Annotated in this window: 41 protein-coding genes, 1 tRNA gene and 1 other RNA gene (2 of these 43 only partly in view); 34 read left to right on the forward strand and 9 right to left on the reverse strand. The window is 46.4% G+C overall.

Going from position 1 to position 57,671, the window contains the following annotated elements; translation table 11 throughout:
• The 13 genes from ACDE64_RS00770 to ACDE64_RS00830 all read left to right on the forward strand — a co-directional run.
• On the forward strand, nucleotides 1-846 hold the 3' portion of the coding sequence (locus ACDE64_RS00770) for a sugar-binding transcriptional regulator (protein WP_411344663.1). 183 nt of this gene lie to the left of the window's left edge; only the last 846 of its 1,029 coding nucleotides appear in the window; the start codon falls outside the window, past its left edge; the stop codon is at nucleotides 844-846.
• A gap of 207 nt (nucleotides 847-1,053) precedes the next feature.
• Nucleotides 1,054-2,058, forward strand: coding sequence for a type I glyceraldehyde-3-phosphate dehydrogenase (gap, locus tag ACDE64_RS00775; RefSeq protein ID WP_411344664.1), 1,005 nt, complete (start codon nucleotides 1,054-1,056; stop codon nucleotides 2,056-2,058).
• 147 nt (nucleotides 2,059-2,205) lie between these two features.
• The gene (locus ACDE64_RS00780) at nucleotides 2,206-3,387 is read left to right on the forward strand and encodes a phosphoglycerate kinase (RefSeq protein ID WP_411348661.1); all 1,182 of its coding nucleotides are present in this window, start codon (nucleotides 2,206-2,208) and stop codon (nucleotides 3,385-3,387) included.
• A gap of 43 nt (nucleotides 3,388-3,430) precedes the next feature.
• The gene (gene tpiA, locus ACDE64_RS00785) at nucleotides 3,431-4,183 is read left to right on the forward strand and encodes a triose-phosphate isomerase (RefSeq protein ID WP_411348662.1); all 753 of its coding nucleotides are present in this window, start codon (nucleotides 3,431-3,433) and stop codon (nucleotides 4,181-4,183) included.
• Nucleotides 4,184-5,725: a 2,3-bisphosphoglycerate-independent phosphoglycerate mutase gene (gpmI, locus tag ACDE64_RS00790; RefSeq protein WP_411348663.1), complete on the forward strand. Its 1,542-nt coding sequence runs from the start codon at nucleotides 4,184-4,186 to the stop codon at nucleotides 5,723-5,725.
• A 173-nt stretch (nucleotides 5,726-5,898) separates the two neighbouring features.
• A complete protein-coding gene (gene eno / locus ACDE64_RS00795; RefSeq protein WP_411348664.1) occupies nucleotides 5,899-7,203 on the forward strand; it encodes a phosphopyruvate hydratase in 1,305 nt (434 codons plus the stop codon).
• 510 nt (nucleotides 7,204-7,713) lie between these two features.
• On the forward strand, nucleotides 7,714-7,944 hold the full coding sequence (gene secG / locus ACDE64_RS00800) for a preprotein translocase subunit SecG (protein ID WP_367061615.1): 231 nt from the start codon (nucleotides 7,714-7,716) through the stop codon (nucleotides 7,942-7,944).
• A gap of 899 nt (nucleotides 7,945-8,843) precedes the next feature.
• Nucleotides 8,844-11,594 carry a ribonuclease R gene (gene rnr, locus ACDE64_RS00805; RefSeq protein WP_411350198.1) on the forward strand — a complete coding sequence of 917 codons (2,751 nt, stop codon included), beginning with the start codon at nucleotides 8,844-8,846 and terminating at the stop codon, nucleotides 11,592-11,594.
• A gap of 132 nt (nucleotides 11,595-11,726) precedes the next feature.
• On the forward strand, nucleotides 11,727-12,203 hold the full coding sequence (gene smpB / locus ACDE64_RS00810) for an SsrA-binding protein SmpB (RefSeq protein ID WP_411348665.1): 477 nt from the start codon (nucleotides 11,727-11,729) through the stop codon (nucleotides 12,201-12,203).
• 413 nt (nucleotides 12,204-12,616) lie between these two features.
• Nucleotides 12,617-12,982: a transfer-messenger RNA gene (gene ssrA, locus ACDE64_RS00815) on the forward strand.
• Between the two features lie 1,175 nt (nucleotides 12,983-14,157).
• Complete coding sequence (locus ACDE64_RS00820) at nucleotides 14,158-15,309, forward strand: DUF262 domain-containing protein (protein ID WP_411348666.1); 1,152 nt, start codon at nucleotides 14,158-14,160, stop codon at nucleotides 15,307-15,309.
• Entirely contained in the window at nucleotides 15,299-16,375 is a 1,077-nt protein-coding gene (locus ACDE64_RS00825; RefSeq protein WP_411348667.1) for a DUF3696 domain-containing protein, read from the forward strand. The genes ACDE64_RS00820 and ACDE64_RS00825 overlap by 11 nt, the downstream gene beginning before the upstream one ends.
• Nucleotides 16,366-17,226, forward strand: a complete 861-nt coding sequence (locus tag ACDE64_RS00830) for a hypothetical protein (RefSeq protein WP_411348668.1) — start codon at nucleotides 16,366-16,368, stop codon at nucleotides 17,224-17,226. The genes ACDE64_RS00825 and ACDE64_RS00830 overlap by 10 nt, the downstream gene beginning before the upstream one ends.
• A gap of 592 nt (nucleotides 17,227-17,818) precedes the next feature.
• Here ACDE64_RS00830 and ACDE64_RS00835 read toward each other — a convergent pair.
• Nucleotides 17,819-18,106 carry a transposase gene (locus ACDE64_RS00835; RefSeq protein WP_411348669.1) on the reverse strand — a complete coding sequence of 96 codons (288 nt, stop codon included), beginning with the start codon at nucleotides 18,104-18,106 and terminating at the stop codon, nucleotides 17,819-17,821.
• Between the two features lie 612 nt (nucleotides 18,107-18,718).
• Here ACDE64_RS00835 and ACDE64_RS00840 point away from each other — a divergent pair.
• The gene (locus tag ACDE64_RS00840) at nucleotides 18,719-19,450 is read left to right on the forward strand and encodes a DUF429 domain-containing protein (RefSeq protein ID WP_411348670.1); all 732 of its coding nucleotides are present in this window, start codon (nucleotides 18,719-18,721) and stop codon (nucleotides 19,448-19,450) included.
• A 220-nt stretch (nucleotides 19,451-19,670) separates the two neighbouring features.
• Here ACDE64_RS00840 and ACDE64_RS00845 read toward each other — a convergent pair whose 3' ends face one another.
• Together ACDE64_RS00845 and ACDE64_RS00850 are read right to left on the reverse strand one after the other, a co-directional pair.
• Entirely contained in the window at nucleotides 19,671-20,072 is a 402-nt protein-coding gene (locus ACDE64_RS00845; RefSeq protein WP_411348671.1) for a type II toxin-antitoxin system death-on-curing family toxin, read from the reverse strand.
• Nucleotides 20,069-20,332: an AbrB family transcriptional regulator gene (locus ACDE64_RS00850; protein ID WP_411348672.1), complete on the reverse strand. Its 264-nt coding sequence runs from the start codon at nucleotides 20,330-20,332 to the stop codon at nucleotides 20,069-20,071. The genes ACDE64_RS00845 and ACDE64_RS00850 overlap by 4 nt, the downstream gene beginning before the upstream one ends.
• 235 nt (nucleotides 20,333-20,567) lie before the next feature.
• On the opposite strand from ACDE64_RS00850, the gene ACDE64_RS00855 reads away from it, so the two are divergent.
• Nucleotides 20,568-21,728, forward strand: a complete 1,161-nt coding sequence (locus ACDE64_RS00855; RefSeq protein ID WP_411348673.1) for a cobalamin-independent methionine synthase II family protein — start codon at nucleotides 20,568-20,570, stop codon at nucleotides 21,726-21,728.
• Nucleotides 21,729-22,164: 436 nt separating this feature from the next.
• Here the strand turns inward: ACDE64_RS00855 and ACDE64_RS00860 are convergent, their stop codons facing one another.
• A complete protein-coding gene (locus ACDE64_RS00860; protein ID WP_411348674.1) occupies nucleotides 22,165-23,004 on the reverse strand; it encodes a helix-turn-helix transcriptional regulator in 840 nt (279 codons plus the stop codon).
• 112 nt (nucleotides 23,005-23,116) lie between these two features.
• Here ACDE64_RS00860 and ACDE64_RS00865 point away from each other — a divergent pair, with 112 nt between their 5' ends.
• The 3 genes from ACDE64_RS00865 (at nucleotide 23,117) to ACDE64_RS00875 (ending at nucleotide 25,856) form a co-directional block, all read left to right on the forward strand.
• The gene (locus ACDE64_RS00865; protein ID WP_411348675.1) at nucleotides 23,117-23,962 is read left to right on the forward strand and encodes an NAD-dependent epimerase/dehydratase family protein; all 846 of its coding nucleotides are present in this window, start codon (nucleotides 23,117-23,119) and stop codon (nucleotides 23,960-23,962) included.
• A 265-nt stretch (nucleotides 23,963-24,227) separates the two neighbouring features.
• Entirely contained in the window at nucleotides 24,228-25,481 is a 1,254-nt protein-coding gene (locus tag ACDE64_RS00870) for a mechanosensitive ion channel family protein (RefSeq protein WP_411348676.1), read from the forward strand.
• A gap of 177 nt (nucleotides 25,482-25,658) precedes the next feature.
• Complete coding sequence (locus tag ACDE64_RS00875; RefSeq protein ID WP_411344678.1) at nucleotides 25,659-25,856, forward strand: hypothetical protein; 198 nt, start codon at nucleotides 25,659-25,661, stop codon at nucleotides 25,854-25,856.
• Nucleotides 25,857-25,933: 77 nt separating this feature from the next.
• Here the strand turns inward: ACDE64_RS00875 and ACDE64_RS00880 are convergent, their stop codons facing one another.
• Nucleotides 25,934-26,782 (reverse strand): copper amine oxidase N-terminal domain-containing protein, encoded by an 849-nt coding sequence (locus ACDE64_RS00880; RefSeq protein ID WP_411348677.1) that lies wholly within the window; start codon nucleotides 26,780-26,782, stop codon nucleotides 25,934-25,936.
• 350 nt (nucleotides 26,783-27,132) lie between these two features.
• Here ACDE64_RS00880 and ACDE64_RS00885 point away from each other — a divergent pair, with 350 nt between their 5' ends.
• From ACDE64_RS00885 to ACDE64_RS00900, 4 genes are all read left to right on the forward strand, one after another.
• Nucleotides 27,133-27,834 carry a PspA/IM30 family protein gene (locus ACDE64_RS00885; protein ID WP_411348678.1) on the forward strand — a complete coding sequence of 234 codons (702 nt, stop codon included), beginning with the start codon at nucleotides 27,133-27,135 and terminating at the stop codon, nucleotides 27,832-27,834.
• A gap of 122 nt (nucleotides 27,835-27,956) precedes the next feature.
• Nucleotides 27,957-28,988 carry a TFIIB-type zinc ribbon-containing protein gene (locus ACDE64_RS00890; RefSeq protein ID WP_411344681.1) on the forward strand — a complete coding sequence of 344 codons (1,032 nt, stop codon included), beginning with the start codon at nucleotides 27,957-27,959 and terminating at the stop codon, nucleotides 28,986-28,988.
• A complete protein-coding gene (locus ACDE64_RS00895) occupies nucleotides 28,985-29,986 on the forward strand; it encodes a TPM domain-containing protein (RefSeq protein ID WP_411348679.1) in 1,002 nt (333 codons plus the stop codon). The genes ACDE64_RS00890 and ACDE64_RS00895 overlap by 4 nt, the downstream gene beginning before the upstream one ends.
• Before the next feature lie 63 nt (nucleotides 29,987-30,049).
• Nucleotides 30,050-31,165 carry an SPFH domain-containing protein gene (locus ACDE64_RS00900; RefSeq protein WP_411348680.1) on the forward strand — a complete coding sequence of 372 codons (1,116 nt, stop codon included), beginning with the start codon at nucleotides 30,050-30,052 and terminating at the stop codon, nucleotides 31,163-31,165.
• Nucleotides 31,166-31,439: 274 nt separating this feature from the next.
• On the opposite strand, the gene ACDE64_RS00905 is transcribed toward ACDE64_RS00900, so the two are convergent.
• Nucleotides 31,440-32,942 (reverse strand): PucR family transcriptional regulator, encoded by a 1,503-nt coding sequence (locus ACDE64_RS00905; protein ID WP_411348681.1) that lies wholly within the window; start codon nucleotides 32,940-32,942, stop codon nucleotides 31,440-31,442.
• 278 nt (nucleotides 32,943-33,220) lie between these two features.
• Between ACDE64_RS00905 and ACDE64_RS00910 the strand changes: the two genes are divergently transcribed.
• The 3 genes from ACDE64_RS00910 to ACDE64_RS00920 all read left to right on the forward strand — a co-directional run bounded on the left by ACDE64_RS00910 (nucleotide 33,221) and on the right by ACDE64_RS00920 (nucleotide 37,651).
• Complete coding sequence (locus tag ACDE64_RS00910; protein ID WP_411348682.1) at nucleotides 33,221-34,237, forward strand: zinc-dependent alcohol dehydrogenase; 1,017 nt, start codon at nucleotides 33,221-33,223, stop codon at nucleotides 34,235-34,237.
• Nucleotides 34,238-34,590: 353 nt separating this feature from the next.
• Nucleotides 34,591-35,124, forward strand: a complete 534-nt coding sequence (locus tag ACDE64_RS00915; RefSeq protein ID WP_411348683.1) for a YheC/YheD family protein — start codon at nucleotides 34,591-34,593, stop codon at nucleotides 35,122-35,124.
• A 142-nt stretch (nucleotides 35,125-35,266) separates the two neighbouring features.
• Nucleotides 35,267-37,651: a polyprenyl synthetase family protein gene (locus ACDE64_RS00920; protein ID WP_411348684.1), complete on the forward strand. Its 2,385-nt coding sequence runs from the start codon at nucleotides 35,267-35,269 to the stop codon at nucleotides 37,649-37,651.
• 118 nt (nucleotides 37,652-37,769) lie between these two features.
• Here ACDE64_RS00920 and ACDE64_RS00925 read toward each other — a convergent pair whose 3' ends face one another.
• On the reverse strand, nucleotides 37,770-40,211 hold the full coding sequence (locus ACDE64_RS00925) for a BsuBI/PstI family type II restriction endonuclease (protein ID WP_411348685.1): 2,442 nt from the start codon (nucleotides 40,209-40,211) through the stop codon (nucleotides 37,770-37,772).
• Between the two features lie 327 nt (nucleotides 40,212-40,538).
• Here ACDE64_RS00925 and ACDE64_RS00930 point away from each other — a divergent pair, with 327 nt between their 5' ends.
• From ACDE64_RS00930 to ACDE64_RS00970, 9 genes are all read left to right on the forward strand, one after another.
• Nucleotides 40,539-43,433 carry a glycoside hydrolase family 3 C-terminal domain-containing protein gene (locus ACDE64_RS00930; RefSeq protein ID WP_411348686.1) on the forward strand — a complete coding sequence of 965 codons (2,895 nt, stop codon included), beginning with the start codon at nucleotides 40,539-40,541 and terminating at the stop codon, nucleotides 43,431-43,433.
• Between the two features lie 136 nt (nucleotides 43,434-43,569).
• Complete coding sequence (locus ACDE64_RS00935; RefSeq protein WP_411348687.1) at nucleotides 43,570-44,286, forward strand: hypothetical protein; 717 nt, start codon at nucleotides 43,570-43,572, stop codon at nucleotides 44,284-44,286.
• Between the two features lie 282 nt (nucleotides 44,287-44,568).
• On the forward strand, nucleotides 44,569-48,315 hold the full coding sequence (locus tag ACDE64_RS00940) for an alpha-L-arabinofuranosidase C-terminal domain-containing protein (RefSeq protein WP_411350199.1): 3,747 nt from the start codon (nucleotides 44,569-44,571) through the stop codon (nucleotides 48,313-48,315).
• A 625-nt stretch (nucleotides 48,316-48,940) separates the two neighbouring features.
• Nucleotides 48,941-51,502 carry a LamG-like jellyroll fold domain-containing protein gene (locus ACDE64_RS00945; RefSeq protein ID WP_411348688.1) on the forward strand — a complete coding sequence of 854 codons (2,562 nt, stop codon included), beginning with the start codon at nucleotides 48,941-48,943 and terminating at the stop codon, nucleotides 51,500-51,502.
• 252 nt (nucleotides 51,503-51,754) lie between these two features.
• Nucleotides 51,755-53,851, forward strand: a complete 2,097-nt coding sequence (locus ACDE64_RS00950) for a DUF2961 domain-containing protein (RefSeq protein WP_411348689.1) — start codon at nucleotides 51,755-51,757, stop codon at nucleotides 53,849-53,851.
• Between the two features lie 137 nt (nucleotides 53,852-53,988).
• A tRNA-Leu gene (locus ACDE64_RS00955) sits at nucleotides 53,989-54,072 on the forward strand.
• 140 nt (nucleotides 54,073-54,212) lie between these two features.
• On the forward strand, nucleotides 54,213-54,833 hold the full coding sequence (locus tag ACDE64_RS00960) for an HD domain-containing protein (protein WP_411344691.1): 621 nt from the start codon (nucleotides 54,213-54,215) through the stop codon (nucleotides 54,831-54,833).
• A 213-nt stretch (nucleotides 54,834-55,046) separates the two neighbouring features.
• Nucleotides 55,047-56,438: an MATE family efflux transporter gene (locus ACDE64_RS00965; protein WP_411348690.1), complete on the forward strand. Its 1,392-nt coding sequence runs from the start codon at nucleotides 55,047-55,049 to the stop codon at nucleotides 56,436-56,438.
• An 82-nt stretch (nucleotides 56,439-56,520) separates the two neighbouring features.
• On the forward strand, nucleotides 56,521-56,844 hold the full coding sequence (locus ACDE64_RS00970; RefSeq protein ID WP_411348691.1) for a GRAM domain-containing protein: 324 nt from the start codon (nucleotides 56,521-56,523) through the stop codon (nucleotides 56,842-56,844).
• A gap of 6 nt (nucleotides 56,845-56,850) precedes the next feature.
• On the opposite strand, the gene ACDE64_RS00975 is transcribed toward ACDE64_RS00970, so the two are convergent.
• Nucleotides 56,851-57,066, reverse strand: a complete 216-nt coding sequence (locus ACDE64_RS00975) for a hypothetical protein (protein WP_411348692.1) — start codon at nucleotides 57,064-57,066, stop codon at nucleotides 56,851-56,853.
• Between the two features lie 259 nt (nucleotides 57,067-57,325).
• On the reverse strand, nucleotides 57,326-57,671 hold the 3' portion of the coding sequence (locus ACDE64_RS00980; protein ID WP_411350200.1) for a DUF1304 domain-containing protein. The gene runs 20 nt beyond the window's last position; the window shows 346 of its 366 coding nt (coding positions 21-366); its start codon lies off the right edge, out of view — the gene reads right to left on this strand; it ends in the stop codon at nucleotides 57,326-57,328.

Here is a 57,671-nt window from a genome sequence, read left to right on the forward strand (position 1 = left end):
GGATTACTGGATATTGAGAGTACCGGAATGAAAGTCAGTGAAGCAGGCAGACAACTGCTTGACGAACTGGAACCGATTATGGAAGAATTGCTTGGACTGTCTGCACTGGAGGAACGCATTCGCGATGCCTACGGTTTGCAGCAGGTTGTCATTGTGCCCGGAGATTGCGATGCATCTGCAAGTACGAAGCAGCATCTCGGGCGTGCAGGCGCAAAAGCACTGCTCAGTGTGATGCGAGAAGACGATATTGTAGCAGTTACCGGCGGTTTTACACTGGCTGAAGTTGCTGAGCAACTCAGTCCAACCTTGCCAGCACCGCTCAAACAAGCTTGGTTCGTTCCGGCAAGAGGCGGACTTGGCGAAAATATGGAATACCAGGCGAACTCCATCGTATCGACGATGGCGAAGCGGGTTGGCGCGCAGTACCGGCTACTGCATGTGCCCGATCTGCTACGCAGGGACGCCTATGAATTACTGTACGAGGATGAGAATGTACGTGAGATCGTCGAGTTTATCCGGCGCGCACGCATTATTATTCACGGTATCGGTGATGCTATGGAAATGGTACGCCGCCGCCGACTGGATCCGCAGCTTGTACAGGAAATTCGCAAAGCAGGCGCTGTCGCCGAATCGTTCGGTCACTATTTTAATGAGCAAGGCGAAACGGTCCACCATATGCTGACCCTTGGGTTGCAGCTGGAGGATATCGCCAATGCCGAAGTGGTGATCGGCATCGCTGGCGGCAAGAGCAAGGCACAGTCTATCCATTCTGTACTGAAATTTGGGCAGGAAGATATTCTGGTCATCGACGAAGCTGCTGCTAGGGAGATCGTTAAGGAACTGTAGTTTTTTCTATCTATTGTAGTAAACGAAGTCAGCACCTTTATCCGGCAGCAGCAGGGAACTATTTCCCAACTTCACTTCTAACGTACTAGGCGTTTGCAGTGTCAAACGTAATCACATTTCATGATCATCACTGTCTCGACAGATTCATGCGAATCTTGTCTTGATTGCATAAATTTCATTAAACTTATTTCTGGGAGGAATTCACTCATGGTTAAAGTTGGTATTAACGGTTTTGGACGTATCGGACGTCTGGCATTCCGTCGTATTCAAGACGTAGCAGGTATCGAAGTTGTAGCAATCAACGATCTGACAGACGCAAAAATGCTGGCACATCTTTTGAAATATGATACTACTCAAGGTAAATTCAACGGCGAAGTTGAAGTACATGATGGTTTCTTCAAAGTAAACGGTAAAGAAGTGAAAGTTCTGGCTAACCGTAACCCTGAAGAACTGCCATGGGGCGACTTGGGCGTAGATATCGTTCTGGAATGTACTGGTTTCTTCACAACCAAAGAAAGTGCTGAGCTTCACCTGAAAGCTGGCGCAAAACGTGTTGTTATCTCCGCTCCAGCAACTGGCGACATGAAAACAATCGTTTACAACGTAAACCACGAAATTCTGGATGGTACAGAAACAGTTATCTCCGGCGCATCTTGCACAACAAACTGCCTGGCACCTATGGCAAAAACGCTGCAAGACAAATTCGGCGTTGTTGAAGGTCTGATGACTACAATCCACGCTTACACTGGCGACCAAAACACACTGGATGCTCCACATGCAAAAGGTGACTTCCGTCGTGCTCGTGCAGCGGCTGAGAACATCATCCCTAACACAACTGGTGCTGCAAAAGCAATCGGTCTGGTTATCCCTGAACTGAAAGGTAAACTGGATGGCGGTGCACAACGTGTTCCTGTAGCAACTGGTTCCCTGACTGAGCTGGTAACAGTTCTGGAGAAAAACGTAACTGTTGAAGAAATCAACGCAGCAATGAAAGAAGCTTCCGATCCAGAAACTTACGGTTACACTGAAGACGAAATCGTATCTTCTGACATTAAAGGTATGACTTTCGGTTCCCTGTTCGATGCGACGCAAACTCGCGTTCTGACAGTTGGCGACAAACAGCTGGTTAAAACGGTAGCTTGGTACGACAACGAAATGTCCTACACAGCTCAATTGGTTCGTACGCTTGAGTTCTTCGCGAACAAAGGCTAATACTGGCCATACGCTGAAATAAATATTAATTCCATAAAGCGGAAACAGATCCTATTTGTTTCCGCTTTTTCTAAGTTACGTGCTGTACATACGTGCAGCCGGTTCCGATTTGGTAAAGCTTAAAATTACGGGCATGGAGGTAAGACAATGAACAAAAAAAGTGTGCGTGATGTAGAAGTAGCTGGCAAAGTGGTATTCGTACGTGTGGATTTCAACGTACCGATGGAAGATGGCAAAATCACGGATGACAAACGTATCCGCGAAACGCTGCCGACCATTAACTACCTGATCGAAAAAGGCGCAAAAGTTCTGCTTGCAAGCCATCTGGGTCGTCCAAAAGGTGAAGTAGTAGAGTCCATGAGACTGACTGCACCAGCGGAACGTCTGTCCCAACTGCTGGGCAAACCGGTAGCCAAAGCAGACGAATCGATTGGCGATGCAGTAAAAGCTCAAATCGCTGAACTGAAAGACGGCGATGTACTTGTATTGGAAAACGTTCGTTTCCATGCAGGCGAAGAGAAAAATGATCCAGAACTGGCAAAAGCATTTGCTGAGCTGGCTGATCTGTTCGTGAACGACGCATTTGGCGCGGCTCACCGTGCACATGCTTCGACAGAAGGTATCGCTCATCACCTGCCAGCAGTAGCTGGTCTGCTGATGGAGAAAGAATTGGATGTACTGGGTAAAGCCCTGAACAATCCAGAGCGTCCTTTCACGGCAATCGTTGGTGGTTCCAAAGTAAAAGACAAAATCGATGTAATCGACAACCTGCTGAACCTGGCAGACAACGTAATCATCGGTGGCGGTCTGTCCTACACATTCATGAAAGCGCAAGGTCATGAAGTAGGTCAATCCCTGCTGGACGAGAGCAAACTGGATGTAGCATTGGGCTTTATTGAAAAGGCAAAACAACTGGGCAAAAACTTCTACCTGCCAGTAGATATCGTAATCTCTGACGATTTCAGCGCGGATGCAAACACGCAAATCGTTGAAGTTGGCGACATCCCGGCAGACTGGGAAGGTATCGATATCGGTCCAAAAACACGTGAGATCTACGCTGACGTGATCAAAAACTCCAAACTGGTTGTTTGGAACGGACCAATGGGCGTATTCGAAATCGAACCGTTCTCCCACGGTACTCGTGCAGTAGCAGAAGCTTGCGCAACAACTGACGCTTACACCGTAATCGGTGGCGGTGACTCCGCAGCAGCAGCTGAGAAGTTCCACCTGGCTGACAAAATGGATCACATCTCTACAGGCGGCGGCGCTTCCCTGGAGTTCATGGAAGGTAAAGCACTTCCTGGCGTTGTGGCACTTAACGATAAATAAGTTTACAATATAGGCAGTATGGAATAGAAGGAGTGATACAGCAGTGAGAACACCAATCATTGCCGGCAACTGGAAAATGTTCAAAACCGTTCCGGAAGCTAAAGCATTCATCGAAGATATCAAAGGCAAAGCAGAAGTGGAAGGCGTAGAGAGCGTAATCTGTGCACCATTCACCAACCTGCCAGCTCTGGTAGAAGCGGTAAAAGGAACTTCTATCAAAATCGGCGCGCAAAACCTTCATTTTGAAGACAATGGCGCATTCACTGGCGAGATCAGTGGCGTTATGCTGAAAGACCTCGGCGTGGATTATGTAATCATCGGTCACTCCGAGCGTCGTCAATATTTTGGCGAAACCGACGAGATCGTAAACAAAAAAGTACTTGCTGCATTCCGTCATGACCTGACGCCAATCGTCTGCGTAGGCGAGAAGCTGGAAGAGCGCGAAAGCGATCAAACCAAGGATGTATGTAAAGTACAAACCGAAGGCGCATTTGCTGGTCTGAGCGAAGAGCAAGCGAAAGCAACTGTTATCGCTTATGAGCCAATCTGGGCAATCGGAACAGGCAAATCTTCCACTTCTGCTGATGCGAATGAAGTGATTTCCTACATTCGTAACGTTGTGAAAGACCTGTACAACGAAGAAGTGGCAAACGCAGTTCGTATTCAATACGGCGGTAGCGTGAAGCCTGAGAACGTGAAGGAGTACATGGGACAAAGCGACATCGACGGAGCACTCGTCGGCGGCGCAAGTCTTCAGTCTGAGTCTTACATTCAGCTGGTTGAGGGGGCGAAGTAAATGTCAGTTCCAAAACCGGTAGCATTAATCATCATGGACGGTTTCGGTCTGCGTCCGGAAGTCGAAGGCAACGGTGTTGCTCAAGCGAAAAAGCCGAACTATGACCGTTACCTGCAACAATATCCTCATACGACTCTGACTGCTTGCGGCGAAGCTGTAGGTTTGCCAGAAGGTCAAATGGGGAACTCGGAAGTCGGTCACCTGAACATCGGCGCAGGTCGCGTCGTATATCAGGATTTGACCCGCATTTCCAAATCGATTCGTGACGGCGAATACTTCCACAACGAAGCACTCGTCGGCGCAGTCGAAAATGCCAAAACAAATGGCAAAAAGCTGCACCTGTTCACGCTGCTGTCTGACGGCGGTGTACACAGTCATATCGACCACCTGTTTGCAACGCTGGAACTGGCGAAAAAACATGACTTTCATGATGTGCTGATCCACGTATTCCTGGACGGTCGCGACGTAGCACCGGACAGTGGTAAAGGCTTCATGGAGCAATTGGTTGAGAAAATCAGCAGTATCGGTATCGGCAAAATCGCTACCGTACAAGGACGCTACTACGCCATGGACCGCGACAAACGCTGGGATCGTGTCGAAAAAGCATTCCGTGCTATCGCTTACGGCGAAGGTCCTCAATTCAAGGACCCGCTGAGCGTGGTAACTTCTTCCTACAAAGAAGAAGTGTACGATGAGTTTGTCATTCCGGCTGTGATTGTGGATGCTGACGGTCAACCGACCGGTACGGTAAGCAGTGGAGATTCCGTAATCTTCCTGAACTTCCGTCCTGACCGTGCGATTCAGCTGTCCCAAGCATTTACACAGCATGACTTTAACGGTTTCGAGCGCGGTGATTATCCGCAGGCGCTGTACTACGTATGTCTTACCACATACAGTGCAACGGTTGTCGGTCATATTGCTTTCGGACCGAAAAGTCTGGACAATACGCTGGGCGAAGTACTCGTTCAAAACGGCAAAAAGCAACTGCGTATTGCTGAAACTGAGAAATATCCGCACGTTACCTTCTTCTTCAGTGGCGGTCGTGATGTAGAACTGGAAGGCGAGACTCGTATTCTGATCAATTCGCCAAAAGTCGCTACCTACGATCTGCAACCAGAGATGAGCGCGCGTGAGGTGGCAGATGCATGCATCGCCGAGATCGAAGCGGAGCGTCAGGATGCGATCATCCTGAACTTTGCGAACCCGGATATGGTTGGTCACTCTGGTAAACTGGAGCCGACGATCAAAGCCGTGGAAACGACGGACGAGTGTGTTGGTCGTGTTGTGGAAGCGATCCTTGCCAAAGGCGGCGTAGCGCTGATTACTGCTGACCATGGTAACGCTGAAACAGAGATCGACGAAGAGGGACGTCCGCAAACGTCGCATACGACGAACCCGGTTCCGTTTATTGTAACCGACGAGAACGTTGTGCTGCGCGAAGGCGGCATTCTGGGTGATATTGCACCAACGATCCTCGATCTGCTGCAAATTGCTAAACCGGACGAAATGACAGGTACATCCATCATTTCCAGCCGTAAGTAAGTTCTTAATTTATTGTGATGAACGGAGGCTGCGACCGGCAGACGCATTAACATGCTCGTCATGTTCCGCTGAAATCGCCTGTTCTGTTGCAGTCATGCGTTCCTATATACAAGGTGCGCAGGTATACCTGATGTCACCCTGATCAAACTTATCTCAAAGGAGACTTTTAAATCATGACGATTATTACTAACGTGTATGCCCGTGAAGTCCTCGACTCCCGTGGTAACCCGACTGTTGAAGTAGAAGTATATCTGGAATCCGGCGTTGTAGCTAGCGCGATCGTACCTTCCGGTGCATCCACTGGTGCTCACGAAGCTGTTGAGCTGCGTGACGGCGACAAATCCCGTTACCTGGGTAAAGGCGTTCTGAAAGCTGTAGCGAACGTAAACGAAATCATCGCTCCAGAAGTAATCGGTATGGACGCTGTTGACCAACTGAGCATCGACCGCAAAATGATCGAGCTGGACGGTACACCAAACAAAGGGAAACTGGGCGCTAACGCAATTCTGGCTGTTTCCATGGCTGTAGCTCGCGCTGCTGCTGAAGCTCTGGATCTGCCACTGTACGCTTACCTGGGCGGATTCAACGCAAAACAACTGCCAGTACCAATGATGAACATCATCAATGGTGGTGAGCACGCTGATAACAACGTGGACGTTCAAGAGTTCATGGTTATCCCTGCTGGCGCTCCATCGTTCAAAGAAGCTCTGCGTACAGGTGCGGAAATCTTCCACAACCTGAAATCCGTATTGAGCAGCAAAGGTCTGAACACAGCTGTAGGTGACGAGGGTGGTTTCGCTCCTAACTTCACTTCTAACGAAGAAGCACTGAGCACAATTATCGAAGCGATCGAAAAAGCTGGTTACAAACCAGGTGTTGACGTATTCCTCGGTATGGACGTTGCTTCCACTGAGTTCTACAAAGATGGTAAATACGTATTGGAAGGCGAAGGCAAATCCTTCACTTCTGCTGAGTTCGTAGACCTGCTGTCTTCTTGGGTAGATAAATACCCAATCATCAGCATCGAAGATGGTTGCTCCGAAGATGACTGGGAAGGTTGGAAACTGCTGACCGACAAACTGGGCAGCAAAGTACAACTGGTTGGTGACGATCTGTTCGTAACGAACACTGAGCGTCTGGGTCGCGGTATCGAAGAAGGTATCGGTAACTCCATCCTGATCAAAGTAAACCAAATCGGTACGCTGACTGAAACATTTGATGCGATCGAAATGGCGAAACGCGCTGGTTACACAGCTGTAATCTCCCACCGTTCCGGTGAGTCCGAAGACAGCACAATCGCTGACATCGCGGTTGCTACCAACGCTGGTCAAATCAAAACAGGTGCACCTTCCCGTACCGACCGTATTGCAAAATACAACCAACTGCTTCGCATCGAAGACCGTCTGGGCGAACTGGCTCAATACCACGGCCTGAAATCCTTCTACAACCTGACTGAGCACCGTGGTCTGACGAAGTAAGTTCGAATTCTTCGAAAGCATGATCAGATGTACAATCGCATGAAGACATGAATCGCAGGTAAGACGAACGATAACCTAGCATCGGTTATCGACCAAATGTCATATCGCGATTCCGTCAGATTGCTGTTGTCATCCAACTATAGATATCATCTGACCTTCGCCCGGAGCGCTGAATCCGGTCGCGAAGATCAGATACAGCTGCACAGCATATTTTTATGCTGCTAGCCATCCGTTTGGGGAATGGGCGTCGCGGCTGACCGTGAACACATCGACAACAACGGCCTGAGCCGCTACTTAGCCGTTACAGCCACCATGTTCACTGGACAGCAGCCATCCGTTTCGACGGATGGCTGTTTTTTTATTTTCCTATCGGCGCAGTCAGGAAATCGTTGCTATCTACTTGCCGAATATGATAAACTATAAATGCTGTTTCTATAGAGTGATATGGTTAGATAACCTGTACATATACATTTATAGAGGCTCGGCGAATCCTTCAAGGAGGTGGAAATTATGCAATTGACTTTGCAGATCCTGCTTACTATTATCTCGGTTGCTCTGATTATCGTGGTACTGCTGCAAAAAGGTAAAAGTGCTGGTCTTTCCGGTGCCATCTCCGGCGGCGCCGAGCATCTTTTCGGTAAAACCAAAGCACGCGGCATGGACCTCGTCCTGCAACGCACCACAGCCGGCCTAGGAGCCGCATTCTTCATCCTCGCCATCCTAGTAGCTGTATTCAGATAATAAGCACCAAAAACAAAAACAGCCCTTCCCCCGCTACCCATAGCGCCGAAGGGCTGTTTTTTCTTTCCCATACAATGACTTCCCATTCTTTCCTATTCCAAATATCTACTTACACATCCTACACCCCTTCTTAATGAACAATAAGGTCTTTCACAGTCTCTCAAGGTCTCTCAGATTCCCTTATCTTGAAGCATCTCAAAACCTATCAAATCTCTCAACATCTCTTAATATCATTTCTTGCTACAGACAAAAGCGCGTAGCGCAAGAAAATAGTTTTTACTCCCACTTCGCACCGTCTTTACGCAGGATGCAATCCGCACGTAACGCAGGGAAGGGAATAAGGAAAAAGGGACGACTTTGGAGGGGCGGGAATCTTCATGTACTTCCCATTCCAAAAGATTCCCGCGGCTCCACCGGAGTCCCGTTTCCTTATCCCTTCCCGGAGTGCATGCTGCATCCAAATAAAACCTCGAAAAAAAACTATTCCCCCCCAGTCTGTTCATATAGAATTCACATAACCCCCGTATAATCAGAACTGTTCCCGAGCTTGTCCATTATTCCCATGTAAGTTGAAGCAAGACCGAAGTCCATGATGTGCAAGACCATTTAGCGGCATATTCGTTCCCCTTAACCAAGGAGAGGGTAACGAGCATGCCGCCCTTTTTTTTGCCGGAATACAGGCTGGGGATTAATTTAGTGTATACTAGGGTATGTGTATACTAAATGAAACATGATCGAAGTGGCTTTCTGAAAACGCAGATGTCCGTGCAGATCATGGACCGGTCTGCGTTTTACTCATCCATCACCGACACAGACCAGCGTATAGAGCACATAAAACCCGCAATACATATGAGCCGGATGGGCGTGATCGCTGCTGAAGGTGGGCCGAGGTGAATTCAATGATTACAGAAGAACAACTATTAAACTTTATGCGGGACACCGCTTATAATCCAATGACGTATCAGGAGTTGGAAGAACATTTTCAGATTGAAGATGCTTCGGATTTCAAAGAACTCGTCAAGCTATTGAACCGGTTGGAAGAAGTCGGCGATGTAGTTGTGAATAGCGCCAATCGATATGGCGTGCCAGAACGTATGGATCTGGTCAAAGGACGCGTGCAAGCACATGCCAAAGGCTTTGCTTTTCTGATCCCGGAAGATCGCGAGCATGGCGATGTGTACATTCATGCCAATGACCTGAACACGGCGATGAACGGCGATACCGTACTTGTCAAAGTCACTTCCCGTAACGCGTCCGGTGGACGCATGGAAGGCGTAATTGTACGTGTACTGGTTCGGAAAAATACCCGCATCGTCGGTGTATTCCAAGGACAGGATACGTATGGTTTTGTGCTGCCGGATGATAAGCGTATCAACCGCGATATTTTCATCCCGAAAGAGCATTTTGGCGGTGCTGTCGACGGCGAGAAAGTCGTTGCTGAGATCGTTAACTATCCAGAAGGACGGGCGGCGGCTGAAGGTCGTGTGATCGAGGTGCTTGGACATAAGGATGATCCCGGCGTGGACATCATCTCCATTATCCGCAAGCATCAACTGCCAGAGAGCTTCCCGGACGAAGTGATGGACGAGGCGCAGGGTGCACCGGACGAGATTACTGAAGAAGAGATCGTTCAGCAAGGACGCCGCGATCTGCGTGGTAAGAACATCGTTACCATCGATGGCGAAGATGCGAAGGACTTGGATGACGCCGTAAACGTCGAGCGTCTGGAGAACGGCAATTACCGTCTGGGCGTGCATATCGCCGATGTCGGTTATTATGTGCGTGAAGGCTCCCAGCTGGATAACGAAGCGTACAACCGCGGTTGTAGCGTGTATTTGGTTGACCGCGTGATCCCGATGCTGCCACACCGTTTGTCGAACGGAATCTGTAGCTTGAATCCGCAGGTAGATCGTCTGACATTGAGCTGCGAAATGGAGTTCGACGCCAATATGAAGGTCGTTAAGCATGACGTCTTCACTAGTGTCATCAAAACGAAAGAACGCATGACGTACAAAAACGTACGCCGCATTCTGGAAGACGAAGAACCAGAACTGCTGGAGCGTTATGCACCACTCATCGACGACTTCAAGCTGATGCGCGAGCTGGCCATGAAGCTACGCGACAACCGGATCCGTCGTGGCGCGGTCGATTTTGACTTTGAAGAATCCAAAATCCTGCTGGACGAAAAAGGAAAACCGGTCGATATCGTCAAACGTGAGCGTTCCATCGCTGAGCAGATTATTGAAGAATTCATGCTGGCGGCAAACGAAACGGTCGCTGAGCATTTCCATTGGCTGAAAGTACCGTTCCTGTACCGGATTCACGAAAACCCGGATCAGGAAAAGCTGCAAAACTTCCTCGGCTTCGTACAGAACTTTGGCTATGCTGTCAAAGGGACAGGCAATCTGATCCACCCACGCGCACTTCAGCAGCTGCTGGACGAAGTGAAGGGTGAAAAGGAAGAGACCGTCATCAGCACCATGATGCTGCGGTCGATGAAACAGGCAAAATACTCTGCCGACAGCTCCGGTCACTTCGGGCTGGCTGCGGAATACTACAGCCATTTCACTTCGCCAATTCGCCGGTATCCCGATCTGGTGATCCACCGCGTCATTCGCGAAGTGATTGAGAACGGTGGCAATGGGCTGACGCCAGATCGCCAGACGTATCTGGAAACCCGTATGCCGGACATTGCCCAGCAATCGTCCGAGCGTGAGCGCGTTGCTGTAGATGCTGAACGCGACACCGACCAGCTGAAAAAAGCCGAGTATATGCTCGACAAAGTCGGCGAAGAATTCGAAGGACTAATCAGCAGCGTAACTGGCTTCGGTATGTTTATCGAGCTGGACAACACCGTTGAGGGCTTGATCCGTCTTGGGATGTTGACCGATGACTATTACCATTTTGACGACAAGCAGATGATTCTGCTCGGCGAGCGCACGTCTCGCGTGTTCCGTATCGGTGACACCGTGACGATTCGCGTTGCTAACGTTAATATGGACGATCATACGATTGATTTTGAACTGACCGACATGCCGAAAAGCGGTCGTCGCTTCGACCGTGGAGGACGCGGTGAAAGTGAGCGTCGCGGTGGACGTGGTAACCGAGCTGGTGGCAATGGCGGCGGCAACGGCACAGCTGGCGGTGAACGCAAAGGACGCGGTGGCAGAGGCAAGAACAAAAACGCCAAAAAAGCCGAAGTATTCGGCAAAGCTGCGAAAAAAGCCAAGTCCAAAGCAGGTGGTAATGGCAATACCAATAGCCCAGCAGCAGGTGGTAGCAATACCAACCCGGTAAAAGGCAATAATAATACTGCCAACCCATCCACCGCTGCAAACGGCGACAATACTGGCTCCGGTAAGAATAAGCGGAAAAAGGACAAAGGTGTCACTCTTTCCACTCCGGCAAGAAGCGAATCTGGCTCCCGTTCCTCTGGATCAGGACGCAGCTTCGCATTCGGTTCTGGCAAAGGCGGCTACAACAGCCCTGAACCGGAGAAGAAGAACAGAGGCAAACGCCGTAAGAAATCCGGCGAAGGCTCCGTGGCACCGGCAGTCACCAATGATGCACTTGCATCTGTAAATGCATCCGGCGATGCCAAGCCGAAACGTAGACGCAAGCCAAAGAAAAAGAATACAGAGAACGAATAATATAAAGCATATGGGCTGCGGGTTGAGATCGGTTGGAATCCAGTAGCAGAGATGCAACAGTTTCCGACTGATTCCTCATCCTCGCAGCCACCCCTATGATATGGGGTAGCAATAACGGAAGGAGCAATCCACATGGCGACCAAAAAGAGTGAAAACAAAGTACTCGCCCAGAACAAAAAAGCATCCCACGATTATTTCATCGAGGAAACCTATGAAGCAGGTATGGTACTGACCGGAACCGAGATCAAATCGTTGCGGCGTGCCCGCGCGAACATCAACGACGCCTTTTCCACGATCCGTAACGGCGAAGTATTCCTGCACAATATGCACATCAGCCCATTTGAGGAAGGCAACCGCAGCAATCCGGCAGACCCGACTCGTACACGTAAGCTGTTGCTACACAAGCTGCAGATTAGCAAGCTGATCGGCGCATCCAAGCGCGACGGCTACACGATTGTTCCGCTGAAAATCTACATCCGTAACGGTTATGCCAAGCTGCTGATCGGTCTCGGTAAAGGTAAGAAGCAGCATGACAAACGCGCGACCGCGGCAAAACGGGATGCGCAGCGTGATATTCAACGTGCATTGCGGGATAATCAGAAGCATTGATTGCTAGGTATGACGATTGAAGCTCATACCTGAGGTTTACAACAAAAGCAGATGATATGGTGAGTGTTGTTAAAGTGATGATGTTTTGGGGTAATGGAACATATCGGTGTCTGGTAGCTGTCTCTCTTACGTAGTCTGCTGTCTCAATTGGCAGAGCGATAGGAGTTACAACGCCGGCTTATCCATCGTGCATTAGCTGGTATCTACCGGCATCTGCACAGCTATCCATTTGCATCAAAACATGGTATAATCAATGTCTGTGAGGAAATGAAATAACGGTCGGCGTTTGTCGATAGGGTTAGGACATTTCCCGATGTAGCCCTTTCTATGGAGGGAAAGGTTGCATAGGCAGAACACTTCGGAAGACGAGACTCATGCGCTCGTCCCGTATTGATCCAGACCCTTTTTAGTAAGGGGGCGTTCTTGGATTCGACGGGGGTAGGTCGGGCATGAGTAGCGGGTAGTGGGGACGCGTCCGCTTTATCAACGCTAAAGCCTATTAAACGGCAAACAACAAACTAACTACGCTTTCGCAGCCTAAGAAACTGTGAAACGTGCTCTCGCCTCGCATCGCCCATGTGCCAGGATGAGGGCCCAACTCTTAGTGGGCTACGCTGTCACATCTCCGCCTGAGGTGTGCTGAATAAGATAATCAGGCTGACCCGAAGGGAATCCGGTTACAGGGAGTCTCTAGGGTGACATCAAATCTGTAACTACACCCGTAGAAGCTTATGTTGCGTTATCTTCGGACAGGGGTTCGACTCCCCTCGCCTCCATTTTTGTTTCAGCAGAAAAGATCGCCTAAGAAGGCGGTCTTTTCTGCTATTTAGAACTCATTATAATTGTTGCTTCAGTGTAAGATAGTATCCGTATTTGGGAAAATAACGAAGTTAATGAAGCTTAAATTGGCACTATTAAGATCATATGAAGCTACACTAATATTTCTAGTTGTTACTAACTGCATTATAACCAATCTTATGCGAAGTAAGGCTTGAGTAATCATAGTCTTTAGCATTGCCATTCGCATTTTTGTAATTCCAGTTGAAGTTTTAATCAATAGTTTTAAAAGATTGGATAGTACTATGAGTGCTATTGAATTTGTGGATTTTTTGTTTCTGGCATCGCGAAAATAAATATTGTTATCATTATTTACAATAATACTATCAATTTTATCAATCTTCGCTATCTTCACAATATTGTCCATATTTCCTGCTGGTGATCCAATAATAAGTTTTTTCAAAGTGAACTTTATGAATGATATAGTTGCAGATGAAGCAGTGGATGTAGCCGTTAGTGTTATTATTTTGGAATAATATACCCTTTGAGCTCAATTTGTGCAATCAAAGGAAACGTCACCAACAAACTGTATGCAACACCATTATTGAAGCTGTTGATGGAAAATTATTTTAAGAAAGAGGTTCAGTTGTATTATATTGATCAGCGGCATTCGATTTAGCAAGCCGCAAGCTTGGAAACTTATATTATATTTTTTTGGAGTGAAAATACAGGTTGTTGAAGAAGGTTCGTGGAGCGAAAAAGCTAGGCTTTATCATCAATAAATGCTGGATGATATCCGAGCAGAGTGTAAAAAAAGACACCAGAGTATGATACGATTAAATAGGAAACTAACGACATTATTATTCCTGAAAAATATATTGCGTCGGTGAAGTATGATATGTAACTCTTGTTGGCTCATTAGATGCAAAGGTGCCAAATCCGCAAATGATGATTGGATGGTTTATGTCAAAGGTGCAGTACAAAGCAAGTTATAAGGCGTATCAGGCTGTATGAAGAAAAAATATTTTTAAAAAACTTTAGTATCAAATTTTTAATAGATAATATTTGGTGCAGTAAAGGATATTTCAAAAAACTGTAGAATAGATATTTAAAGTAATAAAAGGGAAACTAAAATATAAATTGAAAATAATGAACTTTATTGAAAAGGGGAACTAAAATGGATATAAATAACAATAAAGAGCAATTGGATTTTGATGAAACAAATGAGGAAGAAAATAGTTTTATTGATTATGAAGACTATGGTATCAAAGAAGTTTATCCAGACATAACAATAAAAGTAGATAGAGATCAATACTCTGTTTTTGAGTTGAAGCGTAAACATGGGAGAAATTTGGTAGTGTTAGATCCTGATTTTCAAAGATCGGATGTGTGGGAGGTGATACAACGCTCAGAACTTATAGAGTCAGTTTTGATGGGTATACCTTTACCTATCTTTTATTTAAGTGAGAATAAGAGTGGGCAACTAGTAGTTGTAGATGGAAAGCAAAGGTTGACGACTTTTTTTAAGTTTTTTGATAATGATTTTGCATTAAAGGGTCTAAAAATTCTAAAAGTAGTAGAAGGCAAAAGGTTTAAAGAACTGGATCAAAATCTGCAATCTAAATTGGAGGACTATCAGATAATCGCACAAGTAATAAAACCGCCTACACCTGATAGAGTGATGTTTGATATTTTTGATAGGGTCAATAGGGGAGGTACAAGACTAAATCAGCAAGAAATGAGAAATGCTTTATACCAAGGTAAAGCTACTAAATTGCTAAAAGAACTATCTAAAAGCGAAGAATTTATCAAAGCAACCGATAGCTCTATTAATGATAGCAGAATGAAAGATCATTATATGATTTTGAGGCTTATATCATTTTATCTTTGGAAAACTGGAAATCTAACGAATTTGAAAGGTGAAATGTTGCAATACGATAGTGGAGAATTAGACTCATTTTTAGGTAAGGCTATGGAATCACTTAATGCAATGGATGATCAGAAAATTCAAAATATAAAAAGAGTATTTTTTAAAACTATGAAAAATAATATAACAGTCTTCGGTAATCAAGCATTCAGAAGAACTTACGGTGAACGTAGATATCCTGTGAATTTAATCTTATTTGATTCTTTTGGATACTTATTTGCTAATTTTGATGAAGAAATTTGTAATAAAAATAAAAGTTTTTTCAAGCAAAAATCAAAGCTACTTATGAACAATGCTCAATTTTCAGATTTGTTATCTAGTGATCGAGGTAGAGGAACATCAATAAAGTCTATATTCTTAAAAATGGATGAACTAAAAAAGGAGCTAGAAAATGATATCTAATATAAAAATAAATGGACTCAAAAGTATTGATGCTCTTGAAATTAAATTAAATCCTTTCACTATGCTCACCGGTATGAATTCTTCTGGAAAATCTACAGTAATACAGGCTTTATTATTGGCAATTCAAAATATTAATGAGACACATCAATCTCCTTTAAATGGAGAACTTACTGCTTTAGGTTCTTTTACAGATGCGGCTAATTTTAGGGTGAATTCAAAAGTTATTGAGCTTGAATTTGAAGGTAATTATAAAGGAAAGAACGGTTGCTTAAACATCAAAATAAAAGAAGACGAAGAAAAAGTAGTGTGCTTGTTTGAATGCGATAACGATGAATTTAAAAGTTACTTTTTTAGAGACGGACATATTCGATATATATCAGCACATAGGCTAGGTGCACAAGACACCTACTTTAAAAATTATAGCTATCAAAATGAAATGGGTTCATTAAGTGAATTTGTAATGGATTTTTACGAGCATAATAAAAATAATGTAATTGAAAAAAGTTTAATGAAAGATCCTGATATTGGCGAAACGCTGGAATTGCATACTAATTACTGGATGGAATATATTGTGAATGCTAATATATCGACTGAAGATATTGAAGGAACGGATATTGTAAAGGCAAGGTTCAATTATACTGGCAATAGAAGTGTCAGACCTAAAAACATAGGGTCTGGTCTAAGTTATATTGTTTCTATTATTATTTCTGTTTTATCATCAAAGTCAGGGGATCTACTGATTATTGAGAATCCAGAAATACATTTACATCCTAGAGCACAATCAAAGCTTACAGAACTCTTTGCTTTTGCTGCTTCTAAAAACATACGTTTCATAATAGAAACGCATAGTGATCACATATTCAATGGAATACGAAAATCAATTTTTAAAGATATTATAAAAGTATCGGAGGTTGCAGTTTATTTCTTCGAATTAGATAGTTATCAGAGTGTCTCAACGCTAGTAGAATTTTATGAGAACGGGAATGTTGTCAATCATCAGAATGGATTATTTGACCAATTTGATGATGACTTAGATGAACTGTTGGAGTTGAAATCATGGAGTTAGTAATGAATGAGCTTTCTTTAGCAGGTCAGTTTAACACAATTGCTTCTTTCTATGACTCGTTAGATAGTATGCTGAAAATCCAAAAAACTTTAGACAAACTTGGAGTAACTGTTTTGAGTCATAGTGAACTCTACAATAGAATGGTTACGCACGAGCATACATTATATGATGCATTATCGAATAAAAGCTCAAGAGGGAATGATAAGGCGCGGTTCTTTAAAGTAATGCTTAGAGAGCTTATGCAACATAAAATGTTCTGGACAGACTCACCAAAGCATAATGAACAAAGTATTTATAAATGTATTTTTACCAGTGATGTTAGTGGATATGGATTAGCGGAGGCTTGCGAACGTGATAAAATAGTGATTTCTTTTCAAAATGAACCATTTCGTCAAAACTGTTTAGAACTAAATAAGGACAATGTTATAATTAAGATAAATAATATATACGATCAAAAAAATATGGCTGAATTGCTTTATGATAGTTGTATGAAAGATGCTTACACTTACTGCCTAAATAGATTTGATGGTTCGAATATATCTTTTGATAACATTGAAGAAAAATATGGGTTCTCGTCAATAAGCTCAGTAGAAACAAATTCTTTCATTTCTTCTTTTAAATCTTTTTCGGATTTGTCATGGGATGAGATAGTAAAAAGTAAAGGACTTCAATATAAACCCTATTCACCATCATCAAAAGATGACGATTGGTTTGCGAGATCAATTTATAAAGATAAAAATATTTATAAGTTTAGAGTGAGTGAGAAATATAGATGTTTTGGGTATCGACAAGATGATGTATTTTTTGTATTAAGATTTGAAGTGAGTCATTCAGTTAGCAATAAAGGATAGATCTAATGTATGACTTCAAATTCAAGAAATTGTGATTTGTGCTCTCATTCAGCATTGTCCGTGTATGGCGATGAGAGCTGAACTTATAGTGGTATATGCTGCTTGAGGGTAAACGGAAGAGGACAATTTGGCGAGCCCGAAGGGAATCTGGTCATTTGGGGTTACTACGGTGATATCAAAAAAAGTGACTACATCTGTAGAAGCCTATGCGAGATTATCTTCCGACAGAGGTTCGATTCTCTTTGACTTCATATGTAGTAAAAACCTGTAGTGCTAGTTAAAATTAATCTTGAATGACTCCTATTTTCCAAAGCGTATAGGGTAATAAAAGTCTATCTAAATTCGTTTCGAATCCTTATGAACTCTTCGAACGGGTCGAAGAAAGAGCAAAACGAGTCGCTAAGATGGAAAATACTGTTTCAATTTGTTTGCGTTTGTGTCGCATCCAGCGTGTAAAGGCTGGTGTCCACCGTTCTTTTTTGCTGTTTGAAAGAGTGGGCACTCAAAGGAGGGCATTATAGTTTTGTTGCAAACGAACATGTAAAGAGTGACTGAGGTACCCTTTGTCTCCAAGAACGAGGGCAGAAGGCGCCTAGCGAAGCAAATCTTCTACCATCTGTACATCGTAAACCGAAGCGGACGACAAGACGTAATTTTGAACGACACCGAATGAATTGATTTGCACGTGTAGCTTGAATCCATAGTAATGACTCTGTTTTGAAGCGCAATAGCCCACGTTAGCTAGAGCTCGAAAACATCGCGCCCTTGTTAAACGAACCGGGTGGCATAAGGAAAGAGGAAGGCTGTCGATGATCGAGTAGGGGCTGCCGAACTCCGGCGAAGAAAGTCGCTTGCGAGTGCGAAGCGAAGATCTCGGCATCGCCGATTGTACCGAGAACGTTCGACTACAGAATCTACATTCCCTTGGATAAAGCAATGCCAGGCACGTTCGGAGGTGAAACCTAGGCCTTTTCTCAGCAGATGAAGCGTCAGGATATGGGCATCGCTTTGCTGAAGCAGATGATGGTTTTTTTCGTTTCAGAAAACTAGCAAAAGCTTGAAATTCCTGCTAAACTTTTTTTGGAATAGCGACAAATTGGCTTTGTACCGAGTGTTGTTTTTGTGTACAATAAAGATGTCTTTGCACAGGAATCTACTTTCCAAAAGGGGATTTAGTCACTTTCATTTTGGATGTTTTTCTGTACAAAGGTTATTTTTCAACTAGCACCACGGGTTAAATACAATTATAAAATAGATAATTAAGAAGAGTCTCACTACTAACCCTCTTGATGAACCTATATTAATGATTGAGCACAGCTTCAATAAAGCAAAAAGTAGAGAGCTATTTTTTTATTAAACTAGTAAGTAATTATCGATCTATATTATCTAATAACTTAATAATATTCATGTGACTGTTTAATAAAGGTTTTTTCGAGATTAAATTAGAGTAGGACCTTTCATTAATTTAAAAGTTTGAGGTGAGATAATGCTAGTGGCTGGAGTAGACACATCTGGTGCATCCGGAATTAAGAATTATAGCGTTATTGCTTGGTTAGATAGCGATAAACAAACATTTTTACTTGATGCTTATAGTCCAACTCCAACGACTCCTTTACCTAGTTCGCCCAATAATTCTGCAATCGGTTTTATTGGATTTGATTCTCCCCAAGGGCTATCAAGTCAAGGGAAAATCATACGCGATTGTGATAAGAATGCTAAGACTTCGACTTCAAAAATTCCATCATCACGTGGACTCTTATCTAAAACAACTTTGTATAAAGGATTGATTGAAGTTGGTATAGATATCTTTTGGAATTGTCACTCGAACCAAATAGCAAATATATATGGGTTGAATCAATCAAAATTTGATCAAGAAAAGCCAACAATTTTTGAAACATATCCGAGATATGTAATTCGTAAATGGCTAAGTAACCGATTGAATAACATGAAATTTTATATTCTATTTAAAGATCATATTACTCACAAAAGGGCTTATCCATCAAGATACGTAGACTATGTTTGGGAAGGATTGAAATTCTTAGGTTATACTTGTCCTGGTGTACACAGACCAAGTATTGATCAACTGGATGCAATGCTGTGTGCTGTTGTTGCTCAGCATCTTTCTACAGCATCAAACTTTCAATTAACAAATAGTGTCGGTTTAAAACCTATTATAAATAATAAAGATAAAGTTTTTCATGAAGGATTTATTGTATGTCCATAACTAGAGTGAAAAATTTTTAATTTTGGTGAGCTACAGTTCTAAATAAATTGCGCATCACACTTCGTCGAATTGTGGATTTGAATAGCCACGGTTCGCCTTCATTCTTGTACACACTTTATGTATAGAATAAAGTAGTATACAGCAAAAGACACTGCCCAATGTGGACAGTGTCTTTTTTGTTGAAATGAAAGTCTTTATAATAGAATCTCATGCATTGCAATCAAATCATCGAAATACAATTCCTCTCAATAATTTCAGCTGACTGCTGAAAATCAAAATGATGATTCACCATATCCACAGTAAAATCCTCTGCTTCTTTTGCGTTCATTTTAAAACTCAAACCATTATAACGAAGGAATATAACCATCGCTGTAAATGCTGTCCGTTTGTTAGCATTATGAAATAGATGATTTTGTCCAAGCGATTCAAACAACGCGGCTGCCTTCTCAAAAATACTAGGATACGCATCTTCGCCAAATACGGAAGATTGAGGTCGATGAACGGCGGAGTGTAGCAATCCGGGTTCTTTTACTCCTACTTGTTCTCCCGGGCTGTATCGTTGAATCATAGCTACATTGATTGCGATGACTTCTTGAACAGACAGATAGCGAATGGGTGTCATCGATCTTTTAGTCCACGCAAGGTTTGATCATATTCTGTCATAACATCTGCTAACGTATCCATGAAGTCTGGGCTAATGCCTTCTGGTAGTGAGATCTTTTTGGCTTTTTTGATCAGGATCTCTCCTGTCAACGGATTAGCATCAATCGTTACTGCATCGCCTTGTCCTAAACCGACTTTTTTCAAAGCGTCAGTCATGCTAATGCCGAGACTATTGCCAAATTTGGTTACTTTTCGCTCGATTTCATTTGTTTTACCCATTATGTTACCTCCTCATCGAAGTTTGACTGTTATAACAATTATACGTAACGAGAAGATGAATTTAAACAAGTATACCTTTTATTAGAAAAATAAATCATACGTATATTCTATTCACTCCCGCCATAGCCGCTGCCTATAACCAGCCATGCCTTTTACGCTTATATAAACGACTCTACCCCATGATAAAATGGAACCATTACATCCAAGTCCGAGTCCAATCAAGGGGGATTACTATATGAGTGATAAATTTCAAATCGTAGGCAGCTTGCTTCGTCCAAAGGAGCTACTGGAATATAAGACGCAAATTGAGCATCGGGATGATATTAGCTATCCGTTTTATCAAGAATTCGACGGGTATCAGCAATGTGAAGCGAAGGCGATCCAGTCTGTCGTGGAGAAGGAAATTGAGAACGATCTGTCGATCATCACGGATGGCGAATATTCCAAATCGATGTGGCATTTGGATTTTGTCTGGGGGTTTGACGGTGTGGAGCGGTATATTGCGGATCATGGATACTTTTTCCGCGATACGGATGGTACGTCCAAATACGAAACACGCAAAGACATCGGGCTGCGTATTACAGGCAAGTTAAGCGGTAAACATCATCATTTTATCGAGTCCTTCAAACAGCTCAAGTCCCATGCGGGTGAACGTGAAACGAAGCTGTGCGTGCCTTCGCCGTCGCATATTTTTGGCGAATTGTCTTGGTCGGACAATATCGGTGGCGCGGATGCGGTGTACCAGAATCCACAGGAGTTGAAAGCAGGCTTGATTCAGGCGTATAAAGAGTTTGTTGCGGATTTTGCGGCTGCGGGCGGTGAGATTCTGCAATTCGACGATTGTCTGTGGGAACTGTTTGCAGATGACAATCCGAACTCTCCGTATACAGGCGAGAACATCAATCAGGAAGAAGTGCAGGCGCTGGCGACTGAGTTTATCGATATTAACAACACGGTCATCGATTACGGGCACAGTCTCGGTCTGAAAATGTGGACGCATAACTGCCGTGGGAACTATGATTCTCGCAATATGGGTGGCGGTTCGTATGTGAAGATCGCTAACCTGTTCCTGAAGCAGCTGAAGTATGATCGTTTCTTCCTTGAATGGGATGACGAACGCGCGGGTTCGCTGAAAGCGCTGGCTGTGTTCAAAGACAAGCCGGATACGGAGATTGTGCTTGGTCTGCTTTCGTCCAAAACGAATACGTTGGATGATGAAGCGCGTGTACTGCGACTGTTGGATGAGGCGTCCAATATTATCGATAAGGATCGTTTGCTGCTATCTCACCAATGTGGCTTTGCTTCCTGTGATGGCGGGAATGAACTGAGTGAAGATGAGCAGTGGGCGAAGATTAATCAAGGGCAGCGGATTGCGAAGCAGTATTGGAGTAAGTGATTGAGGTTATTAGCTTACGATTTCATATTAATTCCATACTAGTTTAAAGCGATTTTCTATGAAAGAAACGTTTGCAATATAGTCTTTTTGGAATGATTTTGAATTGCTATTCTTCTTTTGTTTCAAAGGTAACACATTAAACGGATACTAGATGGTATCCGTTTTAGCTTTTTTATCAACTATTGGTTTTAGCTTATAGTGTTTAGCATTTCGGGCAGGGGGACGACTAACTTCGGATCCATGTCCATCTGGAAAAATCATATATAGCATTAGCATAAGAAGAGACCGCCTAATCAGCGGTCTTTTTCATTTCTTATCAATCATCATAGTCATAAAGCAGTAGACCCTAAGTCAGGTGAATCTCGATTCTTAAATTGTACAAATCACCATATTTTCATCAGTAAACGGACATACCTAATTCCTCTTTAGGTCTAGCCTACACTTCAGCCTTGAGCATAGCTTGTAAGCGAGTAGCAGTATCCAGCGATGCGGTGTAGATCATCATTTTCATCATCGGATTGCCGGATGGATGCAACACGATATGTTCAAACTCCATCACACCTATACGCGGGTCGTCAAAATGTTTGAAGCGGTCTTTGACGGCTTGCACGTCGTGCATGGGCCAGCGTTCGCGGAAGATGGGGATGGTTTGTTGAAATTCGTCTACTAGCTTTTGGAATATGACATCGTTGGGAGACTGGGCGTAATCTGCACGGAATTGGGCAATGATTGCCTGCGCTTTTTCATTTCGCTCCTGCGTGTCGGTTCCAAGTCTGTCTCCGCTGAGTAGATGCTTGATCCAATTGATCTTGTAATCATTGGCAGCGGAAAACGCAGGTAAATGGAAAACAAATGCAGCTGCCCGGTTCCAAGCGGTCAGATTCCAATACGGATCAAGTACAAATGCGGGATTCGGTTCCAGTGCCATAACGGTGCGCTGCATACCTGTCTGCAATTGTTGTTGTTCGTCTTCCGTTTTCTCCTCACGCTGCGCGGGTCTGGCAAGCACATGCAAATACTGCCTCTCATCCTCGGTCAATTGCAGCGCCCGCGCAATATGATCCAGCACGTCCTGTGACGCATTCACCTCGCGTCCTTGTTCCAGCGATGTATACCATGACGTTCCAATATGGGCAAGCTGCGCGACTTCTTCACGACGAAGCCCGGATGTACGGCGTCTTCCATAATTGACTAGCCCTACTTCTTCTGGCGACAGGCGTTGCCGCCGGGAACGTAGAAATTCGCCCAATAGCTTTTTGGGGGAACGTTCTTCCATCTGCATATCCCTCCTTATCCTGACACTGCCAGTCCTACGATAATCGTGGGCAGGCTACCTGTTGTTCTTTTCATTATACTAAACCTATTCAGTCGATACACAGGAGGGCTATATGATGAAACTATTTATTACCGGAGCTACAGGCAAAGTAGGCAGTCGTTTTGCACCACGGATGATCCAACATGGACATGATGTAAAGGTGCTGGTGCGGGATGTGACACAAGCGCAAGCATTGGAGCAGCAAGGCGCGCAGGTGATCCATGGCGATCTAGTACAGCCGGACAGTTATCTCACTGCATTACAGGACGTGGATGTGATCGTGCATTTGGCAGCCAAGTTTCGCGGTGTGGATGAGGAAACGACGCGTACTGCCAATACCGACGGCAGTCTGGCGCTGGCACATGCCGCATTGCAGGCGGGGGTATCGCGATTTGTATTTGCCAGTACGAACAATGTGTACGGCACGGGCGGTGCGGATCGTCCGAAGCATGAAGATGATGAGTTGAATCCGTTGTTTGCCTATCCGCAGAGCAAGGTTGCAGCGGAAACGGCACTACTGAAGCTTCATCGTGAGCAAGGGTTGGGGTTACGCATCGTACGATTACCGTTTGTTTATGGTGATCGTGATCCACATATTGCTGATTTTTTACCGTATGTGAAGCAGTGGAATCCGGCGAAGCGTATTCATATGGGGCATCATGCGGACATTAGTCAGGCGTTGCTGCTGGCGGCTTCGGTACCCGGGATTGACGGTAGAATCTACAATGTGGCTGACGATGCGCCAATCTCGGCTGCGGAATTGCTTCGTTTTCATGGTGAGGAGAGTCTGCCGGAAGCGGCGCAGCAGGAGTACGATGCATGGGATATGGTCGTAGACACGATGCGTATTCGCAATGAGCTGCATTACCGGCCGGTGTATCCATCCTTCTACTCGGCATGGGCAGCCGGTGCACTGTAAGGAGTATAAATGACGGTATAAAATGATATAACCCCTTTTGGCGGATGAGCTGCAAAGCATCGGTTGACGATGATGGTTGCGCCTCTGCTGAGAAGGGGTTTTTTATTGGTTTGGATGATGAAGTTACAGTTGGATGAATGTTTGTAAGACAAAGAAGCGATATGCCTACATATGCCTATGTCTCCGGCAAACTTTCTTTCGTACTGGGCAGTCATTTATAATAGGACAACAGTATACATGCAGTCAGGAGGAGACTATTTACATCATGGATTGGATCAGACAACAACTTCAGAATGTAGGCATGAATGAGATGATGATCGGCTATGCTGCTACGATCATCATGATCCTGTTTATCGCGGTCGTCTGTGTTCTGGCGAACTGGATTACACAGAAGATCGTACTCAAAACGATTATACACATCGCCAACAACAATCGATATACATGGGACGACATCATTGTAGAGAAAAAGGTCTTTCACAAGCTATCCCATCTCGTACCAGCAATTATTATTTATTATTCTGCATCCGTCTTTCCAGCGTATCAAGGATTGATCGAGAAGGCGGCAATGACGTATATGATCGTAGTCGGTATCACGGTATTTGATGCGCTGCTCAATGCGTTTGATGCGATTTATCGCTCGTTTGAAGTATCCAAAATCCGTCCGATTCGCGGATACATTCAGGTGGCGAAGATCATTATGTTTATCGTCGGCGGGATTGTTGTCATTTCGAATCTGATTGGGCAAAATCCGCTCATCATTCTCAGCGGACTTGGTGCACTGTCAGCGGTATTGATGCTGATTTTCAAAGATTCGATTCTCGGTCTCGTTGCTGGTATCCAGCTATCGTCCAACGATATGGTGCGTGTGGGCGACTGGATTGAGATGCCCAAGTACAATGCCGACGGTGACGTGATCGACATTACACTGAATACGGTAAAAGTAATGAATTTTGACAAGACGATTACGATGATTCCCAGCTATGCGCTGATCTCGGATTCGTTTCGTAATTGGCGCGGGATGCAGGTGTCGGGCGGACGGCGGATCAAGCGCAGTGTGCAGATCGATACGAGCAGCATTGCCTTTTGCACGCCGGACATGATCGAGGAATTTCGCAAAATTCACTATCTTGCTGATTATCTCGATGACAAAGTGGCGGAGATTGAGGCTTACAATGTGGAGCGTCAGATCAACCGCGAGAGCAATGTGAATGGCAGACAGCTGACGAATATCGGGGTGTTCCGCGAGTATGTGTATCGATATCTCAAGCATCATCCGGGCATTCATAGCAATATGACGCTGATCGTGCGCCAGCTCGCACCTGCGGATAACGGGTTGCCGCTGGAGATTTATGCGTTTAGTAGCGATACGACGTGGGCGGTGTATGAAGGGGTGCAAGCAGATATTTTTGACCATATCTTTGCGGTCGCTCCGACATTTGGACTGCGCACGTTCCAGAATCCAACCGGGCATGATATTGGGCAGCTGAAAGATCATCCGGTGTTGGTGCAGGGCGATTGAGTGGCATGAAAGTGGAATAGGTGCGTGCGGCATGTAGGGTACGTAATGCAGATGTTGAATACGGAGACATTTTGCAGTAAATAGACAGTGGGTGTACGTAGATAAAAGCCATTAATCTCTGAGTTCGAAGGTTAATGGCTTTTATCCTAACTATGATATCAAATAGGAGTGAATGTTATGCCTTTGAATCGAGAGCAATTACAAGAAGCGATGAAAAAAGCAAGCCAGCATGCACGTCAGCAAGCGAAGGAGCGGGGCGCTTCGATTTATTATATGAAAGACAACAAACGTTTCCGTGAGGATGCGTTGGGGAATATATTCGAAATTGTCTACGATACGAATGGGCAACGAAAAGAGTATACGTATGAAGAATAGACATTTACCATGGATAAACTGTAGATATCATTTTGAATATGGTAGCTACATCACGTATACAATATAGCGCTACGTCCTCATTCCACGGCTACCCCCATATTCATAATACTTCTCTCAGAAAAGCTGACACGATCTACTTTCCATACATTCCCGTTTCGTACAAAGGTAGCGGTACGATCTGTAACTGCATGGGTGTCTCCTAGTAGATCTGGTCCATAGATGGCAAGAGACTGGGTGATCTCGGCTTTATTTTGATTAATATACGTAACTGTAGTGATTGGAGGACTGTACGGACGTGTTTTGGCAAAACCAGCATCCGGTAGAGTCGAGTTGATAAATGCATTGGTAAAGTACGATCGATAGGTGGCGGCATCTCTTTTGATTGAGGTGCGATCTGCGATTTCGTTTAACTTATCCGAAAGAACGGTCAAGCGAGCTACGGTCAGTTGTGCATCGGCAGATACTGTTACTTGAGGTTGCTGCACATGTACGATAATCTGCTTGCCGTCCTTGGTAATGGTTGCCTGTTTGGTTTGTTCGTTCCAAGAGATAGAGGCTTGAATGTATTGACTCATAAAACGCAGAGGTACATACATCGTGCCATTGCGAATTTGTGCCGGAGCATCCAGATCAATGAAAGTGAATACGTACGGAACGTCGATGCCCGGTGTATACGTGACTGCCCGGTTAAAATTCGCTGGCATATACGTCTTGTTCTTTCTTTGTGTTAATAGCACTGTTTTCATATCTGCAATCCACGTTACTGGAACACCAAAAGATTGTGATACGGCGCGCATCGGGATGAAGACGCGATGATTCAGCAGTTGACCGTTATCAATCACTTCTGATTCCGCAGCTTGCGCAGTAGTTGAATAAGGTATAGCGAATAGTAAAAGGAATGCCAGACTCAGGATCAGCTTTTTCACGAGATACCCTCCTGTTAGTAAAATGATGAGATAGAGCGCTATCATAATTGTTTACATACTTGCATGAATGATAACCAAGCTGTTTATACAAACAGATCGTTACACAAAGTGGATATGTATACCAACCAGCTCTTGGCAGTGGATGCATAGTACAACCTATCTATGTTAACGTTGATTTCCTTATTTTGGTTGCTGTTCCTTTACTATTTTCACATGGGAAAAGAGCAGACCGCACGTCCATGATCCAGTATCTTCATTTCCATCTACAAATCCATCCACAAAAAATGAAACCCCATCCCTACGATTCGGGTACAATATTACATATACCTTGCTGAAAGGAGATGACGGATATGAGTATGTGGAGTCGATTCAGAGATGTAATGAAAGCCAATCTGCACAGCATGCTGGAGCGTTCGGATGATCCTGAGCGTACTGCCAGACAATACATGCAGCAGTTAACTAGTGATATCGGACAGGTAAAGGCGGAGACAGCCGCCGTGGTAGCGGAGGAAAGTCGCAGTAAACGCGCATGGGACGAGAGCAGCGGCGAGATTGCCAAATTGCAGCGCTATGCTGAGAAGTCCGTCCAAAACGGCGATCAGGAGGGCGCGCTTCGTTTTCTGGAAAAGAAAGCCCAGCTAGCGCCAAAGCATAGCGAGCTACAAGCCGCTCATGAACGGGCAGCTGCCAAAGCAGATGTCATGAAGCAGATGCAAATCAAGCTGACCAGCGATCTGAACACATTGCAAACTCGGTATGCCGATATCCAGAACAAGCTGCATGAAGCGCAAACGCTACAGCAAAGCAACTCCAACCATACGTACAGTAGCGCCAACAATGCGCTACATGATATGCAGCAAAAGGCAAATCAAGCACTCAACGAAGCGGAAGCGCTCGCTGAAGTACGCGGTGGCGCTCAGCCGGAGGAAGATCTGGATGTGTTAATCGCTCGACTGGAGCAGCAAATGAACGCACAACCTGACCATACTAGCACCTCTGCATCTACGCCGCAGGAAGAATTAGCCGCAATTCAGCAACAATACAAAGGCTAGACCCTATCTTTTGTATTTTGCGATACGACCAACCAACACGCAGGTATCCAGTACTATGATGCAGGTATCTAGTATGATGCAACCTGTACAGTCCAGCATTTCAAACCGAGGTGAATCCATTCATGCCCGTTATTGATTACAAGTGTCCCAACTGCGGCAGTAGCATGATGTTCGACAGTACTACTGGCATGCTATCCTGTCCAAGCTGCGGCAGGCAGGACAATATCGAACAGCTGCCCGATCCATTGAAAAAAGTCGTCTTTACCGATGACGAAGTGAAGGAATACCATTGTCCGAACTGCGGTGCCGATCTGGTGACTGAGCCGGAGACAAGTGCGACGACGTGCAGCTTTTGCGGTTCGCCAGTTGTGCTCAGTGAACGGTTGGGCGGTCAATTGGCACCAGTGAGTGTCCTTCCATTTTCCATTAGCAAGCAGCAGGCGGAGCAGGCATTCAAAAAATGGTGCCGCAACGGACTGCTCACCCCGGCTGGCTTCATGTCCGCCGACCGCATCAAAAGCATTACCGGCATGTATGTGCCATTCTGGTTATATGAGTTACATAACATTGCGGAGGCGCGCGGGCATGCGACCCGTGTACGCAGTTATACGCAGGGCGATTACCACTACACGGAAACCCAACATTACGAATTTTACCGCCGCATGCGGCTGCACTACGTCAATCTGCCCGTCGATGCTTCCGAGAAAATGAACGACCAACTCATGGACAAGCTAGAGCCATTTCCATATGCACAGCTCAAAGATTTCAAAACGCCGTATCTGGCAGGGTATATCGCTGAAAAATACAATTACGACGACAACGATCTACTACCGCGTGCCAAGGATAAAACGATCCCGTATATTGATTCCTCTATCGCGTCCACGGTCACTGGCTATTCTAGTGTGAGTTATACCGATCGGCAGGTGGATACGAATGTGCAACGCGCGGATTATGTGCTGTTGCCGGTATGGATGGTGAATTACGATTTTGACCATAAAGAATATTTGTTTGCGATGAATGGGCAGACGGGTAAAGTGGTTGGCAAACCGCCGCTTAGTAAAGGCAAGATGTTTGCTTGGTTTGCGGGGATTAGCGCCGTTTCGCTAGTGTGTCTGAAGACTGTCTCCTGGGCGCTAGGAGGTGGATTCTTTTGACGTATGATTCGAATGAGCAGAGAGAGAAGAGGCTATATGCTTCGAGTAATGATAGACCAAGCAGCGACGAAAACGGTGATTCGGATCGTAATGATTGTGTAGAAATTCATACAGATCATGCAGATGAGACAGCACAACAATGTCATCCTAGTGGTCATATAGATGGGCAACGTGATGGTTACGGCGTTGGCAAGTTGTTCGTTACTCTGCTGGTGCTCATCACACTACTGTGTGCTAGTGCAGGAACACTGTTGCCGACGCTGAGTTATGCTGCCAGTACGAGCGAGACGACTACAGGCACTAAGACGCTAGTTTACGACGATGCAAACTTGCTGACAACGCAGCAAAAGCAGGAGATTACCGAGATGGCGAATCAATATGGTGCGCTGCGGCAGACGGATTTTGTCATTTATACGACTAATAATGATAATAATATAGATGCTATGAAGTTGACGGAAGATTTGTATGATGATAAAGCTTTTGGCTACAACCAGAAATACGGGAGTGCCGCGATCTTGACGTTGGATATGTATAATCGTAAAACATATCTGGCGGGCTTTGGCGAAGCGGAGCAATTGTTGGATGATTCACGTTTAGATAAAATTCGCGATTATATCACCTCGGATCTCAGCAGCGGCAATTATACGACCGCCTTTGAAAAATATATTCAGCGCTCGTACGAATATATGGGCTACCGCGCAGGTGTGAATCCTGACAATTGGCTGTTCAAATTCTGGTTCCAAGCGGCGTTGGCGATCCTTGTCGGCATTATCGTCGTTTGGATCATGGCGTATCGCTCCGGTGGACGGGTGACGGTGGATCGTGCGACGTATGAAGATGCCAGCGCATCGTCGCTGCTGGATCACTATGACCGCTACATCAACACCACAGTCACCAAGCAGAAAATCGAAAAAAGCAGTAGCAGCAGTGGTGGCGGAGGCGGCGGTGGAACGAGCAGCGGCGGTCATTCGCACAGCGGGAGCCGCGGTTCCTTTTAGCATATTGGTGTTAGCAATCGGCAAGAGAGAATATACATCTGAATGACAGGGAGGATACTGAATATGGGATTTTTCAAAAATCAATTTGCCAATGTGGTGGAATGGGAAGAATTTAGAGATGATATGATCTTCTGGAAATGGAGCAACCGCGAGATCAAGAAGGGCAGTAAGCTCATTATTCGCTCAGGGCAGGATGCTATCTTTTTGAACAATGGCAAGATTGAAGGGATCTTTGAGGACGAGGGTTCGTTTAACGTAGAATCGGATATTATTCCATTTCTGTCGACGCTGAAAGGGTTCAAGTTTGGCTTTAACAGCGGGATGCGCGTGGAAGTACTGTTCGTGAATACGAAGGAATTTACCGTGCGCTGGGGGACACAAAGTCCGATTCTGATCCCGGCACCACAGCTGCCAGGCGGGATGCCGATTCGTGCGAACGGGACATTTAATTTTAAAGTAAGCGATTATGTATCACTGATCGACAAGGTGGCAGGCATCAAGCAAAGCTATCTAGTCGAAGATGTGAAAATTCGCATCACGTCCGTGCTGGATCAGCTGCTGATGAAATGGATCGTGCGTGAAGGCAAGGACATGTTCAATCTGCAAGCCAATGCGTTCGATATTGCCAACGGGATTCGCGAGGATCTGGATATGCAGATGATGCAGCTGGGGATCGGCATTACGGGCTTCCAAGTGATGAGCTTCAATTACCCGCAGGAAATTCAGGATATGATCACAAAGACCGCCTCGCATGAGATGATCGGCAACATGCAAAAATACCAGCAGGTCAGCATGACGGATGGCATCGCGTCAGGGAAAGTACAGGGCGGCGGTACAGCATCCGATATGGCGGGTATGATGATGGGCATGAATATGGCGAACGAAATGATGAAGAATATGAATCAGCAGAATGGTCAGAACAATAGCGGGCAAAATAATGCACAGAATGCGAGTGGCAACAACAGCGGTGGCAATCCGGCAAATGGGCAGAATGCTAATGCGCAAAATGGCGGTAATGCCAACACTGGCGGTGGTCAGAACAATGGTGCAGAGGGCAACGCAGACACTAGTTCTGCACCAACAGGCTCCAGCGGTACAAAGCCGAATTTCTGTCCGAACTGTGGAGCGAAGAACGAAGGAGCGAATTTCTGCTCGAATTGTGGGTATAAGCTGGCATAAGGATTTTGAGACGATGTTGCTTGCTCGTTTCGTATACAGTTTCAGTACGAATACAGAGAAGGAAATACAGAAACATGCACAAAGAAAGACCAGCTTTACTTATGGATGAGTTGTAGCAGTCGTACTATATCCTACGTATGATTGTACGATATAAAATTGAATTAAACCGCTGACAAGGGTATTGCCTTCCTGTCGGCGGTTTTTTGTATGTTACAGCACCATACAATATACATGGATCATTCCGAATTTGATGACAATATGAAGAAATAGCGCATTACTTCAACAACCGCAAACACAGCTCCACCCGAAACCGCTCATCCACATCACTCAGATCACTTCCCAGCAGTGACACGAGCCGCTCCTTCCGCGATAAAAATGAATTGCGCGAAATAAACAACCGTGATGCCGTCCGCGAATCATTGCGTCCTTCTTCCAACCAAATGCGCAGCGTCTCCACATAATCCACCGCAGACTGCTCATCATAATCGAGCAATCTTACCAGCCCCGGCGGAAACAACAGGGACGGCGGCAGTTCACCCACACAATGATGCAGCACATACTCCTGCCAGCAATCCGCAAATGTACGCACCCGCGATAACTCTGGATTTACAAAATGAATAACTGCCTTCGCTTCCGTATAATAATCGTTGACCTTTACCAACTCAGCAAAGCTATCACTCGCTCCGGCAAGGCAGTCCATATTGAGCAGCCATCTATGAACCCAATCGTAAAAGTCCCGATCTTTACGCGCAAACCGAGTATCGTTGATCAGCCCGACAATCTGCTGATCGTGCACAATCGCAATCGACGCCGGAATCTCCATCTGGAAACGATTGCGGATGTAGCGGCTCAAGTTGGTCAACGACTGCTGCGGCAATTGAATGACGATGCAGCGGAATTGATCGCCCGGCTGGGTATCTAACGCGTCCGTTAATCGCTCTAAATGCTCCTCTGGCACAGGCAATCCATCTAGCAGCGATTGCAGTACATTTCCAAAAAACTTGCCGCCCGTTTGCGATGGACGTAGCAGCATTGTTTTCACGTAGTCGGATAACAGTTCTAACAACTGCACATCATGCTCCTGTAACGGCTGACCGACGGGCTGCATGCTGAGAATACCGAGGTGAATCTGTCCATCGGTAATATGAATATAATGCAGCTCAGAACTGGAACCGATATGGCGGGCATGCTGCGGGTCGAACGCATACCGATTACCGGATACACGCCGGATCGCCATTTTCAATCCATCCAGCGTATTGTCATCTGAAAAGACTCCGAGAATAGAATGATCGTCGCTAACTCGTTGCCCTTCATTAGAGGACGCCAAAATATGAATATTCTCATCGCTGACTGTCAGCAGATGTCCCAGCACTGGCGAGCTAACGTCCAATAGCTCCTGAAGCGAACGGTTTCCGTCCGATACAATCTGTCGTAGCGTATCCACCCATTGCTGATACATGACGAAAATAGCCTGTACCTGGTTCATTACAGTTGCGACAGATACGGCAGATTGGATCACGATCGTACCGGGCGCTATTGAGTTCTGCTCGTAGATGCCTGTTTCACAGCAGCAAATAAAAATCCCTTGCACCTCATCTGCTTGTATCGATATCTTCTGTGTAGCATGCGCGATATACACTTGATCTGACTGCAATCTCATCTCGGAATCATACAATAATGGAGGTTGTAGCGGAAGATTAGCCTGAGATGGATCGCTGCAACTGAGTTTCCATGTTTTGGATAGTTGAGTAGTTAGCATGTGAAAGGTTGGACGCATGAGGGATTCATCCTTCTTTTGAATATTTTCTATATCTTAACAGGTAGACCTACAATATTGTAGGTCAGAGTAGAATAATAACTACAATTGCGACTATTACGGGAGATGGTCGGATTTTCTTATACTACATATAAGCAGTACAGATCACAGCTATACGCATCATGACAGACACGTAAAAAAGTAATATGATCTGCACTTGCTGATTCCGTAGGTAGTAATCTGCAACACGTATTAGCTTCTATATATGATAACGAAATATAGATAAAGGAGAGATTGTGATGAAAGCAGCCATTTATTATGGTCAAAACGATATCCGAGTGGAGGAGCGTCCTGTTCCAACGGTAGGAGCATCAGATGTGCTAGTACGTAATCTGCGTGGTGGCATTTGCGGAACAGATATTAACATTGTGAAAGTAGGCGGCGGAGACAAAGGCATTAGTCTTGGCGCGGAATTTGGACATGAGATGATGGGCGAAGTAGTCGAGATTGGGGAACATGTTGCCAGCGATATTCAGCTTGGCATGCGAGTCGGTATCAACCCAATTACCGCCAAAAAGGCAGGGCGCTTCAAATCACTGGAATGCTCCGGCTTCTCGGAATATGTGCTGGTGGAGGACGCGGTGCTGGATTACAATCTGTATGCGTTCGAAGCAGACGTATCGCCAGAAGCTGCGGTGCTGATGGAGCCGATGAGTGTTGGTCGTCACGGTGCCTTCAGCGTGGAACCGAAGCCGGACGAGCATATCGTCGTACTGGGCGCGGGACCGATCGGTTTGGCTGCTGCCGCCAGTCTGATCGCCGAAGGGATGCGTCATGTTTGTGTTGTCGATATCGATGACTGGCGTCTGAGTAAAGCGGCGGAATTGGGCGCGTTAACCGTCAATTCAGCACAAATCGATCTGGCGGAAGGATTAGCAGCCCATTTTGGCACATTACATGTGTACGGACAGGACGTACCGAATGTAGACGCATTTGTAGATGCAGCAGGTGCGCCGGTATTGTTCGACGCGGTGGCGAAGATTCTCAAGCCTCATGCTCGCATCGCGATCATCGCTGTCTATAAAAATGAAGTGCCAGTTAGCTTGCTGCAAGTGATGTCCAAAGAAGTGAAAATCATCGGAGCGAGCGGCTATACGCACGATGATATTGTAAAAGTGGTGGAGCATATCAGCCAGCAGAAAACGCGGATCCAATCCATCGTTACACAGGTGTACAAGCTGGATCAGATTCAGGAAGCATTTGAGACAGCGATTGCTGCCAAAGGAACGATCAAGGTAGTTGTTGATTTGACCTGAGTAGTGGCTTACGATTGCACATAAGCATTTGAAATAAATACATGTAACAATGTATTGAGGCGTTTACAAGATCAACTTACAGAATACGGTGCGAATAGTGAAAAAGGTTGTTTGTTATGGGAAGGTATCCCTTCTCGATGCAGCGGTTAAGATAGGGCTGGATCAAACAGGCAACTTTTTTCGCTGTTTATCTTTTGCTGTTCCTCTTTTGCTGTTCATCTGTCATATCATTATGTATAGCCCATGATCTGAGAAAATCCCTGTATGCGAACTGTTGCATTGAGTACAATACAGGTAGAGAATGATACCGCACAACACGTTTTAGACGATGACAAGACAGGAGGCAGCAGAAGATGAGCCATAGACCGTTGATTGGTATGATGCTGGGCTGGAAAGTGAAACCGGATCTGATGCGAGCTTGTACATTGTCGGCAGCGTATTACGGTGCTGATCTGTACTATTTTTATACATGGGATGTTAGAGAAGACAGCATTATCGGTATGCAATTGATCGATAATCAGTGGGTACAAGGAGAATTTCGTTATCCTGATGTAATCTACGACAACACCCGTCGGCGGGGACATGAACGATATGAGGAAGCGTATCGCAAGCTAGATGGCATCCCGATGGGACATATGCTCAAAGGGCGTGGCTTTGGGAAAACGAAAATCTATAATCTGATCCGTCATGATGAAGGATTGAAAACGAATCTGATTCCATTTATGACGATGAAGGAACCGGAAAAGGTCATGGGTTTTATCGAAAAGCATAAGCGTGTCATTTTGAAGCCGGATGGCGGGTATATGGGACGTAATGCGCTGACGGTTCAGCTGACAGACGACGGAATTGAGGTATTTGATCAGGAGCAGCTGCATGTATTTGTATAAGCAAGCGCAAACATCAAAATGAAATAGATGAACACATAACAACGGAACATCTTCTTGTCCATTATTCCGTAACCCCGCCGTTCTTTCTCCGTATTACTCTGTACTTATGACAAATAACGAACAGGATTTGAGGGAAAGCCTTATGAATCAACTATTCAACAATCGGGCGGAAGACGGGTATGCGGCGGCGGAACGGAAGGCGGCAGTGTATTTTGCAGAGCTGCGTCAGCAGTTGGAGAGTCAGCAGTATGCGCAAGGGCTGAAGACTGATTTTGGTCAATGGCAAAAACGGCATATTTCGCTGTCTTCTCGGCTGTCGCGCTGGCTGCCAGTCAAGCAAAAGCCCGATATGTGGGATTATCATGTATATATGCAGTGGCTGAATATGACGGGGAAGATGGACGGTTATTTGCAGCGCAGTGTGGCGTATATTTATATGCGCGATCTGGGACGGGCGCTGCATACTCCGCACACGCAAACACGGGTACAGGAAGTCGCAACCAGTCTGAAAAAGCGTCTGCTCACCTCGACGCAGACCAGAACGGATCATGTGCCGGAGTTTATGAGTCTCGATGGTGTGTATCGCTGGGCACAACGCGAAGGCGTAGAAACAGCGATGATCTGGGTGATGGACAAGCTCCAGCAGGTGACCGCACATATTCCAGAGGGCATGAATGCCGAGCAGGCACAGCGTAAATTGATCAAAATCATCGTCGGTGTTGTCCTACACGCAGTAGAGGAAATGGATGATGCTGTACCGCAAGGCGAGCGTTCGCGTCGACTGGATGAAGCGATACGTCTGGGATATTCGTACGGGCTGACGTATCCATTTATCGACGATATTCTGGATTCGGATCTGCTTACCGCAGGCGAAAAGGAGCAATATTCGCGCCTGATCCGCCGTGCATTAGTAACTGGATCGGTGCCAAGATTGGGCGATTGGTCGGGCAGCCAGCCGGATTTGATCCGCTATATTCACAGTGAATTACGCGAAGCATTTGAATATATCAAAGGTCGGCAGCAACCGCATGTGCAGAGTGTATTTTTCGAGCAGGCATATGTGTTTTTTCAGGCGCAGGATGTGGATCGGACACGCAATCTGGCGAATGCGGAATACAGTAACGAGGAGTTGTATGTGCCCGTTATTCTGAAATCGGCATGCTCGCGGCTGGTGGCGCGCTCCATTATCGGGGCGGATGAGGACGAAGGGTTTGATCAGCGTACGTTTTGTTATGGTATATACAATCAGCTAGCGGATGATTTTGCAGATATGTTTGACGATCTGGAGCGCGGAGCGGTGACGCCGTATACGTATTATGTAACATATGGGCAGAAGCGAGACGATCTGATGAATCCGTTTGAACTGTATTGGGCAGTCATTCATTATCTGATTCACGATGTGTACCGTTCCGATGAAGCTACACGCGAAGTCATTCTGGATCGGGCGATCAACGGCTTGAAGCGGGCGCATGTACGGCTAGGTGCGGCGCGGTATGGTGAACTGATGGATCTGCTGACCGCTGGCATGCCGCAGTTGAACATAATTATTCAGCGTATGGTGCGAGACGCAGAAGATGTGGATTTTCTCGACAAATTATTGCGTGACCAGATGTTAATCCATCTGCGACAAGATCGGGAACAGCAAGTGCAGTTTGAATCTACAGTGCGACAGGTACGGAAGCAGATTAATGATGAGCTGCCCATCGCAACCCGGGAAGGCATTTTGCCGATGAATGAGCTATTAATCAGCGCTGCCAATTACAGTCTGGAAGGCTCCGGTAAAAGGCTGCGCCCGATTCTGGCGTGGGTGATGGGCGTGCAGCATTACGGGCTGGATGCGCAGGCGGTGCTACCGCTGCTGCGTTCGCTGGAATATATGCACACCGCGTCCCTGATCTTCGACGATCTGCCTTCGCAGGACAACGCACCATCGCGGCGCGGACGGGCAACATTGCATGAAGTACACGACAGTGCGACAGCCGAGCTGAGTGGTCTGTTCCTGATTCAGAAAAGTATCCGCGAACAAGCATCAATGACCGGATTCCCTGCACATACCGTGTTGCAGCTGATGGACTATTCAGCGCAAAAGGCGGAAGAGTTATGTACCGGACAGGCGATGGATCTGCATTCCCGTGGACAGGCGTTAACGCTGAAGCAGCTGAACGATATTTGCTTTCACAAAACAGGTGCGGCGTTTGAAGCCTCGCTGGTGATGCCAGCAATTCTGGCGCAGGCGAATCAGCAGGAGATCCAGACGCTGCAACAATTCGCGTATCACGCAGGTATTGCTTTTCAGATCAAGGATGATCTGCTGGATTTGCAGGGTGATACGGTACAGCTGGGCAAGCCAGTCGGGCAGGATGAGAGTAACAATAACTCGACCTTCGTATCCATTCTCGGTGAGGACGGGGCGCGGCGAGAGATGTGGAATCATTATTGCGACGCACTGGAAACGCTACGGGAGATGCCGAAGGCAGTGCCGTTTCTGAAGCATCTGCTTGACTATATCGTACATCGGGATCGGTAGAAAATTTGTATAATAATATTTAAGGATTTTTATAGCAAGTTAACAAAGTAAATAGCTGAGAATTATATAATTCTTAGCTATTTACTTTGTTATTAAAATTGATTTTTTGATATGATTATTATTCGTCATTATATGGCCCTAAAAAACGAGTTCCATTAAAATGGATAAGATGAGAGGGCGCATCTGCTACCCAGACTTCTGTTTCCCAAGCGATTACACTAAGATAACGAGTCATTGCAGAACGATTTGGAAATGCTGTAACATAAACAATTCCTGCTATACAATTCTTAAACAATTTAGCGAGTTCTTCGTGTCTTTTTCCATCAACTGGACCATGACTAGTAACAGATTCAATAAGCAAAAGCCAATTCTTTTCTGGATAATATATGACTACATCAGGCATTTTTCCATGTAAATTTATACTAACTCCTAAAGAGTTTAACAAACTGACATCAAAATACCCTATTTTGTCTCCAGTATCTCCAACATATATAAGCTGTCCATTCGGAACATAACGAGGAGCAAAGTCTTCGATTATTGATTTTATAAGCTCACTATGTTCTCCAGGAGAAATATAAATAGATTTGTTTTTCTCAATACGTACAGGTAATTTATTTTGTTCTCTTTCTTTAGCATATCTTTCTACTAAAGTAGTTATAGAAGCTAAGTAGGTTGCAAGCGCTATATGCCATTCTGCACTGTTGTATTTTTTGATAAGCTCCAAAGCAGCTGGAGCAATTTGATAAACTGCTTTAGGACTGTTCACAGGTCTATCAGGTTTATCTGGATTATACAGCGCAAGACCAGCACTAACAAATTGATGCATTGAGTATCTTCTAAAGGTCTCTCTGGTATTAGGAGCATATTTTTTAGCATATTCCTCAAGTGCAAAATTCATTATAGGGGTTATACCTATCAAAGGATTGTTTGCTTGTTCCCAGGATTTCTCAGGAGTTAAGTTAATCAATGCCAAAAGGCATAGTGCAGATCGATCATTAAGTTGTTCTTTTGGAAATCCTAACATTTTTAGTATTTTAATAGCTTCTACAATATGCGGATGAGTATCTTGCATTAACAAAAACTCCTTTACTTTTTGGTCAATAATATCTTGATTTATATAATTGATATTTTCTAAAATCCATTTGCCGATTTCAAATATAATATCTTTGCTAGGGTATTTCATAGTACGCAAATCTGTAGCATTAACTTGCGTATGACCATTGAAAACTCTAAAATAATTATCGACCTCTAACGAATTAAGATATGCGAATAAACCATATGCTATCTCAGGAACTAAACCATTTTTGTTAATATGAAATACGTTTAGCCCATTCTCAAAACCTATAACAGAATAATCAATTGTATTAGGGTTTAAAACTCCGGCCACAATACGACGTTTTTCTTCTTTAGAAGAAAAACGTTTAATTACAGTATAGTAGCCATTAGGGTATAAAGACTTTTCAGTTTGTATATTTCTAATTAATGCGTTCGGTTTTTTCATTATTTTAGGCCAATTTATTGAAGTTCCAGAAAAATGATTGGGATAAAAAAGAGGGACGGAGTTTGTTTCTGGTTCATTGCGCAAATACTCTTTGACACGAAAATCTACAACTGGTCCAGTAGATACTTCGATTCCTAGTTCACTTAACGAATAGTGGACACTAGGATATTTTTCAGTAAAACTGGGTTCAGAGTTTGTAGGGACGTGGATAAACAATTCCGTATCCAAAGGTTGGACTATTCTAGAAAATTCATAACTGTTCTCAATATAATCTGAGAAGCTTGCATCTGTTGAAGTAGATATTAAAACATTCTCTTGTTTTGTCCCTTTCTCAAGAGAAATAATTATATTTTCTTGCAATACTTTATCTTCATGAAATGCACTATTTCTAGACTTAAATAAATGTATATGCTTTATCGCTGTCTTATCTAAAATCAATTTCCGGAAGGTCTTAAAGTAAGGTCCATTACAAAAGCTTCTTGGAATAATAGCTACTAATTCGCCATTTTCTTGTAATAAATTTATAGCAAGTGCAACGAAAGCAGAGTATAAATTTCCTGTTTCAATACCTACATTCCTCAATAACTTACGATGTAATGAAGTGCTTGATATCTTTTTATATGGTGGATTTAATATGACATGTGAAAAGTTAAGTTTTTCAACAGGAAAGAGATTATAATCACTTTGGAGAATATTTATAGACCATTCAATAAAATCTGCTGAAATAATATCAATATCAAGATTTAAATCATCATGAAATAGATTTAAATTTTGCTTTAATATGGGTTTTAGCATTTCGTCAATCTCTACCGCAGTAACTGATGCTTCTCCATCTAGTTTAATCTGGGAATATTTATTTAGAAATGAACCACTTAACGAGCCTATTCCTGCTCCTGCATCCAGTAAACAAGGAGATTTTAGTTTTTTCTCATCAAAAAGAGAAACCATAAAATCAGCAATTTGATATGGCGTGAAAAATTGACTTAATTCGTTTTTTTTTGTAAGAGAAGAATTGATTTCAATTCTTATTTTATCAATTTGTTGAATAATACTTGTCATGATAGTTCTCCAAGATCATTTGATTTAAAATATTGTAATTGCCAAGATTGCGAGTGAAAAAATATCTATTCTAATTATAATGTTAATATATTTAAAAAGTATACAGATTCCATCTATTTAAGCTAATTAACAGTAAAAATACTGGGATTTTAATATTGAAATATTTTATAGAATACATATATTAAATTTAACTATAATAATGCATAAAGAAAAAGCAAAACAATCCATATTCAATTTATTCTGTGGATTATTTTGCTTTTATTCGTCATTAGTGTTCATAATATAATGATGGTAACAATATAGTTTGATAATCAGGAGGAATAGAACATGACACAATCGCAAATTGGTGTACCGTTAGAAGGCTTTGCCGAATTTAGCCGAAAGGTTGCGGCTGAAGGTGCGGTATTGCTGAAAAATGAGAATCATATATTACCACTGTCGAAAAATGAAAGCGTTTCGATTTTTGGGCGGGTGCAGGTGAATTATTATCGAAGCGGTACAGGATCGGGTGGTAGCGTGCATGTGGCGTACACAACCAATCTACTGGACGGGCTGCGCAGCAAGGGCAATATCTCGGTCAATGAGCAGCTAGCACAGGTGTATGAAAACTGGATTCAGGAGCATCCGTTTGACAATGGCGGCGGTGGTTGGGCAGCCGAGCCATGGCATCAGCAGGAGATGCCGCTGAACAGCGAGCTGGTGGCGGAAGCGAGACGTCAATCGGACAAGGCGGTTGTCGTCATTGGACGCACGGCGGGTGAGGATAAGGATAATGCAGACGAGCCGGGTAGTTACCGTTTGACAGCTGACGAATTGGATATGCTGAAGCAGGTGACGGCGCATTTTGACAAGGTAGCGGTTGTGCTGAATGTGTCCAATATCGTCGATATGAGCTGGGTGGATGACCCGGAGCATGTGCATCGCATCGGAGCCGTGATCTACGCATGGCATGGCGGGATGGAAGGCGGGAACGCGATTGCCGATGTGCTTGCTGGCGATGTGACGCCGGGCGGCAAATTGACCGATACGATCGCCTATTCCATCGACGATTATCCGTCCACTTCCAACTACGGGCATGAAACGAAAAGTGTGTATGCTGAGGATATTTATGTGGGCTACCGGTATTTCGAGACCTTTTGCCCAGAGAAGGTGCAGTATGCGTTCGGATATGGCATCTCGTATACGACATTTGCGCTGGAAGCAGGCGCAGCGTCGGTTGTGAACCGTGATGGGCAGGAGCAGGTGGAGCTGTCTGTAACCGTGACGAATACCGGTTCAGACTACGCTGGCAAAGAGGTTGTGCAGCTATATGTCGAAGCGCCGCAGGGAAAATTAGGTCAACCCGCACGTTCACTGGCAGGCTTTGGCAAAACAAAGTTGCTACAACCCGGCGAATCGCAGACGCTGACATTATCGGTTCCGGTCAGCCGTCTAGCTTCCTATGACGATGCCGGAGTGACTGGTCATGCACATGCGTATGTGTTAGAGCCGGGAACGTATTTGTTCCATGTCGGTACGAGTGTGAAGGAAACGACGGCGGTATCGTTTGCAGGTAGTTCTGCTCAGGCAGGGCAAGATGCAGTGGCGACAGGCATTAGTGAAAACGGCAGTACAACATTGCTCAATGGACAGGTAGCAGGTGTCGCTGACGCAGCAACCGCTGGCTTGTATATCGCTGAACTACGTGTGGTGGAGCAATGGGAAGAAGCGATGGCGCCGGTAGAAGCATTTGACCGGATCAAGCCGGGGGCACGCAAGCCGGACGGTTCGTACGAGCTATCGTCTGAGCCAGTGCCAACGCGTCAGATTGTGCTGGCGGATCGGATTCAGAGCCGTTTGCCACAGCCACTAGCGCAGACCGGGAATCAAGGCTATACGCTGCAAGATGTGGGCAAAGGCAACGTGTCGCTGGAACAATTTGTCGCTCAGTTGGAAAATGAAGACCTCGCTGCGCTTGTGCGTGCGGAAGGCATGAGCAGCCCGCTCGCAACACCGGGTACGGCATCGGCGTTTGGCGGAGTGAGTGACCGTCTGCTCGGATACGGTATTCCAGTCGCATGTACGGCGGATGGTCCGTCCGGTATTCGTATGGACAGCGGAGATAAGTCGACACAAGTATCGATCGGTACACTGCTGGCAGCGACATGGGATGTGGAGCTAGTACAGGAATTGTATGTGCTGGAAGGCAAGGAGATGCTGCGCAACCATATTGATGCGCTGCTCGGACCGGGGCTGAATATTCGTCGTAGCCCACTGAACGGGCGGAATTTTGAATACTTTTCCGAAGATCCGTATATCTCGGGTGTATTCGCAGCGGCATGTGTACGCGGGATTATGGACGGCGGCTCCAATGCGACGCTCAAGCACTTTGCGTGCAACAATCAGGAGCAGCATCGTAGTAAAGTGAATGCGGTCGTATCAGAACGTGCACTGCGCCAGATATATTTAAAAGGCTTCGAGATTGCTGTACGCGAAGGCGGCGCCAACTCGGTCATGACCTCCTATAATCCGATCAACGGTCACTGGGCGGCATCCAACTATGATCTGAATACGACGCTGCTGCGCAAGGAATGGGGCTTCAAAGGCATCGTCATGACGGACTGGTGGGCAATTATGAACGACTGCGCCAACGGTGGTGAAGCAGATCGCAAATATACAAACTGGATGGTGCGTGCGCAAAACGATCTGTACATGGTCGTTGCTAACTATGGGGCAGAGACGAATGTATGGAATGACAATACGATGGAATCGCTGGCAAACGGGACGCTGACTGTTGGCGAATTGCAGCGCTGTGCGGTGAATATTTGCGACTTTATTTTGAAAGCACCGGTGTTTGCACGCGGGGAGCTGTTGAAGGAGCAAACGCAGTCCTTTACAGCAGTTGCGGGCGCAGGCAGTGAGCATGGACAGGCGGTGACCGCAGAAGATGACGTGCAGATTCCCGTGCAGACAGACGGCGTTACCGTGATCCAAGTGCCAGAAGCTGGCGAGTATCGTCTGTTTATCCATCTGATGTCCGAAGGCAACGAATTGGCGCAAAGTGCCACCAATCTGCTATTCAACGGGCAGCTGGTCACTACGGCACAGACGAACGGAACGGAAGGACGCTGGCTGCGTCAGAAACTGGTGAAGGTGCAGCTGGAGCAGGGTGTGTACGAACTGACGCTAGAGTTTGTGAAGCCAGGGATGCAGGTGGAATGGATGGAGCTGAAAAAGGTATAAAGTAGTTAAATATAGCCGTACGCTTGGATTGAATTCCGAGAGTACGGCTATTTTCTGTATGAATAAATAGAGTTGACGTTGGGTTGCTTTAAAATTAGACTTACGGAGTAATATACATAATTTTAGGAGGATATATATGAATAAGTCAAATGGAGAACCCTTTAAAAAATGGTGGATGTGGATAGCTATTTTCCTTTTGTTAATGATTGTTTTGCAGAACATAAATAAAAAGAATGAGTATACTCCTAATGGCGATCCAGTTCAAAAGGAAGTTGTGGAAGAAGCATCGACCAGTGAAGCGACGACTGAACCAAAGACCGCGACAGTAGATAAAACGCTAGAGCAGGTTAATGAACATGTTCAGCAAGAGGAGGTCGACCAAGCAACTGTTCCAGCCGAGGTCGATCCTACTGTTCAGACAGGTTATGTAGGGATTGGTGGTACGAAAGCAGACATTGAAGCAAAATATGGTGAGAATGAAAATTCAGGCGATGCAATGGCAGCTTATGATAATAAGACCATTTTGGTTATGTATACGGATGATAATAGAGCAGATAATCTTTCTTATGAGTACGAAGCCACTGATCAAAACAGGCATACGAGCAAAGACGCAATGTCACAAGCAAAACAATTCTTACCTTCAGATATTAAGAAAATTAGAGAATATGATCCTGATGAGGATCATCATGTCACTGTATACAAGAGCAACACATTAGCTGCACTTGTACCGGATTATTATGAGGGTCTGAAGGAATTTGGATCAACAGCTGCTCCAGGAACAGTCAATGTATATACGAAACAAGATCAAGACGGAGTATATATGTTTGGTATAGCGTTGGGAGATTATCAATGATCGTCAGACTGTGAATGCATTGTTACTATGAAATTCAGCAGCAAAAAATGTAAAACAAAAAGCAGAAGGCGTAGATACACTATGCTTTCTGCTTTTTGTTTTGCCAGCCATTTGATTAGCCAATCACACCTACATTTGAATGCATAAAGTACCATTTTCCAAACGTTCTACATTTAGCAGTTGAAAAACAACCAGCAGATGGAGTAGTATGACAGTATATAATACAATTATATTAATACATTAACAATAATATTAACTATACGAGCACAGGAGTTGTGAATGATGAGCAAGCTTGGGGAAGCTTTACTTGCATGGTATCCGCTGAATGAGCAGGAGCAAGCGGGCATAGATAGGTCAGGACACGGCAATGATGCACGTCCAGCAGGTCAACAATTACCGGAGATCAAGGACATACATGGACGCAAGGCAGCATGGTTTGGCGGTGGTGCCAACGGATCAAGTTATCTGGAATTGCCAGCTTCTTTGTTGGAAAATGTAAGCGATAACACTGGGTTGACAGTGGCGGCTTGGGTGAACTTTGGCATGGGCGTAAGCATTTGGGAGCGGATTTTTGATTTTGGCAGCGGGGAAGGGAAACCATCGTTATTCCTCACCCGACAAATGCGCGGTACGCTGGCGGCAGATGGTGATCTGGCGGTCGACCCGGGCAAAGGGTATGTGCGTGACGAGTGGATGCACGTAGCGTTTGCAATCAAAGGCACCGAAGGCGGCACGCAAAGCAGTGCGGGACCAATTGTTTATGTGAACGGTGAGATCGCAGTGGACGGTACGATCAGCCAGACATCCAGCGGCAATTATGCCAAGCTGCGCAGCTGGTTTGCTTCTTTCGGTCAATCGGAACATTACCAGAGCAACTATATCGGGCGTTCGCAATTTGCAGCAGATGACGATTACACGGGTGCAGTTACTGACTTCCGTGTGTATAAAGCTGGCTTGAGCGCAGATGAAGTCATCGAAGTGATGTGCGATTCGCTCGGAGATGATGAAGTGATCCGGTTAGCGCGGGATAAATATTTGTCCGCACCGGCAACCATCGTCACTAAGCCGCTACATTTGCCAACAGAGTTAATGGGTGGGCGTGTAGCGGTAGCGTGGACGTCCAGCCAGCCGGAAGTGCTTTCGCATACAGGCGAACTGCTGGATGTGCAATCGCCGCAGGGCGTACAGCTGAGTGCTACGCTGACACGCGGCGAGCATGTATTGGAAAAAAGCTTTGACGTTTCCGTGTTACCATCCGACCTGCCGCCGTACACGTTAACGGTACATGGCGACCGCGAGTTGTTGGATGTGAGCGAAGTGATGTACGGGCTCTTTTATGAGGATATTAACAATGCGGCGGACGGCGGCATCTATGCAGAAATGGTGCAGAACCGCTCGTTTGAATCATTTGCCTTTGATACGTATTCCCATGCATCTGGCGCTTGCGGCTGTTCGACCGGGCGCAATCGTGAACCGTTGTTTGCATGGTATGGAGAGACGGACAAGCTGACGGTACAGCATACAGGCGGATTGAATGCGCATTTTGGCGTGGACGACCCGGATGTGAATGCGTACTATGTGACCGCAACAGACGGCACGACCATCGTCAACCGCGGCTTCAACGATACGAATGGCGGCTGTGCGATGAATATTCGCGAGAGCGCTGGATATACCTTTACCATCTGGGCAAAAGCAGAGCAGGACGCGGAGATTACGCTCCAACTGCAAGCGCCGGACGGACAAGCTGCGAGTGAGCCAGTGCACATCGCTATCACAGGAAATGGAGCATGGCGCAAGTATGGAGTGGACACGCCGATTGTGTTGCATGGTAGCACCACTGTACTTGGTCAGCTGGCACTGACCTTTAACGGTGACGTGTCCATCGATATGGTATCGCTCGTGCCGCAGGATGTATGGGGAGCAGATGAGGAAAACAACTCGCCATCTGCGCATGCTAACTATACAGGAAACCCGAACTATCGTCTGCGCCGCGATCTGGTAGAAGCGCTACAAAACATGAAGCCATCGTTCCTGCGTTTCCCGGGCGGCTGTATCTCGGAAGGTTCCTTTATCTGGGACAATGTGTACGACTGGAAAGATTCGATCGGTGACATTGAGCTACGCAAGGAGAACTTCAACGTCTGGGGCTACATGATGACGATGGGACTCGGCTATATGGAGTATTTCCAGCTGGCGGAAGACTTGAATGCTGTTCCGTTGCCAGTTATGGCGTGCGGCGTGCTCTGTCAGGCGCGTTCGGATTACGCGCATCCGGCGGGTGGCGCATTGCGTGAGCATTATATCAAGAACTTTACCGATCTGATCGACTTTGCGATCAGCACCGATTTTGACCATAACGAATGGGCGGCGATGCGTCGTCATATGGGGCATGAAGCGCCATTCGATCTACGGTATCTGGGCGTAGGCAACGAGAACTGGGGCACTGAGTTTTTCGCCAATTTTGAAGTGTTTAAACGGGATATTGAAGCCTATGTGGCTGCCCATTATCCGGGTCATGAGCTGTATATTATCTCTACCGTTGGTGCGCAGGCAGATGACGATGCGTATCAGCAGGGCTGGAAATTCCTGAGCGGCAATCTGGAAGGCGGTGCTGAGGTTGAATTTGCCGATGGACAGCACGTGATTCAGGAGCAGATTACGTGGTACGCCGACCAGCCGGATTATATGGATACGATTGCGGACGAGCATTATTATCGTTCCAATGAGTACCTGCTCAACAATGCGGATCGGTACAACTATTATCATCGTGCGCAACATCCAGACGGCAGCATCGACTGGCGCAATACGTCCAAAGTATTCGTCGGCGAGTACGCATCGACCGACAAAAACACACTTGCCGGAGCCGTCGCCGAAGCCGCAGTCATGACCGGCTTTGAAAATAACGCCGACGTCGTTCGTCTCGCCGCCTATGCGCCGCTATTCAACAAAGTGCTGACAGATGGCACGTACCGCTGGACACCGGACTGCATCTGGTTTGACGACGAGACGGTCTGGTACACGCCGAACTACTACGTACAGCATCTGTTCGCCACGTATCTCGGTGACAAAGTGCTGGGAACGTCCTTTTCCACTTACAAAAACGGTCGTTCACTGGAGCTAATCCCACGCGGCGGTATCGAGATCGCGACTGGGCAAGCGGAGATCGTCGTGAAAAAGGTCACCGTCACCTCTAACACTGACGGCGCAGTATTACTGGAACAGGACTTCACCACTGCAACCGAGCTATTGCCGGAATGGCAGATTATTCCGGGCTCTGCCGGTCATCGTCTGGAGCAAGGAACCGGACTGATTCTATCCGCGCAGGATAGCGGCTTGAACGGATTGTATGTACAAAACGACAACTGGACAGACTACCGAGTAGATGTGGTCGCCATACGCACATCAGGCACCGACGGCTTCTATATCGGCGCTGGTCTAACCGACATTCGCCCAGATACCAAGGACGTGCTGGAATACGCGATCGGCTACGGCGGCAACGCGACTGGCGTCAAAGTATACAAACAGGGCATCGAAGGCTACACACTGGGCGATTACTCCTCCAGCACCGCCGCTGGCAACCTGCGTGCCGCCAGCTACGAGCCACTGTCCGACGATACCGAATACACCATCACCGTCAACTACGGAGACGGAACCGGCAATCGCCTGATCTGCTCCTACACCGACGGTACATTCAACAGCAAAGTGCTGGACTATAAACTGGAAGCCTACAACCGCGAAGTCTTCCATTCCGTCACCAAAGACAACCAGCACGTCTATATCAAACTAGTTAACGCCGACGCCGCTTCCAAAGCAACCCGTCTGCAACTGAACAACCTAACCGTCGACCCATCCGCCAGATGGCTCACCCTAACCGGCGACGAATCTCTACTGCACACACCAAACGTCAACACCAAAAACGCCGAACAAGTCATCCCAACCGAACAACCACTAACACTAGACGGATCAGCCGTAACACTCAACCTACCACCCAATTCCGTCAACGTCTTAGTACTGAACATCCGCGAATAGCAGTATGCAATAGTAAATAGAACGAACAATTGCACCAAGAAAGTTGCATACAGCAGAAGTGAAGTCCGACAGACTATCGTCGCAACATACAGATATTCCATATAGCTGAAATCACCAACCTGCAAAATCTCATAGCACTACAGCTCCAATATTCCAAACCGTTTACCCGAATGCAGTACCAGATGTACTTCAAGAACTTAAACATTCTAAGAACCCTAAGTACTGCATTCATCTTTTATATTTTTCTGCACTTCATCTACTACCCACCCACTTGCAATTGCGTATGTTGCAAGGTGCACGGAGCGGAGGGAAGGAAATAAGGGAAAAGGGACGACTTATAGTGTTTGCGCTGTTCAAACACGAGGTTCAATAGAAAGTGATTTTTGCAAAGCAAAATATCTTACTACTCACAGTGTTTGTGTATTTCAAACACGGGGTTCAATAAAAAGTGATTTTTGCAAAGCAAAATATCTTACTACTTCCGGGGCGTGAATCTACAAGTATCTCCTTAATCCGTAGATTCGCGCGGCTCCACCGGAGGACGTCCCCTTATTCCTTCCCGAAGCGTTCCCTGCACCAAGCACCATCCCAACACGCAAGTCCAAACGAAAGGGGATTTCCAAGCATGGTCCAATTCTCCATCAAATCATCCGGCAAAAAGCTCGTCCTCGCTGCACTCAGCCTGTCTCTTGCAGCAGTCGTCGCCATCCCGTGCAACGCCTCTACAGCATCGGCAGCGTCTGACAACAAGGCACCATCTACATCGACGCCAACATTCAGCAACGCCACCGTCCATGATCCATCCATCATCAAGGACGGCAATACCTACTACGTCTTCGGCTCCCATATCGCTGCCGCCAAGTCACCTGACCTGATGCACTGGTCTAATTTTGCAAACGGTTACACCACGCCGGGAAATACGCTGTATGGCGATCTTTCTAAAAATCTGGCCGGCTCGTTCAAATGGGCTGGCGAAAATGACGCCGACAGCAAAGGCGGTTACGCCGTTTGGGCACCGGATGTGATCTGGAATCCCAAATATGTAAACAAAGACGGTAGCAAAGGCGCGTATACGCTCTACTATTCCACGTCATCCACCTATATCCGCTCTGCCATCGGCATGGCGGTATCACAGAAGATCGAAGGCCCATATACGTATGCAGACACCTACATCTACACTGGCTTTACCAAGGACACCGCATTTGATGCCAATAGTCAGGTAGACAAAAAGTGGACGAACACCAACGTACAAAGTCTGATCGACCAGAAAAAGCTGAGTGCCGCCAATCCGGCGTGGTTCAATGACAACGGTTCGTACAACAATCAGCAGTATCCGAACGCGATTGATCCAACCATTTTTTACGATAAAAAAGGCAAGCTATGGATGACCTACGGCTCGTGGTCAGGCGGCATCTATGTGCTGCAAGTAGATGAGAAAACCGGCAAGCCAATCTATCCAGGCAAAGACGGCAAAACGTCCGACGGTCGCCTGATCGACCGCTATTTTGGCACGAAAATCGCTGGCGGTTACGGTAAATCCGGCGAAGGCCCCTACATTCAGTACAACAAGGATACCGGCTACTTTTACCTGTACATGACCTACGGTGGTCTGGCGGCAAACGGCGGCTACAATATGCGCGTCTTCCGCTCCAAAACCCCGGATGGCATCTACACCGATGCCAAAGGTCAACAAGCAACATGGCCGTCCGATGCAGATAGCAGTCAGTATGGCAACAAGCTGATCGGTAACTTTATGTTCGGTAGCAAGCCGGGTGATCCGGGTTATGGCGAGAACTTCGGTTATGTATCGCCGGGTCACAACTCCGTCTACACCGATGCCAAAACCGGACAATTGTTCCTCGTCTTCCATTCCCGCTTCCCGGGACGTGGTGAGGAGCATGAAGTACGTGTGCACCAGATGTATATGAACAAAGACGGCTGGCCCGTTGTATCGCCGTATCGTTATGCAGGCGAGCAACTGTCCAAAGTCAGCGACAAAATGATCGTCGGCGATTACCAGTTTGTCGATCATGGCAATGATACGTCCGCAGTGATCAAATCGGCTCAATCTATTCGTCTCAATGAAGATCATACCGTCACTGGCGAAGTGCAAGGCACATGGAAGAAGAAAGGCACTGCCGATGCTGAATTAACACTGGGCGGCGTGCAATACACCGGCGTATTCGTCAAAGATTGGGATCAAGTGTCTCAGCAATATGTGCTGACCTTTACCGCTTTGTCGTCCAAAGGCACGATGGGCTGGGGCAGCCGCCTCGCCGATGCACCGGACGCACAAGTCGTAAATGATGTATACGGCGATCTGGCGCTGGGCAATACAGCGGAAGTGACGTCCAACCTGAATCTGCCCCAATTGGGCAGTCGCGAGACAACAATCGCTTGGACATCGTCCAATGCACAGATTGTACAAACCGATGGAACCGTCAATCGTCCAGAGTCCGGTAGCTCTGCTGTACCGGTCACGTTGACCGCAACGATTCACAAAGGAAATAGCCAACGCAGCAAAACCTTTACGGTACAAGTATTACCTTATGTAAACGCCAAGCTAGTAGCACAATACAGTTTCAACAATAACCTGAATGACAGCACCAGCACATGGGGGCAAGGCACACTGACGGGTAACCGTCTCGATGCTACAGTCACCAGTGCAACCTATGCCACCTATGGTCAAGGTGTACAGGGACAATCGCTTGTATTGGATGGACAATCCGGCGTACGCCTGCCAAATGGGCTGATTCATAGCAACTCCTACTCACTATCCTTATGGGTGAAACCGGAAACGTTGACGACGTATACACCTGCTTTCTTTGGGGCAGCGGACAGTAATCACTGGATCAGCCTGTTGCCGCGCGGCAGTGCTGGTGACAATACGATGCTCTGGTCGGGCAGTCAGCCGTGGTACGATGCCAGCACCGGTCTGAAAATCCCGTCCGGTCAATGGAGCCATCTGGCAGTATCCGTCGATAACGGCAACGTCAAAGTATATGTAGATGGCAAAGAAACATTCAGCGGCACCGGCTTCCCAGATGTCTTCTCCGCTACGAATGACGCCAGCTTCGGTCTAGGCGTGAACTACTGGGACACTCCGTTCAAAGGAGAACTGGACGAGCTGAACATCTTCAGCGGCGCGCTGACACCAGCACAACTGGCGAAGCTATCGGCACGATGATCGCACTCGTGCTTCAGTAAACGTTAAATGGAAGAGGTCAAATAAAACAAGTTAGATGGAGGATGTCTATCCCAAGCATCCGTACTCAGCAAAACCAGCAAAATGTTCAATGTAATCTGAAAATCCTTCAATCTCGCACGTCGCTTCCTTCTTTATAATGAGTCATAAAGCCATCGCCGCAGAGCGATTCGCCGCCAACATCATGGCTGCGGATGTGCCCTGCGGCGATGTTGCATTTTAGGAAGAAACGCGGTGGTAGAGGTGAGAGAGATGAAGGAACATGTAACGGAAACGAAGTCTATTGAGCATACAGAAACAGGTGTTTTGAACTCGGCAACTTCTCATGCAGTGGAAGACAACAACGATAGGTCTGATTCAATAGTAGCTGATTCGGTAGAGTCTAGTGTATCAGCAGGAGGTAGTGCGGCAGATCCTGCTGTAACTTCCGCTGTGTCAGCAGGCATCGACAGTCTACTGTGCTTGGATCTGCTACCTCGACTACGGAAGGATGTGCAGGTACGTTATGAAGGCAGTATCGACAAGCAGGGCTTCAATGCCGATTGGGATTGGTGGCTGTATAAGGAAGGCAAGGAGTGGGTGATCTTCGATGTAGATGGACCGGGGTGCGTGTACAATCTGGTGCAGCATCGATACCCGGACAGCGAAGAGCCGACGTTTTTCTTTTATTTTGACGGGGAAGAGGAGCCGCGCTTTCAGATTCGGCATGCGGAGTTTGGACAGAAGGCTCCGTTTCTAGCACCGCTGGCGGATCAATATATGGGACCAGACGATAACGGAAGGGGACCGATTCGGGTAGTACGCAGTTTTGTGCCGATGCCGTTTGCAAGGTCCTGTCGGATTACGACGGATATTCGTTTGAAGGGTGCTGCCAAAGGCGACGGCGGCTGGGGACATGTAATATACCATACGTATGCAAGTGCACAGGGGATTTCGACCTTTACGGGACAAGAAGATTACAATGAGCTGTTACAGCAGTGGGAGCATGTGGGCGACGATCCGAAGCCACAAGTTGAGGGGCAAACGGTGACGCTGGAACAGCTACATCTTCCGGCTGGACAGGCAGTAACCGTGTTGAAGCAGTATGAGCCGGGCAGTATTGTATCTATGACGGCGCGCTGGCATCAAGATTCCACGGTAGAGATTCCGCGCTCATTGCTTCATGATATCTGGATCGTGGCGCATTGGGACGAGCATGAGCAGCCGGATGTGGCATGTCCATTGGGGGCTTTTTTCGGTAATGAATTAGGGTATAACCGGATTGGGATTCTCTCGCATGGACAGCGCGAGGATGGACAGTGGTATCAGTATTTGCCGATGCCATATTGGAATAGAGCGCATATCCAGCTGGACAATCGCGGGAGTGAGGACGTGGACTTTGCGCAGTGGGAGATTGTGTATACAGCGGCCAATGAACAGCTGTATCCGCAGCATGATACCGGGTACTTCCGTACGTCTGCCTATTATCCATTACAAGCTCGTCAGGGGCAGGATAGTATCATCGGGCGCATCACCGGGCGTGGACATCTGGTGGCAGGGCAGGTGACGGCATTTGCACGTACACCGGGTATTATTAGCTGTGAAGGGGATGTGCGAGTCTATATCGACGGTAATGCGACACCGCAGGTGGAGAGCGACGGTTCGGAGAGCTGGGTGAATTATGGCTGGGGCTTTCCGACGCCGCCAGAGATGAATCCGGCTACCGCTTATGATGGATTACCGGACAATCCGTGGTCGATGGTGCGGCTATGCAGCGGCGATTGTTATCCGTTTCGGCAAGAATTGATATTTGGCATCGAATCGGGGGAGTATAACAATCAGTATTTGCGGCATTCGGGCATTTTGCTGTATTACGGGCAGGATGAGAATGGGATGGTGCTGACCGATGAATTGGATATCGGTAACAAAGCATCTGAGGGCATTCACGATTATCGTACGGAAGGCAGTCGCGGATATTGTACGCTGGAATCCAGCTACGAGGGCGCTGCCGACGATCTACGTATCGCGGATACAGGGCACGAAACAGAAGGCTGGAGTCAATTCGTCATGTCGATATCGCCAGACAATGACGGTGTACGTCTGCGCCGACGCTCTGACCAGATGATTGGGAGACAGCGGGCGCTTGTGTATGTAGACGGTCAGCAGGTGCAGGAACGTAGCTGGTACGTCGCCGACCGTAATCCGTATAAACGCTGGCTGGACGACGAATTTGAGATTCCGGTTCGTTATACGGCGGGCAAGGAGCAATTGACCATTCGGCTGGAATATGTGCAGGAGGGCGAGACGCGAACATGGAATGAATATTATTACTGGATGTATAGCTTGTTATGAGTCGCCCATGTCAGCGGAAATATAGGAATATACACGATAGTAAGCGCTTGAAAAATAATCTTAAAAAATGCTTGCGCCCTTCTTGCATACATGGTATGATCTTTCTTGTGGTTGCGAAATCAATCACCTAATCATTTGCGGTCGTGGCGGAATTGGCAGACGCGCACGGTTCAGGTCCGTGTGGGCTTACCCCCGTGGAGGTTCGAGTCCTCTCGACCGCATTATAGTGTTACTAGCGAAACTCTTCTCTTGCAGAAGAGTTTTTCTTTTTGTCCAGACAGGATAGGAGCTGTTCGTTGGTACATAAGGATATTACAGCAATTCGGCAATACAGCGCAATCGGTGAAAGGGTGGTAGAGAGATGGATTTGGGACATGTACTGGAATTGTTCAAACTCGGTGAAAAGCTGAAAATGGAGCTGCGGCATAGCTGGTTGTCCGATGGACGCCGGGAAAGTGTAGCGGAGCATACGTGGATGCTGACGCTGCTGGCGATGGCGGTCGAGCCGCATTTACCACAGCCTGTTCAGATGGAGCGGCTGCTCAAAATGCTGATCATCCACGATCTCGTCGAAGCCCGTGCCAGCGATGTCCCTGCCTTTGAGACGATGGACAATCCAGAGCGCAAAGCCATCAAACAAGCGAATGAGATTGCAGCGATTGCATATATCCGCGATCTGGTTGGCGGCGAGAATGGTCGTCAATTTTATGAGCTATGGTTTGAATTTGAACAGAAAGCGACCTATGAAGCACAGGTTGCCAATGCGCTGGACAAGCTGGAAGCGCAATTGCAGCACAATGAAGCGGCGCTGGATACGTGGTTGCCTGTCGAGCAGGGGATGACCTTTATGCTGGGACGACATACTGACTTTGATCCGGTATTGTCTCATCTCAAGGACCTGATCCAGCAGGAAGGTGACCGCAAGATGCAGGCAGGTGGAATCGACACGTCTGTGTTCAAAGATCGTCATCCTGAAGCTTGATAAGGATCATCGCAGGCATGACTGGAAGAAATAATTTCAGAACATTCCATTTTACTCTTCATAAATGCTGATAATCGTCTTAATATAGAGAACGACAATAACAAATAGAGCCTGATTGCGACAGGTTGAATAGATCATCGCAGCATCTGCAAACCCGTCGGATAAACGTGAACGAGAGCAACAACCAATTTTAACAAAAAAAGAAGTGAATCCATGATGGAAGAAGCTATACGCTGGAAGTGGGGTCACCGGATACTGGACAAATATTTCTCCGGGACTACGATGCATTACAGACAGATTATCGCGCTGTTCATTCCGATTCTGATTGATCAGGCGTTTATTATGGGACTCAATCTGATCAATACAGCGATGATCAGCTCCGCCGGAGTATCGGCGGTCAGTGCGGTCAATATGATCGATTCGCTGAATATTTTCCTGTTTAGTATTTTTATCGCGGTCGCTACGGGCGGCACGGTTGTCGTTGCCCAGTACAAGGGCAATGGCAATGTGAAAAAGGTGTCCGAGGCGAGTGCAAGCGCCGTGTCGGTCGTGACGTTGCTTGGTGTCGTGGTCGGTATCTTCGGCATTGCACTGCATGTGCCGCTGCTGAATCTGCTATTCGGCTCGGCAGAAGCGGACGTAATGAGCCATGCGCGCACGTATCTGATCGGTAGCTGTATTTCGTTTGCCGGGATTGCGATTGTGGAAGCGATCTGCGGAGCGCTGCGTGGAGTTGGCAGTACGCGTGCATCGCTCATGCTGTCGCTCATTATGAATGTGCTGTACGTGCTGCTCAATTTCCTGTTTATTCACGGATTGGGACTGGGCGTACTCGGCATGACGATTGCGCTTAATATCGCCCGGTATGGCGGTGCGGTCTGCGCGCTGTATTATCTGTTCAAAATGGACGTCAACCTCAAGGTACGTATGCGCGAGCTGTTTAAAGTAAAATGGGAGATGTTCCGCAAAATCCTGTTTATCGGCTTCCCGTTTGCGACGGAGCAGATGTTCTTCAACGGCGGTAAAATTCTGACTCAGATCTTTATCGTTGGCATGGGTACGTATGCGATTGCGGTCAATGCCATCTGTTCGGCGCTTGCCGGAGCGATGCAGATTCCCGCCAATGCGTTGTCGCTGACCGTAATCACAGTCGTCGGTATTTGTATCGGGAGCGGCAATGTGCAGGAGGCGCGCAAGTTTACGAAGTCCTTTCTGGTGCTGTCGTCGATGTCATTTATCGTGATGGGGCTTATTATTTTACCGTTATTCCATCCGTTAATCTCCTTGTTTGATCCACCGGCAGAGATCGTGGACGAGATCTTTATCGTGCTGCTGGTCAATACGCTGGTGCAAATTCCATTATGGTCGATTTCGTTTATTACGCCATCTGCACTGCGGGCGGCGGGCGATGCCAAGTTTACCTCCATGATCTCGATGTTATCCATGTGGCTGTTCCGCGTTGTGATGGGTTACATTCTTGGTGTGGTGATGGGCTGGGGCGTACTTGGCGTTTGGCTGGCGATGGATCTGGAATGGGGCGTACGGGGAGCGATCTTCCTCAAGCGCTTCTACGGGAACAAGTGGTTACAACATCGAATTATTTAGCAAGTATATTGCAATACACAGCAGGCGAAACGGCGTAGAGGATGCCGCTTCGCCTGTATGTACATAAATGGAGGTTACAGATATGGAATTGTTACCCGGTGAGTATGTCATTAAAAAGAATATTATGGCGAATCTGTTCAAAGGGATCGAAGCGGTCGGTGGCTTCATGCAGATTACGAATCAGCGCATCGTATTCAAGGCGCATGCACTGAATGTGCAGACGGGTCCGGTCGATATTTGGATCGAGGATATTGTACAGATGGGCAAGCGCAATACGCTGGGGCTAGTGCCAAACGGTATGCGTATTATTGTGGCGAATGGAACGGAGTACCGATTCGTCGTCTGGAAGCGCGGCGAGCTGATGGCGCTCATCGACGAGATCAAGCGCGACAGCATGACACGTTGATACGATCTATTCCTCCGGCGAGGTCTGACGTTGTCGCTTCATAAAATGATGCTGGCTCCAGATGCCGATCGCAGCGATAAATGGTAAAATCACGGCTGCCAGTACCATCGCTTCCCGCAGCGGAGCCTTCATCCAGACCGGCATAATGATCACAAACAAAATAATCATCAGCACATCCCAGATCAGCTGCTTCTTGACGTAGATCTGTATCGCTTGCTGCATTCGCACGACCTCCAGTGAGCATAGTATGTAGGTAGAGCACTATTGAATATGGGAAATGCTGTAAATCTATTATACGTTGCTGAGGTTGAAATGAAAACGGTTTAGTGATAAATATAAAAAGACCGGAAATTCCCATCTTGCGGAAGATACCGGTCTTTTTGCTGTATATTTTCTATAAAAATGTACAGGCGGCTTGGAAATCACGGAATGATCAATCGCTTGATCTACCGTTTCCTCAATAGAAGCTAACGATTAGCCATCAGCTGACCAGCACCAGAATGAGTGCGATCAACGCTGGCAATCCCTGCATAAGCAGGATAGAGCGTTTCACACTCAACCCGCCATACAGCGCCGCCACAATGACACAGAGTAGGAAGAAGATCGCCAGTTGGTGGGCAAATCCATCATTCGGATGCAGTAGCGACCAGATCAGACCTGCGGCGAGAAAGCCGTTGTACAGCCCTTGATTCGCTGCCATCGACGAGGTGGATTGTGCCAGCTCTGGCGTTGTACCGAACGTCTTCATCACACGCGGCGTAGTCCACAAAAACATCTCCATTACCAAAATATACAAATGCTCAATCGCTACCAGAGCGACCATAATG

Origin of the sequence: Paenibacillus sp. WLX2291 (assembly GCF_046603665.1) — a bacterium.
Classification (GTDB): Bacteria; Bacillota; Bacilli; order Paenibacillales; family Paenibacillaceae; genus Saccharibacillus.

Coding starts and splice junctions, on each gene's coding strand:
- ACDE64_RS00940 (WP_411350199.1), top strand. CDS start 44,569: ATGAGCAAGCTTGGGGAAGCTTTACTTGCATGGTATCCGCTGAATGAG.
- eno (WP_411348664.1), top strand. CDS start 5,899: ATGACGATTATTACTAACGTGTATGCCCGTGAAGTCCTCGACTCCCGT.
- ACDE64_RS00780 (WP_411348661.1), top strand. CDS start 2,206: ATGAACAAAAAAAGTGTGCGTGATGTAGAAGTAGCTGGCAAAGTGGTA.
- gpmI (WP_411348663.1), top strand. CDS start 4,184: ATGTCAGTTCCAAAACCGGTAGCATTAATCATCATGGACGGTTTCGGT.
- ACDE64_RS00835 (WP_411348669.1), bottom strand. CDS start 18,106: ATGCCGAGATCTTCGCTTCGCACTCGCAAGCGACTTTCTTCGCCGGAG.
- ACDE64_RS00875 (WP_411344678.1), top strand. CDS start 25,659: ATGCCTTTGAATCGAGAGCAATTACAAGAAGCGATGAAAAAAGCAAGC.
- ACDE64_RS00825 (WP_411348667.1), top strand. CDS start 15,299: ATGATATCTAATATAAAAATAAATGGACTCAAAAGTATTGATGCTCTT.
- ACDE64_RS00905 (WP_411348681.1), bottom strand. CDS start 32,942: ATGCGTCCAACCTTTCACATGCTAACTACTCAACTATCCAAAACATGG.
- ACDE64_RS00925 (WP_411348685.1), bottom strand. CDS start 40,211: ATGACAAGTATTATTCAACAAATTGATAAAATAAGAATTGAAATCAAT.
- ACDE64_RS00830 (WP_411348668.1), top strand. CDS start 16,366: ATGGAGTTAGTAATGAATGAGCTTTCTTTAGCAGGTCAGTTTAACACA.
- ACDE64_RS00935 (WP_411348687.1), top strand. CDS start 43,570: ATGAATAAGTCAAATGGAGAACCCTTTAAAAAATGGTGGATGTGGATA.
- ACDE64_RS00865 (WP_411348675.1), top strand. CDS start 23,117: ATGATGAAACTATTTATTACCGGAGCTACAGGCAAAGTAGGCAGTCGT.
- ACDE64_RS00870 (WP_411348676.1), top strand. CDS start 24,228: ATGGATTGGATCAGACAACAACTTCAGAATGTAGGCATGAATGAGATG.
- ACDE64_RS00860 (WP_411348674.1), bottom strand. CDS start 23,004: ATGGAAGAACGTTCCCCCAAAAAGCTATTGGGCGAATTTCTACGTTCC.
- smpB (WP_411348665.1), top strand. CDS start 11,727: ATGGCGACCAAAAAGAGTGAAAACAAAGTACTCGCCCAGAACAAAAAA.
- ACDE64_RS00890 (WP_411344681.1), top strand. CDS start 27,957: ATGCCCGTTATTGATTACAAGTGTCCCAACTGCGGCAGTAGCATGATG.
- ACDE64_RS00885 (WP_411348678.1), top strand. CDS start 27,133: ATGAGTATGTGGAGTCGATTCAGAGATGTAATGAAAGCCAATCTGCAC.
- ACDE64_RS00855 (WP_411348673.1), top strand. CDS start 20,568: ATGAGTGATAAATTTCAAATCGTAGGCAGCTTGCTTCGTCCAAAGGAG.
- ACDE64_RS00920 (WP_411348684.1), top strand. CDS start 35,267: ATGAATCAACTATTCAACAATCGGGCGGAAGACGGGTATGCGGCGGCG.
- ACDE64_RS00945 (WP_411348688.1), top strand. CDS start 48,941: ATGGTCCAATTCTCCATCAAATCATCCGGCAAAAAGCTCGTCCTCGCT.
- ACDE64_RS00845 (WP_411348671.1), bottom strand. CDS start 20,072: ATGACACCCATTCGCTATCTGTCTGTTCAAGAAGTCATCGCAATCAAT.
- ACDE64_RS00900 (WP_411348680.1), top strand. CDS start 30,050: ATGGGATTTTTCAAAAATCAATTTGCCAATGTGGTGGAATGGGAAGAA.
- ACDE64_RS00930 (WP_411348686.1), top strand. CDS start 40,539: ATGACACAATCGCAAATTGGTGTACCGTTAGAAGGCTTTGCCGAATTT.
- ACDE64_RS00975 (WP_411348692.1), bottom strand. CDS start 57,066: ATGCAGCAAGCGATACAGATCTACGTCAAGAAGCAGCTGATCTGGGAT.
- ACDE64_RS00960 (WP_411344691.1), top strand. CDS start 54,213: ATGGATTTGGGACATGTACTGGAATTGTTCAAACTCGGTGAAAAGCTG.
- ACDE64_RS00965 (WP_411348690.1), top strand. CDS start 55,047: ATGATGGAAGAAGCTATACGCTGGAAGTGGGGTCACCGGATACTGGAC.
- gap (WP_411344664.1), top strand. CDS start 1,054: ATGGTTAAAGTTGGTATTAACGGTTTTGGACGTATCGGACGTCTGGCA.
- ACDE64_RS00850 (WP_411348672.1), bottom strand. CDS start 20,332: ATGGGTAAAACAAATGAAATCGAGCGAAAAGTAACCAAATTTGGCAAT.
- ACDE64_RS00820 (WP_411348666.1), top strand. CDS start 14,158: ATGGATATAAATAACAATAAAGAGCAATTGGATTTTGATGAAACAAAT.
- ACDE64_RS00910 (WP_411348682.1), top strand. CDS start 33,221: ATGAAAGCAGCCATTTATTATGGTCAAAACGATATCCGAGTGGAGGAG.
- ACDE64_RS00970 (WP_411348691.1), top strand. CDS start 56,521: ATGGAATTGTTACCCGGTGAGTATGTCATTAAAAAGAATATTATGGCG.
- rnr (WP_411350198.1), top strand. CDS start 8,844: ATGATTACAGAAGAACAACTATTAAACTTTATGCGGGACACCGCTTAT.
- secG (WP_367061615.1), top strand. CDS start 7,714: ATGCAATTGACTTTGCAGATCCTGCTTACTATTATCTCGGTTGCTCTG.
- ACDE64_RS00915 (WP_411348683.1), top strand. CDS start 34,591: ATGAGCCATAGACCGTTGATTGGTATGATGCTGGGCTGGAAAGTGAAA.